At 47.8% G+C, this 57,671-nt stretch carries 50 protein-coding genes (1 of these 50 running past the window's edge); 41 read left to right on the top strand and 9 right to left on the bottom strand.

Annotation, left to right across the window (positions count from 1 at the left end):
- From QP339_RS09065 to QP339_RS09050, 4 genes are all read left to right on the top strand, one after another.
- Window positions 1–757, top strand: the 3' portion of a protein-coding gene (locus tag QP339_RS09065) for a dicarboxylate/amino acid:cation symporter (protein ID WP_284911244.1). The gene continues 449 nt to the left of window position 1, outside the view; only the last 757 of its 1,206 coding nucleotides appear in the window; its start codon lies beyond the left edge, outside the window; its stop codon occupies window positions 755–757.
- Window positions 758–895: 138 nt separating this feature from the next.
- Entirely contained in the window at window positions 896–1,990 is a 1,095-nt protein-coding gene (locus QP339_RS09060; protein WP_284911243.1) for an ABC transporter substrate-binding protein, read from the top strand.
- A 65-nt stretch (window positions 1,991–2,055) separates the two neighbouring features.
- Window positions 2,056–3,678, top strand: coding sequence for an ABC transporter permease (locus QP339_RS09055; RefSeq protein WP_284911242.1), 1,623 nt, complete (start codon window positions 2,056–2,058; stop codon window positions 3,676–3,678).
- Window positions 3,662–4,609, top strand: coding sequence for an ABC transporter ATP-binding protein (locus QP339_RS09050; RefSeq protein ID WP_284911241.1), 948 nt, complete (start codon window positions 3,662–3,664; stop codon window positions 4,607–4,609). The genes QP339_RS09055 and QP339_RS09050 overlap by 17 nt, the downstream gene beginning before the upstream one ends.
- 60 nt (window positions 4,610–4,669) lie before the next feature.
- Here the strand turns inward: QP339_RS09050 and QP339_RS09045 are convergent, their stop codons facing one another.
- Genes QP339_RS09045 through QP339_RS09035 form a run of 3 tightly spaced genes read right to left on the bottom strand, consistent with a single transcriptional unit; the run spans window position 4,670 to window position 8,648 of the window.
- Window positions 4,670–6,475, bottom strand: coding sequence for an ABC transporter ATP-binding protein (locus QP339_RS09045; RefSeq protein ID WP_284911240.1), 1,806 nt, complete (start codon window positions 6,473–6,475; stop codon window positions 4,670–4,672).
- Window positions 6,475–8,202: an ABC transporter ATP-binding protein gene (locus QP339_RS09040; RefSeq protein ID WP_284911239.1), complete on the bottom strand. Its 1,728-nt coding sequence runs from the start codon at window positions 8,200–8,202 to the stop codon at window positions 6,475–6,477. Before QP339_RS09040 ends, QP339_RS09045 begins: the two co-directional genes overlap by 1 nt.
- Window positions 8,187–8,648 carry a MarR family winged helix-turn-helix transcriptional regulator gene (locus tag QP339_RS09035; RefSeq protein ID WP_070618364.1) on the bottom strand — a complete coding sequence of 154 codons (462 nt, stop codon included), beginning with the start codon at window positions 8,646–8,648 and terminating at the stop codon, window positions 8,187–8,189. The genes QP339_RS09040 and QP339_RS09035 overlap by 16 nt, the downstream gene beginning before the upstream one ends.
- A 488-nt stretch (window positions 8,649–9,136) precedes the next feature.
- Between QP339_RS09035 and QP339_RS09030 the strand changes: the two genes are divergently transcribed.
- Entirely contained in the window at window positions 9,137–9,574 is a 438-nt protein-coding gene (locus tag QP339_RS09030) for an HIT family protein (protein ID WP_284911238.1), read from the top strand.
- 120 nt (window positions 9,575–9,694) lie between these two features.
- Here QP339_RS09030 and QP339_RS09025 read toward each other — a convergent pair whose 3' ends face one another.
- Window positions 9,695–10,978 carry an HlyC/CorC family transporter gene (locus QP339_RS09025; RefSeq protein WP_070618359.1) on the bottom strand — a complete coding sequence of 428 codons (1,284 nt, stop codon included), beginning with the start codon at window positions 10,976–10,978 and terminating at the stop codon, window positions 9,695–9,697.
- 264 nt (window positions 10,979–11,242) lie between these two features.
- Here QP339_RS09025 and QP339_RS09020 point away from each other — a divergent pair, with 264 nt between their 5' ends.
- The 8 genes from QP339_RS09020 to QP339_RS08985 all read left to right on the top strand — a co-directional run bounded on the left by QP339_RS09020 (window position 11,243) and on the right by QP339_RS08985 (window position 19,716).
- Window positions 11,243–12,007: a DeoR/GlpR family DNA-binding transcription regulator gene (locus QP339_RS09020; protein ID WP_284911237.1), complete on the top strand. Its 765-nt coding sequence runs from the start codon at window positions 11,243–11,245 to the stop codon at window positions 12,005–12,007.
- 13 nt (window positions 12,008–12,020) lie between these two features.
- Complete coding sequence (gene pdxA / locus QP339_RS09015) at window positions 12,021–13,034, top strand: 4-hydroxythreonine-4-phosphate dehydrogenase PdxA (RefSeq protein ID WP_284911236.1); 1,014 nt, start codon at window positions 12,021–12,023, stop codon at window positions 13,032–13,034.
- Between the two features lie 94 nt (window positions 13,035–13,128).
- Window positions 13,129–14,457, top strand: coding sequence for a four-carbon acid sugar kinase family protein (locus QP339_RS09010; protein ID WP_284911235.1), 1,329 nt, complete (start codon window positions 13,129–13,131; stop codon window positions 14,455–14,457).
- On the top strand, window positions 14,447–15,823 hold the full coding sequence (locus QP339_RS09005; RefSeq protein ID WP_284911234.1) for a GntP family permease: 1,377 nt from the start codon (window positions 14,447–14,449) through the stop codon (window positions 15,821–15,823). The genes QP339_RS09010 and QP339_RS09005 overlap by 11 nt, the downstream gene beginning before the upstream one ends.
- Window positions 15,824–16,048: 225 nt before the next feature.
- Window positions 16,049–16,912, top strand: coding sequence for a MetQ/NlpA family ABC transporter substrate-binding protein (locus QP339_RS09000; protein ID WP_284911233.1), 864 nt, complete (start codon window positions 16,049–16,051; stop codon window positions 16,910–16,912).
- Between the two features lie 149 nt (window positions 16,913–17,061).
- The gene (locus tag QP339_RS08995) at window positions 17,062–17,826 is read left to right on the top strand and encodes a LytTR family transcriptional regulator DNA-binding domain-containing protein (protein ID WP_284911232.1); all 765 of its coding nucleotides are present in this window, start codon (window positions 17,062–17,064) and stop codon (window positions 17,824–17,826) included.
- Window positions 17,827–18,082: 256 nt separating this feature from the next.
- Window positions 18,083–18,892, top strand: coding sequence for an ABC transporter ATP-binding protein (locus QP339_RS08990; RefSeq protein ID WP_284911231.1), 810 nt, complete (start codon window positions 18,083–18,085; stop codon window positions 18,890–18,892).
- Between the two features lie 71 nt (window positions 18,893–18,963).
- Window positions 18,964–19,716 (top strand): hypothetical protein, encoded by a 753-nt coding sequence (locus QP339_RS08985; protein ID WP_284911230.1) that lies wholly within the window; start codon window positions 18,964–18,966, stop codon window positions 19,714–19,716.
- Between the two features lie 68 nt (window positions 19,717–19,784).
- On the opposite strand, the gene QP339_RS08980 is transcribed toward QP339_RS08985, so the two are convergent.
- On the bottom strand, window positions 19,785–20,651 hold the full coding sequence (locus QP339_RS08980) for an ROK family protein (RefSeq protein ID WP_284911229.1): 867 nt from the start codon (window positions 20,649–20,651) through the stop codon (window positions 19,785–19,787).
- A gap of 118 nt (window positions 20,652–20,769) precedes the next feature.
- Window positions 20,770–22,752: a sucrose-specific PTS transporter subunit IIBC gene (locus tag QP339_RS08975; RefSeq protein ID WP_284911228.1), complete on the bottom strand. Its 1,983-nt coding sequence runs from the start codon at window positions 22,750–22,752 to the stop codon at window positions 20,770–20,772.
- A 198-nt stretch (window positions 22,753–22,950) separates the two neighbouring features.
- Here QP339_RS08975 and QP339_RS08970 point away from each other — a divergent pair, with 198 nt between their 5' ends.
- The 8 genes from QP339_RS08970 to QP339_RS08935 all read left to right on the top strand — a co-directional run bounded on the left by QP339_RS08970 (window position 22,951) and on the right by QP339_RS08935 (window position 34,089).
- On the top strand, window positions 22,951–24,450 hold the full coding sequence (locus tag QP339_RS08970; protein WP_284911227.1) for a sucrose-6-phosphate hydrolase: 1,500 nt from the start codon (window positions 22,951–22,953) through the stop codon (window positions 24,448–24,450).
- A 36-nt stretch (window positions 24,451–24,486) separates the two neighbouring features.
- Window positions 24,487–25,473 carry a LacI family DNA-binding transcriptional regulator gene (locus QP339_RS08965; protein WP_284911226.1) on the top strand — a complete coding sequence of 329 codons (987 nt, stop codon included), beginning with the start codon at window positions 24,487–24,489 and terminating at the stop codon, window positions 25,471–25,473.
- A 745-nt stretch (window positions 25,474–26,218) separates the two neighbouring features.
- Entirely contained in the window at window positions 26,219–28,126 is a 1,908-nt protein-coding gene (locus QP339_RS08960; RefSeq protein WP_284911225.1) for a purple acid phosphatase family protein, read from the top strand.
- 535 nt (window positions 28,127–28,661) lie between these two features.
- Window positions 28,662–29,918, top strand: coding sequence for an ABC transporter substrate-binding protein (locus tag QP339_RS08955; protein WP_284911224.1), 1,257 nt, complete (start codon window positions 28,662–28,664; stop codon window positions 29,916–29,918).
- Entirely contained in the window at window positions 29,918–30,784 is an 867-nt protein-coding gene (locus QP339_RS08950) for a carbohydrate ABC transporter permease (protein ID WP_284911223.1), read from the top strand. Before QP339_RS08955 ends, QP339_RS08950 begins: the two co-directional genes overlap by 1 nt.
- Window positions 30,777–31,598, top strand: coding sequence for a carbohydrate ABC transporter permease (locus QP339_RS08945; protein WP_284911222.1), 822 nt, complete (start codon window positions 30,777–30,779; stop codon window positions 31,596–31,598). The genes QP339_RS08950 and QP339_RS08945 overlap by 8 nt, the downstream gene beginning before the upstream one ends.
- Before the next feature lie 12 nt (window positions 31,599–31,610).
- A complete protein-coding gene (locus QP339_RS08940; protein WP_284911221.1) occupies window positions 31,611–32,654 on the top strand; it encodes an ABC transporter ATP-binding protein in 1,044 nt (347 codons plus the stop codon).
- A gap of 109 nt (window positions 32,655–32,763) precedes the next feature.
- Window positions 32,764–34,089, top strand: coding sequence for a M18 family aminopeptidase (locus QP339_RS08935; RefSeq protein ID WP_284911220.1), 1,326 nt, complete (start codon window positions 32,764–32,766; stop codon window positions 34,087–34,089).
- A gap of 2 nt (window positions 34,090–34,091) precedes the next feature.
- On the opposite strand, the gene QP339_RS08930 is transcribed toward QP339_RS08935, so the two are convergent.
- A complete protein-coding gene (locus tag QP339_RS08930) occupies window positions 34,092–34,955 on the bottom strand; it encodes a Cof-type HAD-IIB family hydrolase (RefSeq protein WP_284911219.1) in 864 nt (287 codons plus the stop codon).
- Window positions 34,956–35,434: 479 nt separating this feature from the next.
- Here QP339_RS08930 and QP339_RS08925 point away from each other — a divergent pair, with 479 nt between their 5' ends.
- From QP339_RS08925 to QP339_RS08900, 6 genes are all read left to right on the top strand, one after another.
- Window positions 35,435–36,124, top strand: coding sequence for a hypothetical protein (locus QP339_RS08925; RefSeq protein ID WP_284911218.1), 690 nt, complete (start codon window positions 35,435–35,437; stop codon window positions 36,122–36,124).
- Window positions 36,125–36,134: 10 nt separating this feature from the next.
- Window positions 36,135–36,356, top strand: coding sequence for a DUF2829 domain-containing protein (locus QP339_RS08920; RefSeq protein WP_284911217.1), 222 nt, complete (start codon window positions 36,135–36,137; stop codon window positions 36,354–36,356).
- 1 nt (window position 36,357) lies between these two features.
- A complete protein-coding gene (locus tag QP339_RS08915) occupies window positions 36,358–37,122 on the top strand; it encodes a 3-oxoacyl-ACP reductase (RefSeq protein WP_284911216.1) in 765 nt (254 codons plus the stop codon).
- A 111-nt stretch (window positions 37,123–37,233) separates the two neighbouring features.
- A complete protein-coding gene (locus QP339_RS08910) occupies window positions 37,234–39,702 on the top strand; it encodes a heavy metal translocating P-type ATPase (protein WP_284911215.1) in 2,469 nt (822 codons plus the stop codon).
- Window positions 39,699–39,896, top strand: coding sequence for a heavy-metal-associated domain-containing protein (locus tag QP339_RS08905; RefSeq protein WP_284911214.1), 198 nt, complete (start codon window positions 39,699–39,701; stop codon window positions 39,894–39,896). The genes QP339_RS08910 and QP339_RS08905 overlap by 4 nt, the downstream gene beginning before the upstream one ends.
- 373 nt (window positions 39,897–40,269) lie before the next feature.
- A complete protein-coding gene (locus tag QP339_RS08900) occupies window positions 40,270–41,184 on the top strand; it encodes a TDT family transporter (protein ID WP_284911213.1) in 915 nt (304 codons plus the stop codon).
- Between the two features lie 84 nt (window positions 41,185–41,268).
- On the opposite strand, the gene QP339_RS08895 is transcribed toward QP339_RS08900, so the two are convergent.
- Window positions 41,269–41,601 (bottom strand): hypothetical protein, encoded by a 333-nt coding sequence (locus QP339_RS08895; RefSeq protein ID WP_143236727.1) that lies wholly within the window; start codon window positions 41,599–41,601, stop codon window positions 41,269–41,271.
- A gap of 3 nt (window positions 41,602–41,604) precedes the next feature.
- Complete coding sequence (locus tag QP339_RS08890) at window positions 41,605–42,111, bottom strand: glycine/sarcosine/betaine reductase selenoprotein B family protein (RefSeq protein WP_284911212.1); 507 nt, start codon at window positions 42,109–42,111, stop codon at window positions 41,605–41,607.
- Between the two features lie 212 nt (window positions 42,112–42,323).
- Here QP339_RS08890 and QP339_RS08885 point away from each other — a divergent pair, with 212 nt between their 5' ends.
- The 14 genes from QP339_RS08885 to QP339_RS08820 all read left to right on the top strand — a co-directional run bounded on the left by QP339_RS08885 (window position 42,324) and on the right by QP339_RS08820 (window position 57,470).
- A complete protein-coding gene (locus tag QP339_RS08885) occupies window positions 42,324–43,373 on the top strand; it encodes a thiamine pyrophosphate-dependent enzyme (protein ID WP_284911211.1) in 1,050 nt (349 codons plus the stop codon).
- A gap of 16 nt (window positions 43,374–43,389) precedes the next feature.
- Entirely contained in the window at window positions 43,390–44,391 is a 1,002-nt protein-coding gene (locus QP339_RS08880; protein WP_070618280.1) for an alpha-ketoacid dehydrogenase subunit beta, read from the top strand.
- A 16-nt stretch (window positions 44,392–44,407) separates the two neighbouring features.
- Window positions 44,408–46,084 carry a 2-oxo acid dehydrogenase subunit E2 gene (locus QP339_RS08875; protein ID WP_284911210.1) on the top strand — a complete coding sequence of 559 codons (1,677 nt, stop codon included), beginning with the start codon at window positions 44,408–44,410 and terminating at the stop codon, window positions 46,082–46,084.
- Window positions 46,074–46,820, top strand: coding sequence for an alpha/beta hydrolase (locus tag QP339_RS08870; RefSeq protein ID WP_284911209.1), 747 nt, complete (start codon window positions 46,074–46,076; stop codon window positions 46,818–46,820). The genes QP339_RS08875 and QP339_RS08870 overlap by 11 nt, the downstream gene beginning before the upstream one ends.
- A 114-nt stretch (window positions 46,821–46,934) precedes the next feature.
- Window positions 46,935–47,702: a PepSY domain-containing protein gene (locus QP339_RS08865; protein WP_284911208.1), complete on the top strand. Its 768-nt coding sequence runs from the start codon at window positions 46,935–46,937 to the stop codon at window positions 47,700–47,702.
- Window positions 47,703–47,766: 64 nt separating this feature from the next.
- Entirely contained in the window at window positions 47,767–48,726 is a 960-nt protein-coding gene (locus tag QP339_RS08860) for a nucleoside hydrolase (RefSeq protein WP_284911207.1), read from the top strand.
- A 180-nt stretch (window positions 48,727–48,906) separates the two neighbouring features.
- Window positions 48,907–50,055, top strand: a complete 1,149-nt coding sequence (locus tag QP339_RS08855; protein ID WP_284878844.1) for an ArgE/DapE family deacylase — start codon at window positions 48,907–48,909, stop codon at window positions 50,053–50,055.
- 156 nt (window positions 50,056–50,211) lie between these two features.
- A complete protein-coding gene (locus QP339_RS08850) occupies window positions 50,212–50,937 on the top strand; it encodes a DUF5058 family protein (protein ID WP_070618264.1) in 726 nt (241 codons plus the stop codon).
- Between the two features lie 11 nt (window positions 50,938–50,948).
- Window positions 50,949–51,650: a hypothetical protein gene (locus QP339_RS08845; protein ID WP_070618261.1), complete on the top strand. Its 702-nt coding sequence runs from the start codon at window positions 50,949–50,951 to the stop codon at window positions 51,648–51,650.
- 160 nt (window positions 51,651–51,810) lie between these two features.
- Window positions 51,811–53,817 carry a transketolase gene (gene tkt, locus QP339_RS08840; RefSeq protein WP_284911206.1) on the top strand — a complete coding sequence of 669 codons (2,007 nt, stop codon included), beginning with the start codon at window positions 51,811–51,813 and terminating at the stop codon, window positions 53,815–53,817.
- 383 nt (window positions 53,818–54,200) lie between these two features.
- Window positions 54,201–55,193 carry a PTS sugar transporter subunit IIB gene (locus tag QP339_RS08835; RefSeq protein WP_284911205.1) on the top strand — a complete coding sequence of 331 codons (993 nt, stop codon included), beginning with the start codon at window positions 54,201–54,203 and terminating at the stop codon, window positions 55,191–55,193.
- A gap of 28 nt (window positions 55,194–55,221) precedes the next feature.
- Window positions 55,222–56,034 (top strand): PTS mannose/fructose/sorbose transporter subunit IIC, encoded by an 813-nt coding sequence (locus QP339_RS08830; protein ID WP_067973229.1) that lies wholly within the window; start codon window positions 55,222–55,224, stop codon window positions 56,032–56,034.
- A gap of 17 nt (window positions 56,035–56,051) precedes the next feature.
- Window positions 56,052–56,963, top strand: a complete 912-nt coding sequence (locus QP339_RS08825; RefSeq protein WP_284911204.1) for a PTS system mannose/fructose/sorbose family transporter subunit IID — start codon at window positions 56,052–56,054, stop codon at window positions 56,961–56,963.
- 138 nt (window positions 56,964–57,101) lie between these two features.
- Window positions 57,102–57,470: a DUF956 family protein gene (locus tag QP339_RS08820; RefSeq protein ID WP_284911203.1), complete on the top strand. Its 369-nt coding sequence runs from the start codon at window positions 57,102–57,104 to the stop codon at window positions 57,468–57,470.
- Window positions 57,471–57,671 lie beyond the last annotated feature (201 nt).

The raw sequence follows: 57,671 nt of genomic DNA, 5'->3' as shown, positions 1-57,671 counted from the left end.
GGGGATTTCCTGGCTGCGCGGTCATGGCCAAGGTCAGGCTCTTTATGAGATCTTTACGGATTTTGGAGATATTATTGTAAAAGTACTCAATACTATTATTATCCCGCTCTTGCCCTTCTATATCTTCGGTAATTTCGTGAACCTGAGCTACAGCGGCTCGGTCTTCTCGATCCTGAATGTCTTCTGGAAGGTCTTCCTGGTGGTGCTCGTCCTCCACTTCTTCTATGTGGGCTTGCTCTTCTTAATCGCAGGGACCTATGCCGGCAAGAGCCCGGTCATGTTAATCAAAAACCAGATTCCCGGCTATATGACCGCCCTGGGGACCCAGTCTTCGGCAGCTACTCTGCCGGTTAACTTGAAGTGTGCGGCCAATAATGGGATTTCAGAAGATATTGCCAACTTCGTGGTGCCGCTGGGGTCAACGATTCATATTGCAGGTTCAATGATTACCATTACATCTTGTGCAACCACCCTGCTGCTCATGTATGACCTGCCCCATGACTTCTCGATTATGATTGGCTTTATCATGATGCTGGGCGTGGCTATGGTTGCGGCACCGGGCGCGCCAGGGGGTGCCATTATGTCGGCCCTGCCTTTCCTACCGATGATCAATATCACTAGCGAAACCATGAACCAGTTGATGATTTCCTTGTACATCACCCAGGACAGTTTCGGGACTGCAGCTAATGTGTCTGGCGATAATGCCATCGCTGTCTTCGTGGATAAATTCTACAAGGATCGTATTAAAAATAAATAACCAAGTAGCGTCAGTCTTCAGGATTTTTGAAGAGCTGGCGCTTTTTGTTTTTATTCCTAGGTAAAAAGTTGTCTTTTTATGAATAATTTGCTATTCTTAACTTATACTTGTAACAAAATATGCATATAAGGAGGAACTATGAAAGCAAGAATTAAAAAAGTGCTATCTTTTCTAGGGCTGGTGCTTTTTACCGTATTGGTAGCAGGAGCTTGTCAGTCGACGAGTGAGAGTGACCAGTCTTTGGAAGCTGATCAGGCAAGCACTGAATCGATTAGCCAGTCGACCAATGATAGTGACCAAGTGTTACGCGTTGTAACAACTTCTGAAAGATATACGCCATTCTTTGATAAATTTACGGAGGAGACGGGCATCCCAGTGGAATTCTTATCCATGTCCAGTGGTGAGGTGCTCTCGCGGATGGAAGCTGAGCAAGGCGAACCCATGGCGGATTTGTGGTTCGGTGGTGGGTTAGACGCCTTCATCTCTGCCAAGGATAAAGGACTCTTGGAACAATACCAGAGTGAGGCTGTAGAGACTCTGCCAGAAGCCTATCGCGATCCAGACGGCTATTGGTTGTCTAAGGGCCTTACAGTGGGCGGATTATTAGTCAATGACCAAGTGCTCGAGGAACTTGGACTTGAGAAGCCAACAACTTGGGAAGACTTAACCAAGCCCGAATACAAAGATGAAATTATCATGAGTGACCCTGCGGTATCGGGAACCATGTATGCTATCGTGAAAGGTCTCCTCGATCAAAAAGGAGAGTCTGACGGGTGGGCTTACTGGCAAGCTGTGGATGCTAATATTCCTTTCTACGGTAAGCGCGGGAAAGACCCCGAAGAAAAAACGGCAGCCGGTGAATTTGCGATCGGGATTGTCCCAATTGATGCGTCAAGCTTTGAAACGGCTGAGAAGAATGGACTAAGCGCAATCTATCCAACAGACGGTATCCCTTGGGTACCAGAAGGGGTAGCCATCTTTAAGGGTGCAGCTAATGCCGATGCTGCTAAATCCTTTATTGATTTCATGCTAAAACCTGAAAATCTTTCTGAATTATCTAAATTGGATGGTAAGGATACAGCTCAAACGGTTAATCCAGACGAGGTTGAAGCTTTAGACCTAGGCTTAGAGACCAATGACCTCATTGAACAAGACCTCAGCACATTTGGTTCTGCACGTGATCAAATTCTTGAAAAATGGGCAGAAATGACCAAGGGTAAAGAGAGTAAATAGACCTTATGATTCAAAGGAGTGGGGCTTAGAACTCACTCCTTATTTTAATGGAGGTAGTTATGCTTATGGCTAAATGGACAAAAAATTTACTAGCTAGTTTACTCGCAATTAGCCTCATCATTTTTATTTTATGGCCAGTTTTAGCGGTCTTTATTTCGGCTTTTCAAGTGGGAGAAACGAGCTTCTCCTTGCAACCTTTTTGGGCTTATCTGCAGGGGCATGGGGATTTGATCAAGCAGTCGCTAGGGGTGAGTCTGACTGTGATGCTTTTAACCAGTGCCCTCGCCCTCAGTTTAGCCTTATATTATGTCGGGGCACCATTAAAAATACAAAAGCTTTTACGCTTTTTCTTGTTACTAAGCTTAATTTCTCCTCCTTTTATTTCATCACTTGCTTACATTAACCTCTTTGGTCGGAGAGGCTTGATTACCTATGATTTATTAGGCCTTCGTCTGGATCCATATGGTTTTTGGGGGATCGTGTCGATGGAGACTTTGGGTTTTATTTCCTTTTCGACATTGTTATTGATCAATGCCCTTCAAGCTTTGGACCAGGAAATGATTGAAAGTAGCCGATCTTTAGGTGCTTCTGTGACCCAGCTAATGGCGACTGTCTTACTTCCCATGATTCGCTCGAGTATCATTGTGGTGATGCTTTTAACTTTTATTCGTAGTCTGGCGGATTTCTCGACGCCGACTATTATTGGGGGGAATTATTCTGTTCTCGCGACTGAGGCCTATCTTCAGATGATTGCTTATGGAAACCCGGAGAAGGCGGCGCTGATTAATGTGATTATTATCTTACCAGCTTGCCTTGCTTTTTATTTTTACTTAAAAGAGAATAATCGTCAGTTAAGCAGTAGCAAGGTTACCAGAGAAGGACGTTTGTTTACAGCTACAAAGAGTAAAACTTATATGGGGTTAGGTTTATTAACTTGGTTAGTCTTGCTCCTCTTGTTGGCTCAATATGGTTCGATTGTCTATCTTGCTATCACAGATAAGATTAAGGGAGAAAGCTATTTTACCCTATCTGCTTTTAGAGAAGTACTGCCTTACTTAGAAGATAGTTTGCTTCGAACGCTGGTCTATGCTTTAATCTCTGCATTAGTTGCTGTTCTGCTCTCTTCGCTACTAGCTTACCTAGAGCACATACAAAATCAAAGTTATTTCAAAGCTATGGACCTTGTGTCGATGCTGCCCTATATTATTCCCGGTTCCTTCTTTGGTTTAGGTTATATTCTCGCTTTTTCGGGGAAACCTTTAGCTTTAACAGGAACGGCAGCTATTGTTGTCCTGAATATGACCTTTAAATTAATGCCCCTTAGCGCTAAGATCATGGGTACCGCTGCTGTAGGTATGGATCCTAGTATTTTTGAAGCCAGCCAGGACCTTGGGGGGCACTGGTACCAGGATTATCTAAGGCTCTTTCTGCCTTTAAGTAAGCGGGCGGGTCAGTTGGCCTTGGTGAATGGCTTTATCTCGTCGATGACCACTTTTGGCTCGATTATTTTCTTAGTCTACCCTGGGCAAAAAGTGCTGACGCTCGTTCTCTTTGATATTATTGGCTCGGGCAAATATCGACTAGCTTCTGCTCTTTCCTGTATTCTGATGGGCATTTGTATCGTTTTTGCAGGGCTTACCTTTACTTTAGGGGATCGAAAGGAGTATGGACATGCTATTAACCGTTAAGAATTTAAGTAAATCATTTGGCAAGCAGCAGGTTTTGAATGACATAAGTTTTGATTTGAAAGAAGGCAGTCTGCTAGCTGTTCTGGGCCCGAGTGGTTGTGGCAAGACGACCTTATTACGTTGCCTAGCTGGTTTTGAGCAGGTTGACCAGGGTGAAATTTCCTTAGATGGCCAGGATATGCTCAATCTGCCAGCCCAAGATCGGCCCATTAGTACGGTCTTTCAATCGTTTGGTCTTTTTCCCCATCTCAATGTAGCCGATAATATTACTTACGGCTTACGCATCGCAGGGGTTCGTAAGCCAGAACGTCAGGAGCGGGTGGCGGCGATAGCGAAGACAGTCGGATTGACTCAGTATCTTCAAGCCCGTATTCAGGACTTGAGTGGCGGCCAGCAGCAGCGGGTAGCCCTAGCGAGGAGTCTTGTGATTGCCCCACGTTTATTGCTTTTGGATGAGCCTTTTTCGAGTTTAGACCGCCGGTTGCGCTTAGCCATGCGTGAAGAAGTCAAAGATATCCAGAGACAAACAGGTGTGACCACTATTTTAGTTACCCACGACCAAGAGGAGGCCTTCGCTATGGCTGACCGGATCCTCTTATTGGACGCAGGGCGGATTCAACAGATAGGAAGGGGACCAGACTTATATGAAGAGCCTGAGAATTCATTCGTCTTGGATTTTATCGGTCAGGTCAATCATTTAAAGGATGGCAGCTATGTTAGACCTGAAGCCATTCACTTATCCGCGACAGCTCAAGCTAATTACAGGGAAGCGGAGGTGGTTGAACGCCATTACTATGGACCGGCGCGTTCTTATCTGCTTGCAGGAGAGTCTGATCGGTTATGGGTGCAAGTGCTGGCAGCCGATGATCCTGAACTCCAAGTCGGCGATAAGGTCTATTATTATATGCAGCCTCAGAGCCTAAGTCGATAGCAATATAAAAAGCCTCATGCCCACCCTTCGAACAGGGTCAGGCATGAGGCCATTTTTATATTAAGAGGCTTGGCTGAACTGGGCATTGTAGAGGGCGTAGTAGAAGCCCTGCTTGGCCATGAGTTCGTCATGGTTGCCTTTCTCAATGATGCGACCGGCGTCGAGGACGATGATTTGGTCGGCATCTTGGATGGTGGAGAGGCGGTGGGCAATGACGAAGCTGGTCCGCCCTTTGAGCAGCTTGTCAGTGGCTTGTTGGATGAGCTTTTCGGTCCGGGTGTCAATATTGGAGGTGGCTTCATCCAGGATGAGGATGTCGGGGGTTGCCACCAAGGCCCGGGCGATAGTGATCAGCTGGCGCTGGCCTTGGGAGATGTTGGAGGCATCTTCGTTGATGATGGTGTCATAGCCATCGGGGAGCTTCTTCACGAAGTCATCGACGTGAGCGGTTTTGGCTGCGGAGTAGACTTCTTCAGGCTCAGGGACCCGTCCCTGGGCTCCGTAGGCAATGTTGTCGTAGATGCTACCGCGGAAGAGCCAGGTGTCTTGGAGGACCATGCCCATCTGATGGCGGACCTCATCGCGGCTGTAGTCCCGGATGTCGACGCCATCAATGCGAATGCTCCCGTCATTTACCTCATAGAAGCGTTCCAAAAGGTTGATCAGGGTGGTCTTCCCAGCTCCAGTTGGTCCCACAATGGCAACCATCTGTCCTGGCTCTACATCGAGGCGGAAGTCTTTGAGGATCATTTGGTCAGGATCGTAGCCGAATTGAACATCTTGGAAGCTCACCTTATAGTCGCTTTCTTGGGGAGCCAGGCCTGATTCCACGATCTCCATATCGTCTAACTCTAGGAATTCAAAGATCCGTTCCGCTGAAGCCAGGGTGGATTGAATCTGGTTGACGATGGACGATAATTGAGAAACGGGTTGGAAGAGTTGGGGGTTGTACTGCATCAAGGCTTGGACATTCCCCAGGGACATATGACCGTTGACGACTGATACTCCGCCGACAAGGGCAATCAGGACATAGCCCACATTCCGGATAAAGTTAACGGAAGGGAACATAATCCCTGAGATGAATTGAGCTTTCTGTGAGGTATTGTAGTAACTTTCAGTTTCTTCTTCGAATTTTTCCAGTTTATGCTTCTGTTGGTTAAAAGCCTTGATTTCGATTTGGCCATTGTAGTCTTCTTCAATCAGACCGTTGATGGACCCTTGGAGCCGCTGTTGGTTAGCGAAGAGCCGCTGGGAGATGGGGGTGATGAAGGAGACCATCACAATAGTCAAAGCGACGGCCCCGAGCATCATCCCACCAATACGAGGGCTGATGGAGACGATCATGATAGCCACACCGATGAAGAGGGTGGTGGACATGATGGCCTGGGAGATATTTTGTTGCAGGGTGGCTGCGATATTTTCGATATCGTTGATGGCCCGGCTGAGAATCTCACCATTTGGCGTTTGGTCTAGGGTAGAGATGGGCAGGCGGTTGAGCTTGTCGCGCATGGCCTGGCGCAATTCGGAAATGGTCCCTTGAACGGCCTTACTGAGCAGGAAGTTCTGCAGGTAGCGGCCCAGCCCAGTCAGTAGGTAGAGGATGGCTACTTTGATGAGGATACTAACAATTCCCTCAAAATCAATGACATAGCGCATCTGACCGTCGACTTCTTGCAGGCCTTGGCTCACCCCGTCAGCAATCAGAGTGGTCGCTCCCCCGAGGATTTTCGGAGCGAAGATTTCCGTTACTGAGGCGAAGACGGAGAAGAAGATCACGGCAAAGAAGGTATACTTGTATCTGCCGAGAAAACGAATCAGCTTACGCAAGGCACTAAAAGTAGATCTTGGTTTCACTTCTTTACTCATTAGTCACTTACCTCCTTTAATTGGGATTGAACGATGGAACGGTAGATCGGGGTATCTTCTTGCAGGCTCTCGTGGCTGCCGGTTCCCGCGATGCTGCCGTTGTCGTTGAGGACAATAATCAAATCAGCGTCGGAAATGGTGCTGACACGTTGGGCAATAATCAAGTTGATGGTTTGGTCATCTAGGTTCTTCAAAGCTTGGCGCAGGTTAGCATCCGTCTTGGCATCTAAAGCCGAGAAAGAGTCGTCGAAGACATTGACCGGCGATTGCTTGATCAAGGCCCGGGCAATACAGAGCCGCTGTTTCTGGCCTCCTGAGAAGTTCGAACCGCCTTGTTCGACGCGCCGGTCCAGCTGGTCAGAGAAGCTGGAAACAAAGTCCGCAGCTTGGGCAATCTCAAGGGCCCGCCAGATTTCTTCATCTGTGGCATCAGATTTACCGGCTAACATATTCGAGCGGATGGTGCCCCGGAAGAGGTTGGCCTTCTGTGGCACATAGGCGATGTAGCAGCGCAGGCTGTTGAGGTTGATGTCTTCGAGCAAGTGGCCGTTAATGCGGATCTCGCCGGACGACCGGTCGTAGAAGCGCAGGAGCAAGTTGGCGATGGTCGACTTACCAGACCCTGTCCCGCCAATAATCCCCAGGGTCATACCTGGCGTCAGATGGAAGTCGATGTCGTCGAGGACATTGGATTCGGCCCCATCATAGGCGAAGTGGACATGGTTGAAGTCGATCTGTCCAGCTTCATCCAGGGAGAGGACTTGGCCACCATTCTCAGGTGAGTGGATCTTCTCAGGCGCTTCCAACACCTGGTTCACCCGTTCTGCTGAGACTTGGGCCCGGGGAATCAGGACGAACATCAAACCGATAAACATGAAGGAGACCCCCATGATCGCCGTATAAGAGATAAAGGAGAGGATCACTCCCATGTCCAAGGATTGGATGGCCGTTAAACGCCCGCCATACCAAACCAGGAAGACAGTCGTCAGGTTGAGAGTCGTCATCATGACGGGAATTAAGAAGGCCAGGCGAACTTGGGCGCCGATAGCGGTCTGCCGGTAGTCGTCGTTAGCTTCCTGGAAACGGTCGGATTCATACGCATTCTTATTGAAGGCCCGGATAACCCGAACCCCTGTCAGCCCTTCGCGGAAGATCAAGTTCATCCGGTCCACTTTCTTCTGCATGGAGCGGAAGAGGGGGGAGGCGGTGTAGATCACAATTCCGATAGCGATGGCGATGATAGGGATAGTGGCCAGGTAGGTTTGGCTCATTTGCGGACTAGCTTGGTAGGCCATGGTGATACTGGCAATCAGCATGGCGGGGGAAAGCAAGAACATCCGCAGAACCATCATGGTAGTCAATTCGATCTGTACAATGTCAGAGGATGACCGCGTGATGAGGGAGGCGTTCCCGAATTCATCGTAGGTATCCTTGGACAGGCGTTGCACCTTGGCATAGAGGGCATTGCGAAGGTCGCGTCCCAGTCCTTGTGAAGCCTTGGAAGCAAACCAGATATTGGCCAGGGCAGAACCCACAATGAGCAGGGTCATGATAAACATTTGCCCGGCAATGCCCCAGATGGCATCGAAGTTACCCTGGGCTACCCCGTCATTAATCAAGCGTGCGGTCAAGGTAGGCAGGAGTAATTCCGTTATTCCCTGCATGAAGGCAAAGAAGACGCTGAGGATAATCAGCGATTTGGGCACACGTTTTAAGAGTTTAAGCATGAATGATCACCTTTCTTTCTATTTTTTACAAATTGATCGCGTTGATCCGTTAAGACTTGCAATACTTTGGCCCGGTCCTGGCTAGATAAGTCGGAACAGAGCTCAGCTTCTAAATCTTTAAAAATCCCATTAATCTTCTCAACTTGCTCGTGGCCGCTAGCGGTCAAAAAGATTTGCTTTTGCCGGCTATTATCTGACGCGGTTTGCCGATAAAGATAGCCACGATCTTCTAAAACATTCAAAATGTTACTGATCGTGGCCTCGTGTTTGCCGAGATAGGTCGCCAGTGAACGCTGGATAGGCCCGGCCTCCCGGTAGATATAATGGAGGGTCTGGGCCTGGATCGGGTTGAGGTCAACTTCCTTTAAGCGTTCGAAGAGGTATTTCTTCTGTAGGTTTGCTAATTGAAAGATTAAATGGGAAATGGTTAAGGCATCTTTAGTCACCTGTCCATCTCCTTTTGGAATTATGTTGATATGTGCTACTTATCCATCATAACGGATTATACTTGTAAATACAAGTGATTTGATTTAAATCTTAAAATTTACACAATACTTACCGAAAACAGGCTGAAACTTTACAATCTTTGGCTATAATGAGCTAAAGGGCGGCATTCTGAAAAATCGAATGTTGCTCTTTTTTGTAAAGTTGTGCTAAGAGCATGCGTTCCGCTTTTGAATTTGGGCCTTGAATGATAAGTGGATCAACACGGCTGAAGCCGTCTTGTACTTTATCCGTAAGTCGTTAAAGCTCCAACGGCTAAAGCATAGCACTGGCTCGAGCAGCTTCATCTCTAAGTCGCTTCGCTCCTGCTCAAAATTGGCTGATAAAGGGCTATTCTTTTCTTACTCGTCATCCATCTTAAAAATAGATAATCGCTCTTTTTTGGTGAAATAATGATAAAATAGAATTAAATTAAAGGAGGATGATTCTTATGACAGAAACTGTTAAAGATTCAAATTGTGGCTACTGTGTCCAAGGCGAGCCGCTCGCTCAATTCGGCTATTTAGTAGGCGAGTTGCCCCATAGCCTGGTGATTATCTTCAAGGAGCAGTCCCATCCTGGCCGCTTGATTGTGGCTTACAAGGAACATGTCAGTGAATTGGTGGATATTTCTGATGAAGACCGTGATGCTTACTTCGCTGAGATTGCCCAAGTGGCTAAGGTCATGCACCAAGTCTACAAGCCAGACAAGATTAACTACGGCGCTTATGGGGATGGTGGGTCCCATCTCCACTTCCACCTAGTGCCTAAGTATGAAGGCGAAGTGGAATGGGGGACGCCATTTGCGATGAACTTGGACCAAAAATACTTGTCAGATGATGAGTATGAGGCGATGGCAGAAGACTTGCGCCAAGCATTGGCTTTATAAGCTGATTTAGTGCGCTAAGACCAAAAGAAGGCAGTGAATGAAGGGATAAACCTCCATTCACTGCCTTTTATTTTGTTTTTACCAGCATTTATTGTGCTTGGCTATGAAACTTATACGGGCTTAGTCTTTCTTGTCTTCTTCTGAATTTTCTTGGTGGACGGCATCGAGGATGGAGACGCGTTGGCGGTCTTCTTCGAGGACCTTGAATTGCCAGTCGCCGACGCTGAAGCGGTCGCCTTTTTCTGGGAGCTTGCCAATGTGGTGGACCACAAAGCCGTTGACAGTATGGAAGAGTTCGGGCTCTTCTAGGGGTAGGTTGAGGATTGGCATGGCCTTGTCGATGGCACAGCCCCCGCTGAATTGATAGTGTTCTTGGGGGATGAGCACGTCGATATCATTGAAGACCACGTCATCTTCGTCCCAGATCTCGCCAACCAATTCTTCTAGGACGTCTTCCATAGTGGCAATCCCCATGACGCCTCCGTGTTCGTCGCGGACAACAGCCATATGAACCTTCTGCTTCTGCATCTTGCGCAGGAGGTTGGCTAATTTGATCGAAGGGGGAATGAAGAGGACATCAGAGAGAATACTCTGGAGGACCACTTTTTGCCCACGCTCACGCTTGGCCCGCAGGTAGCGGTTGAAGTCTCGCTCGTGGAGGGCACCTAGGACATTATCGATATTCTCGTCATAAATCACCAAGCGCGAATAAGGATGTTCCATGAAGGCCTGGTCAATGCTTTCGTCGCTGTCATGGATGTCCGCAGCAACCAGGTCAATCCGAGGGGTTAGAATAGAGGAAACGGTCCGGTCGTCGAAGTTAATGGCGGCCTTGACCAAGCGCTGTTCATCGTATTCAATCGAGCCACCCACCCGGGCTTCGTCCACCAGGGAAAGCAATTCTTCCTCGCTGATTCCTTCCTGGCTTTCGATGGGGATGATACGTTGGACGAGCTTCTGCCAGAGGTTAATCAACCAAACAAGAGGTGTCATTAGCCACATGACCACCCGCAAAATAGGGGTTGAGAACTTGGCAAATTGTTCCGGCATCAATTTGGCAATTAGTTTGGGTGTGATCTCTGAGCAGAGCAAAAGGATCACCGTTGTCGCAATGGTCGAAATGCTCGCCCCATAGCGCGGGAACCAGACCAAGAGAACCACCGTTGCGATAGCAGACGCCCCGATATTCACAATGTTATTGCCAATCAAGATCGTCGATAATAAGGATTCAAAGTCTTCTTGTAAATTGAGGGTTTGTTGGGCTCGCTTATCGCCATTCTCCGCCTCATTCTGCAAGCGAATCCGATTCAAAGATGTAAAAGCTGTCTCCGAAGCAGAAAAATAAGCGGATAAAATCACACATAAGATAAATAAGGCGATCGACCCGACGTAACTCTCATCCATTCTGAAATTCCTCCTATAAATTGTAAGATAAACACTACCCGAGCCCCAGTCGAAAGGGGGGCTTGGATAGTGTTTGTTTAAGTGTATACTAGTCTAGGTTTATTGTATCATGAAATTATGGGAAAACCTATTTATGGGAAGTAAAGAAATTATAAAATAAATTCAGATGAATAAATCAGAGTTAAAAATAAATAAAAGAAAGTAAAAGAAATAACTTGAAAGCGAATGAACTTTCGTCTACAATATAAATTAGGAGGACAAGAAATGTTAGCACAGGAGCGTTTGGACCGGATAGCTGATTATCTGAAGCTTGGACAATCAGCGACCGTTAAGGAATTAGCCCAAGAGTTTGGAGTATCAGAAGTAACGATTCGAAAGGATTTAAATGAACTCGAAAGCAAAGGCTTGATTGAGAAGGTCTTCGGCGGTGCCATCTGGTTAGGGCCTGATCAGTTGATTCGTACCGAGATCAAACCGGATGTGAAGCAAGATACCCGCCAAGAAGATAAAGCCCGCTTAGTGGAAGAAGTTTTAGAAAACATTTCACTTGGCGATAGTCTCTTCTTAGATAATGGAACAACCAACCGTTTGTTAGTCGCAAAATGTCGCCAGTATTATGATGTTTTAACAATCATTACTTGTGATTTAACCATTGCCCTTGAAGCGACCCAAGCCCCTAATTATCGGGTGATTCTATTAGCGGGGGAATTATCCAACCTATCGAAAACAAGCCGCGATTTTGCTGCAGTCGATCGTTTACGTTCCTACCGTGTAGACACGGCGATTATGGGTTGCGATTCTTTCTCTAAAGAAGGGGTCTATACGACTTCAAATGAGAAGGCGGCGCTCAAGTCCTCGGCATTAGAAATCGCCAACCATCGTATCTTACTGGCAACAGGCGAAAAAAGTCGCCGGCGCAGCCTCTTGCGTTATGCGCCTATGACAGACTTCGATAAGTTGTACACCAGTCAGGATGCTGATTTGGATGGTTTGCATGATATCAGTCACTTAGAAATCAAAATTTGTTAAGGAGTGTATGATAATGACTAAAGAATACGTTGTACTAACTATGGGCGACCCAGCAGGCATTGGGCCTGAAATTGTCTGTAAGTCTTTTGCCAAAGAGGGGGTCTTCGCTGAGGCCAATGTAGCGGTGGTAGGCGATGCCGATATCCTAAAATTAGCAGATGAAATTTGCCAGACTGGCTTGACCATCCATCCGATTAATTCCTTTGAAGAAGGCAAGTATGAGCCAGGTACCCTGGATGTTTTTGATCTCGATAATGTCAATATGGATACCTTCGAGTGGGGCAAGGTATCTGCCGAATGTGGCCAGGCTTCTTACGATTACATCAAGAAAGCCTACGAATTGGCCAAAGATGGGCAGGCAGCCGCTATGGTAACGACAACGATCAACAAGGAGTCATTATCTGAAGCAGGAATTAAACAACTCGGTCACACGGATATTCTTCAGGACCTAACTGGTGTTGATGAGCCCTTGACCATGTTCGAAGTCAAAGGCCTACGCGTGACCTTCTATTCTAAGCACGTGTCTCTAAAAGAAGCCTGCGACTTAATTTCTAAGGAAGGCATCAAGCACTACACCAAACGAACCATGGACGCTCTAAAAACCTTGGGGGTTGAAGATCCGTCTGTTGCGATTGCCGGTTTAAATCCCCACTGTGGGGACGGGGGCCTCTTCGGGACGGAAGAAATTGACTCTATTATTCCTGCCGTGGAAGAAATGCAGGCTGAAGGGATCAAAGTTTACGGCCCAATCGGAGCTGATTCCGTCTTCCACCAAGCTCTAATGGGTAAGTATGATGGGGTACTTTCTCTCTACCATGACCAAGGTCATATCGCGACGAAGATGGTTGACTTTGACCGGACCATTTCCATTACCCATGGTTTGCCTTTCTTAAGAACGTCGGTGGACCACGGGACGGCCTTCGATATTGCGGGGACTGGTGTAGCTGATGAGATCAGCTTGGATGAAGCGATTCGTCTAGCCTGCCACTATTCTGGACGCTTCAAAGCTGCACATGAGCAAGTTTAAATGATTATAAAAGGATGGGCCGAGGTCTTTACCCAGGGACCATCCTTTTCTATTCTAATAAAATGTAAACGCTTTAATTATAAGGGGGATATTTATGCGTACTTTAATTATTGCGGACGATATGACGGGGGCCAATGTCTCCAATTCATCGCTCGCTAAAAACGGCTATAAAGTTGGAACAATTAATAATGCCAATTATATTGCAGACTATGAAAACTATGACGCTTTAGGAGTTCATACGGATTCACGGGGCATGGAAGCTGAAGCGGCCTACCAAGCTGTGGTGGACAAAATGAAATCTGTCCAGGGGCTCCAGGTCGACTTCTACAATAAACGGATCGATTCCACCATGCGCGGCAACTGTGGAGCTGAGCTGGATGCGATTTTAGACCAGGTCGACGAGGATACCCTGGCAATAGTCGTGGCTTCTTATCCTGATTCAGGAAAGATTGTTATCGGAAATTACATGCTGGTGGATGGGGTGCCATTAGAACTCACAGATGTGCGGAACGATCCAACAGCACCCGTTGATTCTTCCAAAATTTCAACAATCTTTAGAGAACAGACCGACCGTGAAATTGGCGTGATTACCGTTGAAACCATCATGCAGGGTCAGGAAGCCATTACAGACACCATGCTAGCCCTCAAGGACAATGGGGCAGAGATTATTGTCATCGATGCCTTTACGAATGAAGATATCGAGACCATCGCCCAAGCAACTCTGGCAATGAAGCTTCCATTTGTTGCTGTGGATCCCGGCCCCTTCACTTATTACCTAGTTAAGAATTCCGACCAAACGACAGGGATTAAGACCAAACAGAAGATGCTCTTTACCATTGGTTCGGTTTCGACCATCGCTATTGCCCAGATCGCCCGCTTCCGGGCAGAGCTAGCGCCCTATGTGGTGAAGATCCAAGCCGAGGACTTGCTCTATGACGGCCCGGACCAAGCAGAGATTGACCGGGTGAAGAATAAAGTCCTCCAACACTTAGACGATAATCAGATGTTCCTTGTCGCCACCATGATGCAGAAGGAAGACAAGCTGGACCTCAAAGCGGCAGCCCAGAAAGCTGGTCTGACTGTCCGCCAGGCTTCCGAACGTATCAGCGATAAGGTCGCAGAGATTGGCTCACAGATTGCCCTAGCCATGGGCGACCAGCTCGGGGGCGTCTATACTTCAGGCGGGGATATCACCAAGGCCTTCTTAGAGAAGACAGGAACCACCGGCATCCAAATTAAAGATGAAGTCATTCCCCTGGCGGTCTATGGGACCATTATGGGCGGCGACTTAGATCATAAGAGTATTATTACCAAGGGTGGTCTCATTGGCGACGAATACACCCTCTATGAATGTGCCGACTTCTTAGCGACCAAGATTGCCAGCAATTACTATGTAGAAGAAGGTGTTCACCATGTCAGCTAGTACACAGATTATCCTCGCCTTAATCTTTGCCATGGTCCTCTTGATCTTCATGCTCACTAAGACCAAGATCCACGTCTTTCTCGCTTTGATTATTACGAGTTTACTCACGGGTATCCTTGGTGGCATGGACCCCATTGAAACCGTCAATACGATTAAGGAAGGTTTCGGGACCACCCTAGGGAACTTAGGGATCCTCATCAGTTTCGGTGTCATGATGGGGAAATTACTAGAAAAATCGGGAGCCGCTGAGCGAATTGCCCGCAGTTTCCTCAAAGTTTTCGGTAATGGTAAGGAAGAAATGGCCGTTAATGTCACGGGTTATATCACCTCCATGTCCATCTTCTGTGTGCCCGGTTTCGTCATCCTCTTCCCTCTGCTCAAGGTGATCTCCCGTGCTAAACGTAAGTCCATTGTCTCTTTAGCCATTGCGACAGCAGGTGGCCTTGTCCTCACCCACTCTATTGTGGTTCCGGCAACGGGACCGATCGGGACAGCAGGAATCTTCGGCGCTGACCTCGCCCAGATGATGTTCTGGGGGATTGTGATTACCATTCCCATGGCGATTGCCCTTGTAATCTATGCTCGCTATATGGGCAAGCAGATCTACCGCCTGCCCGATGAAAGTGGAGAAGGCTGGCTTGAAGGTGACCAAGCCCGTGCTTTAACGGGTCAAGAAATTGCCGAAGAACAGACCGACCAGCAAGAACTGCCAGGGACTTTAGTTTCCTTTGCTCCCATTATTGTGCCCATCCTACTGATTCTGGCTGGGACTTTTGCGAGCCAGGCAGAATCAAGCTCCTTCTTCATCCAAACTGTTGCCTTCCTAGGCCAACCGGTCTGTGCCCTAGGGATCAGTTTGCTCATAGCTATTATCTTCCTCAGCCGGTCCATGACCCGGGACCAGGCCTTGGCCTTCATGGACGAAGGGATTGCAGGCGGGGCTAAGATTCTCCTGATTGTGGGAGCTGGTGGCGCTCTAGGAACGATTGTAAATGCTTCTGGCGCTGGGGATGTGATTGCCAATTATATTGCCGGCACCTCAATTCCACCAATCTTATTGCCGTTGATCATTTCGACTTTAGTACGTTTCATCCAAGGCTCAGGGAATGTGGCAGCTATGACCGCCGCTTCCATTACAGCGCCTATCATGGCGACACTGGGTGTGAGCCCTGTCTTTGCTGCCCTGGCCGCTTGTGTGGGTTCCATGTTCTTCTCCTACTTCAATGATTCTTACTTCTGGACCATTAATGAATTAATCGGTAATGAGAAGGTTAAGGACCAGATTCGCACTTGGTCTATCCCGACCACCATCTGTTGGGCGATCGGGGCCATGATGATCCTTGTCCTCAATGCTTTCTTTGGCTAAGAATGCAGAGGCTATGACAAAAGGCGTTTAGCTCTGAATCACTGGAACAAGTTAAAAAACTTCATATCTTAAGGGCTGGATCTCTTGCTCCAGCCTTTTTATGTGATTATAATTTTTTATCATCTACGCCCCTAGAAAGGAATATTTGCCCAGTTCTTTGAATCAAAGGAGTCTCCCCTACCCATCCCACCCCCAAGCCTTTATAATAGGTAGAGAGGTGATAATATGCGAAAGATACGAATGATTCTACTGGCTCTGGTCTGCGTGCTGGTCCTCGGGGGTTGTCAATCGAGGCAGAAGGACCAGGAGACTTATAAGATTGGGGTAGCGACGGACCGGGCGGCAGAGATTTTCCGTCATGTGGGCGACCGTTTGGAGAAGGAAGAGGGCATTAAGATCGAACCAGTTGTTTTCAGCGATTTTGTCCAACCCAATGTGGCCCTAGCGGAAGGGGATATTGCGGCTAATGCCTACCAATATGCTACCTTCCTGGCAGACTTTAACCAGTCCCACCAGACAGACCTCGTTCCCCTGGGCTATTTATCTGTTGAACCGATGGGGATCTGGGCCAAGTCAGGAATCGAGAGTCTGGACCAAGTGCCTGACGGGGCGCGGATTGCGGTGACCAATGATCCCATCAATACGGGAAATGCCCTCATTCAGTTAGAGAAGGCGGGGCTTTTGACCCTCAAGGATTCCGCTGGCCCTGTACCGACTAAGGAAGATATTGCCAATAATCCCAAAAAGCTAGACTTTGTCGAGATGGACGGGGGCCAGGTGCCAAGAGCTTTGGGAGACACAGAGTTGATCTTGACCGGGGTAACCATCGCCAGTGAAGCTGGCTTGGACAAGGAAGCGGCCATTTACTTCGAAGATACGACCAATACGTCCAAACTCTTCCGCTTGAACTTCGTCGTTCGCCGCGAAGACTTAGATGATCCTATCCTAAGAAAGATCCTCGACTATTACCAGACTGATGATACTGTCCGCTATGCCCAAGAGACGGGATCAGGCACCTTCTATCCTGGCTGGGGACCAGGCGAAGATGCGACCAAGGATTATGAAAATTTCGCCCAAGCAAGCTCTTAAATATAAGCCCATTAACAAGGCCTAGCCGCTCTGGCTAGGCCTTTAATATTAACTGCAAAATATTTTCATTGAGTCCTTACATAAATTTAGTTATTGTTTGAATATAGCTTAATAATATGATAAGTTTTTCTTAAAAGGAGGAAGAAGTCATGTTAAAAATTGCGGTATTTATTAAAGATCCTGTTTTCAGGGAAAAACTTGTTGAGATAATTAAAGGCTATATTATGATTAACGCTTGGGACATCGAAATTACAGTACAAGAAGATGTTATAGAAAAATTTTTAACAAACTGCTCTAAAGAAGCATTATCTTCTTCCCTTTATTTTTTTGATTTAGATGCTGTAGATACTCTATCCGAACAATTAGATTTATTAATAAAAGTTAGAAAACAGGACCCACACGGCTATATTGTCTGTATGGGGGAAGATGATAGTAATCTAGATAAGATCATTAAGCATCATATAGAACCTTTAGATTTTATTTTAAAATCAGGTTTAGAAATAGATGCGAAACAGTATTATGGATGTTTAGAGAGCTATTACTTAAGGCAATTTGATGGGGAGGATACAGAAAGAGAACCAGTTTACCTAAAAACATTAGATCAAGTCATTTTTTTACACCCCGCACAAGTCTTATTTTTTGAAACCTCAGATCGATCGCGGAAAATCAAGTGTCATTTTATTGAAAATAAAGAAGAAAAAATTATTGAATTTACAGGAAAATTGAAAGATATTGAAACATGGTCTAGACATTTTTTTCGAACGCATCGGTCTTATGTGGTTAACTTAAATTATATCCACAGTTACCAAGAAGAGAATAAGCTGATTAAGTTAGTAAATGATGTATGGATTCCTATTAGTTATAAAAATCTGGGTCATTTGAAAAATAGTTTTGACGATAGGGATATATTATAAGGAGACTAAGTAAACGATCAGTGCATGGGCAAATTTTAGTTAAAAATTTGCCCATGCACTTTTAAGTAACTAGGGTAAAGAGGCTTTTAATGAAATTAAGTGCAAGTTTTATGGCTTATGATGCAGTGGAATTCTATTCCAGCTAGTTCACTGCAAGATATAGCTGTTCACTGCATTTATAAGGATTTAATAGGGATTTATGCTAACATGAAGATAAAGAAAGCGCTTAATATATTTTGCTAAGAAAGGAGAGCTTATGGAAGTCGAAATTAAACATCTGAGTAAGCGTTACAAAGGAAATGATTTCTATTCCCTTAAAGATGTCAACTTATCGATACAGGATGGTGATATCTTAGGTCTCATTGGCAAGAATGGGTCCGGCAAGTCAACCCTCCTTAAGATTTTGGCCAAGGCACTTCGTCCGACTGAAGGCCAAGTTATATTGGATGGGGAAGATTTATTTGCTCGACATGGACGTTTAGACCGTTGTGGACTCCTGATTGAGACGGTCTTCTACCCCCAACTGACCGTTGAGGAAAATTTGAATTTCTTGATTGAACTTCACCATGATGAAGCCTATCGAAAGAATGTACGTCCTTTGTTAGAATTGGTTGATTTGTGGGAGCGCCGTGAGGACAAACCCTCGAGTTTTTCTTTTGGGATGAAACAGCGCTTAGCCTTGGTTATGGCTCTGGTGAATGAACCGGACTTTATTATTCTAGATGAACCTTTTGTGGGTTTGGATCCTTTAGGCGTTGAGAAGTTGATTGAAGTCCTGCAAAAAGCAGCGATTCAAAAAGAGACGAGTATGATCATTTCCAGCCACCAGCTCAATGAATTGAAGGCCATTTGCAATCGCTATGTCTATATCGATGAGGGGCAATTAACGCAAAGCTTTGGCCAGGAAAGTGATGGCTTGCATTTAATCTTGAGTCGAGAAATTGACTTGGAAGATTATTTAAGCCCAGAATTGCTGGCAGTAGCAGAGCTTTCGGATGACAGACGAACCCTTACCATTCAGGTCCAGGCGACTGGAGACCAACGCAATGCATTATCGCACGTTTAGCCCAAGACCAACTGATCCAGGACATGCAGCAAGGCAGCGGCTTAGATTCTTATTTTAAGGAGGGACGCTAAATGGGACACTTAATGAAAGGCCAGGCACATTTATTTGCTAAGGAGAAGGAGACCTGGTTATTTGTTGCTTTTGCAGCTTTCCCTCTGTTATTACTCATTGTCCGACTATTCAATACTAATTTTATGCAACTTTCAGCTGATCCAGGATCGATGGACTTTATGACTTTTTTTGAGGCAGTTGTCTATGTGCAGTATAATTTTGGCCTTCCTACCATCGCTTTGATTTACTTGGTAGCAGTTAATGTCGGGGATGAGATTCGAAATAAGATCCTCTACCTCTATAAGGATATTCCTAAAGGCAAGCTATTATCGGCCAAGCATCTGACTCTAGTCGGTGTCTATGGCCTTTATGTACTCCTCACTTTCCTAGCCTGTCTGATCACTTACTACACGACTTTGATTCGAGAAGACTATGCTAGCGGAGCATTTATCGGAGAAGTTTTTTGGACAGAAGATGCTTTGAATGCGGTAGGGATTTTCTTGATGAGTATTATTATCATCTATCTGGCTAGCTACCTTTCCATTCACTTCGGCAATGGTTTGACGATGACTATTGGTGTGCTTTTCTATCTATTTTCTTTAGTTGCCTCTAGTATTAATTTTACCCGATTTTTCTTTCCTACAGGCTTTGTTGCCTTCTTTGAAAAACAGAATGCAGGTTTTGTCCTCCTCTTAATGTTCCTTTGCTTCTTTATTTGGATAGCAATCCTAAGATTTTTAGCAGGAAAAGCTTACCAGAAAGCCGAATATTAGTCTTAGATAAGATAAAACAACCGCCCAACTCGGTCTTAAGCGATCGAAGTTTAGCGGTTGTTTTGCTTTTATTTGACCAGGTCCTTGGCTAGTTCAAAGCAGCCGATGGTAGCAGCGTTATCTTCAAGGCCAGGGGTTTGGATGTAAGTGTTGACGTCTGGGGTATCGATGTAGTCATTGACTAGTTCCTTGAACTGGCGGTGGATGCGGTCAAGGAGGTGGGATTGTTTCATGACGCCACCGCCCAGAATGATCTTCTCAGGCCTTAAGATTAGGCTGGTGTTGTAGGCGCACTGGGCCAGGTAGTAGGCTTCGATTTCCCAGTAGGGGTCGTTTTCAGGGATTTCAGATCCTGCCAGGCCGACCCGGTCTTCGATGGCGGGACCGGCTGCCATGCCTTCCAGGCAGTAGTGGTGGAAGGGACAGTTTCCGGCATAGGGGTCGTCAGCGTGGGACCGGACCAGCATATGGCCCATTTCGGGGTGGCTGAAGCCCTGGATGAAGTGGCCGTCCTGGATGGCGCCGCCCCCGATGCCGGTGCCGATGGTATAGTAGACCAGGCTCAGGCAGCCTTGGCCCGCGCCAGCCTTGAACTCTCCGTAGGCTGCGGCATTGACGTCCGTGGTCCAGGCGATGGGGAGGTCAAAGTCTTGCTTGACGCGACCAACGAAGTCATAGTTCTGCCAGGCTAGCTTGGGGGTAGAGGTAATGTAGCCGTAAGTGGGCGATTCGGGATGGATATCGATGGGGCCGAATGACCCGATCCCAATGGCTTGGAGGTCCTGGGCATGTTTTTGGAAGAAGTCAGAGACCTGGGCCAAGGTTTCTTCGGGTTCGGTGGTAGGGAAGCTTACCTGGTCGAGGATATTCCCCTGGTCATCGCCGACTGAGCAGACGAACTTAGTCCCGCCGGCTTCGATTGCTGCATAAGTCATGTCATCGCACCTTTCTCTTCTGGATTAACTTTATTCTAACATCTTTCAACTCAAAAGGGGCCAGCCAGGGGCCCCTGTTTATGGATTTACTATTACACGCTTTACTATAATAGACTAGCTATTCATGAATATTAAGCACTTCTTGGTCGAGGGTGATTTTGTCTTCGTTTACCACTTGGATGTCTTGGTAGTCCGCGGTATTGGTAATAATTTCCATCACGGTGGGGTCGTAGCCGGCTGCCTTGATGGCCTCGATATCGAAGTGGCCGAGTTCTTGTCCCTTGCTTACCTGGTCGCCTTGTTCGACTAGGCTTTCGAAGCCTTGGCCTTCTAGGTTGACGGTGTCGATACCGATATGGATGAGAATTTCAACGCCTTCCTGGGTCTTGATGCCGTAAGCGTGCTGGCTGTCATAGGCGACGGTAATTTCACCATCTGCGGGGGCGTAGACGGTCCCCTTATCAGCATCGATAGCCAAGCCGTCACCCATCATTTTCTGTGAGAAAACGGGGTCGTTGACATTCTCTAGGGCAATGTATTGGCCGCTAGCTGCTGGGCCGATACTGATGATAGAGGAATCCTCGTTTGAAGAGTCTTCTTCTTGGCTTTGACTCTCTGCTTCACTTGCTACAGCGGCTTCTTCTTGGGCGGATGTTGCCCCGACCGCTGCGGTTTCAGCTGCGGGTTGGGCTAGTTTTTTCCGGCCGTAGAGATAGGTGAAGGTGAAGGAGAGGACTAGGCTCAGGACCATGCCGATGAGGAAGGGACCCCAGGAGTCGGAACGGATGGAGATGAAACCGATCAAGCCGGCTGATCCCATAGCGCTCGCCAGGACATGGAAGAAGCCGATGAAGGCGCTGGCGATCCCTGAAGCGATCATGGCACAGAAGAAGGGGAAGCGGAGCTTGAGGTTGACCCCGAAGATAGCGGGTTCCGTGATGCCCAACATGGCAGAAACACTGGAAGCGGAGGCCAAGTTTTTCACCTTGTCGTCCTTGGTCATCAACATGACCGCAAAGCAGGCACCACCTTGAGCCAGGTTAGCCATACAAGCGACAGGGAAGATGAAGGATCCTCCTGTCTGGGCAATGTTGGCGATGAGGGTGGTTTCGATAGCGGGGAAGCTCTGGTGGAGTCCAGTAATGACGATTGGGGAGTAGAAGGTCCCGAAGATCCCTAAGCCGATTGCCCCTGTGGTTTGGTAGAGCCAGACTAGGCCATTGGTTAGGCCGTCCGAAACGGTCCGCATGATAGGGCCGACCAGGACGAAGGTGAGGAAGCCCGTGATGATGAGGGTCAGCATAGGGGTGAAGGTGAAATCAAAGGCCGCTGGAATCTTCTTATGGAAGAATTTTTCCAGTTGGGCGAGGATCCAGGCCACGGCTAGGACGGGAATAACGGATCCCTGGTAGCCGGCTTGGGCCACATTCAGGCCGAAGATATTCCAGAAGGGCATCTCGCCTGCTGCGGCTACATTGGCGACGTCATAGCCATTGACCAATTGGGGCATGACCATGGCCATCCCCATAGCAGCTCCCAGGTAGCCATTGCCGCCGAAACGTTTGGTGGCGGAGAAGCCGATTAGGACGGGCAGGAAGGCGAAGGGGGCAGAGGCAATGAGGTTGACCATGTCCACCAAGTCGGCCAGGGCGGGGTAAGTCTCGATAACAGACTTGGCCCCGAAGAGGCCTTCTGCCGTGAGCACATTGTTGAGAGCCATGAGCAGGGCGCCCCCAACCAGGGCAGGGAGAACTGGGACAAAGATATCCGACAGCACCTTGACGAAGTCCATCAGCGGATTAGACTTACCCTTGTCTTGGGCAACCGCCTTGAGTTCTTCGGTCGAGGTTTCCTTAGCATTGGTTAATTGGGCGAGTTCAGCGTAGACCTTGTCAACATCCCCCGCTCCGATAATAATCTGATACTGACCATTTACCGAGAAGGTTCCCTTGACTCCGGGATTATTATCCAGGGCCTCCTGGTCGATTTTATCTTCGTCTTTGAGCACCAAGCGTAGACGGGTCGCACAGTGGGCGGCGGCCTGGATATTATCCGTGCCCAGCGCTTTCACAACATCTTCAGCAACTTTTCTATGGTCCATAAGTAATCTCCTTCCTTGAAAACGTTTTACTTGCCTTATATGATACGCGGAATTCACAAAATGTCAAACGTTTATCATAAAAAAATCAAATTATTTTAAATAGGGAAAAGAACAGCTGTAAATAATCAATTAGAGCCTGTTAAACGATTGACAGGGTAAGCGATTTCAGCTATGCTTATTTAAAAAAGAAAGCGAGTGATGGGAATGGAAAGGATCAGAGAGTGGACACGGGAATTGCGCTATACCCCTTATGCGGACTGGCCTAAGGGTTACCAAGACTCCTTGCGCAAGTCCCAAGCGGTATCAGACTGGCGGGCCGCTTATCATATTCAACCAGCAGGGGGGCTTTTGAATGACCCCAACGGTTTTTCGTATTTTAATGGGCAATGGCAGCTCTTCTACCAATATTACCCATATGGACCGGTCCATGGCCTGAAGTCCTGGTACCATATGACGTCTGATAACTTGGTCGATTGGCAAGACCAGGGGCTAGCCCTCCAACCAGATACGCCATACGATTCCCACGGGGTCTACTCGGGCTCAGCCCTGCCGGTGGGTGACAAGCTTTTCTTAATGTATACCGGCAATGTTCGAAATGCTGATGGGGGCCGGGAGACCTATCAGATGGGGGCTTGGCTAGACCAAGAAAGCCAGATTGAAAAGATCGACCAGGTCTTGATCCACCAACCCCAGGGCTACACGGCTGACTTCCGCGATCCTCAAATCTTCCGCCACGACGGTCAGTACTGGATCTGCATCGGGGCTCAGACAGTCAACAAAGAAGGCCGGGTCCTCATGTACAAGAGTGATGATCTCCTCAACTGGGAGATGGCTGGGGAATTGGACCTGGGCCAAGCTGATCTGGGCTATATGGTGGAGTGCCCCAACCTAGTCTTTATCGACGACCAGCCTGTTCTTATCTTCTGCCCTCAAGGCCTGGACCAGGAAACGGAGGCTTACGCCAATATTTATCCCAATATGTATATCGTGGGGCGTGCTTTCGACTGGGAGAACTTAGCTTTTGTCGATCCGAGTCCCATGCACTTAGTTGACCAGGGCTTTGACCTCTATGCGACCCAGGCCATCCAAGCTCCAGACGGGCGTGTCCTCGCTGTGTCTTGGTTGGGCCTTCCGGATATAGCAGCAGTGACGGCCGAGGAAGGCTGGGCCCATTCCCTGAGCCTGGTGAAGGAACTGACCCTAGTGGACGGACGCCTCTACCAGCGACCTGTTGACGAGCTGCATGTCTTGCGCCAAGACTCGCGCGACTTTAGCTTGGACCTAACGGAGGCGCGCCAGTCCTTGCCGTCTCTATGCGCGGGCCAGCAAGAAATCCAAATCCACCTAGAGCCAGGCAGCCGAGGACGTTTAGAGCTCTTTGCTTCGGCTGAAGCTGAGGGAGCACTCGTTTTAGCTTTTGATTTAGAGGCTGGCCAGCTGACCCTGGAACAAACGGCAGCAGGTGTGCGGGCGCCGTCTGCTTATGGCTACCAGCGAACTCTTGACTTGCCATCTGGCCGGGCCCTGGATCTGACCCTCTACCTCGACCATTCTTTGTTGGAGATTTTTGTCAATGGCGGGGCAGAAACGCTGACAAGTCCAGTCTATCCACGGTCTAAGGAGGCAGGCCAGACCTATATCCAAGGAAGTGGCCAGGCTTCGGGTCAAGTCTGGGCCTTGCGTGCTATGAAAAGCTAGTTTTTCGATTAAATATAAATAGAAAGAAGTGACAAGATGGCGGTGAAATTAACAGACGTTGCTGAGCGGGCGGGAGTGTCTGCCACCACAGTTTCTCGGGTGATCAACAACTATGGCTATCTGAGCCAGAAGACCATCGACAAGGTCCACCAAGCCATGGCCGACTTGAACTACCAGCCCAACCAGCTGGCCCGGTCTCTCCAGGGCAAGGGGACCCATCTTATTGGGGTGATTATGCCCAGCGTGGCCCACCCCTTCTACGGCGAGCTCGTTGACCAAATTGAAAAGCTCCTGTCTGAGCGCGACTACCGGATGATTCTCTGCGACAGTGCCGACGACCCTGATAAGGAGAAGGCCTACCTGCGCATGTTGGTCGCCAATCAGGTGGATGGCATTATTGCGGGCGCCCATAACCTGGGTATTGAGGAGTACCATACCATCCAGGCGCCGGTCGTCTCCTTCGACCGTTACTTGTCTGACCGCATTCCTATTGTAGGAAGCGACAACTACCAGGGGGGCGAATTGGCAAGCCGTTTCTTAGTGGACAAGGGCTGCCAAAAGATTGCCTGCCTGACTGGGTCCCTGGCTTCGGATTCACCGACTAATGACCGGCTGGCCGCCTATGAAGCCGTGATGGCAGAAGCGGGCCTAGTCAAGCAGGTCTATTCCTTCTTGCCCAGCCAGTCGCCCCTGGTCAAGCGGTCTGAAATCAAGCGCCTGCTTCAGCAAGAGACTTGGGATGGCGTCTTTTGCACCGATGACCTGACCGCGCTTTTGGTCTACCAGGAAGCCCAAGCTCTTGGGATGCGCTTGCCTGCTGATTTGAAGCTGATCGGCTATGACGGCAGTCAATTGATGCAGGATTATTTCCCCTACCTGACCACCATCGTCCAACCCATCGCCGCCTGTGCGGAACAATTGGTTCACCTGGTCTTGGACCAGATTGACCAGGGGACAAAGATGAATGCTCCAGCCCCAAATTACAAGTATCCCGTTTCAGTTTGGACTGGGTCAACAGTCTAGCTGGCTATTAGAGATCTAAATTATAAGAAGAGAGTGTGACAAAAGTCGTTCAGGCCTGAACCACTGGAGCGAACTATGTCCAATCGTTTGCAAACGATTGGACACAGTTCGTGAAGTGGAGGTCAGGTCTGACTTTTGGAGCAGATTTTTGAAAAAAGGTTCGTTGTTTAAAAAGAGGTTGGAACTTTTGTCCCAGCCTTTTCTCTTCTTTATTGGATATCGGTCTGGTGGGGCTTTCGAATGGCGTCTCGGTTAGCAAGTAGCTAGTAGCTGTCTGTGTTCAGGATCTATGAGCGCAAATAGCTGACACGAATTTGTGTTCAGGGTCTATGAGCGCAAATAGTTAGTACCTATTTGCCTTCAGGAGCCCCGAGTGCTAGTTAGGATCAATCAGCAATTCAAAGCTCCCCACCCTCTTGCTCACACCTTGTCTAGTCAGGTTCGCAATTCCAGACTTGAAGTGACTTCACCCAAGCCTAAGCGCCAAGTCTCACACCCTGTAGTCGGGTTCGCAAGAGCAGCTTTGGAGCGCTTTCGCAAGTTGGAAAGGTGCAAGCGGGGCTTGCCCTTATTCCAACTTACTCCAAGCCTCCAAAGCTAAGCGCTCTTGCTCACGCCCTCTATACATTTACCTAATCCTTACCGAATGTTTACAGAGTATTTACATGCTTCTGTTATAGTTAGTCTTAGTTAGGCTTTTAGTAACAATAAAAGACCGATTAATTTGAAGGAGGAATCAGACCAGGTGAATTGGGATAGTAAGTTCAAGAAAGTTGGCCTCTTGCTGACGTCTGTGTTTGTGTTAGGAGCGTGTGCTGAATCTGGGAATATTGCAGAGGAAGCGCCAGCTAAGGATGCGGTTGAGGAGAGTGTGGCTTCTAGCGAGTCCGCTTCGTCAGACCAAGCTTCTGAAAGTTCTGCGGCGTCTTCAGGGTCTAAGGAAGGTGAAGAGTCCGAGGAAGTTGACCCTGTCTATGGGGAAGAGAACGGCTTGGATTTAATTGAGCTCCAGGATGAGAAGCCAGAAGTGGCCCCTGTTCCTGTCAATAATGAGCCCAACCGGATTGCAACCAACCTTTTAGAAGAAACTAATGATGCGATGGGCTTCAACTGGTATACAACAGACCAGATGCCAGATGCTAAGGTCAAGGTATCTAAGTTAGAGGATATGTCCAATCCGCTTGAATTCGCTGCAGAAGCGACTGAAGTAACTTCTGAATACGCGGAGCGCGACAAGGATGGCTACTATATCTATGCAGCAGCCACTAAGGATGAAGACGGTAATTTCATTGTCGACGAGAACGGGAAGCCAGAAGAAGTTGAAGGTTACTTCACCAACGAACAAATCACGACCGATAATACCGAATGGACTTCTGAAGGGAGCTCCTTAGGTTACTTGGAACTCCAAGATGTGACCGAATACTCCTACAAGGCTGAAGCGGATGACCTTGAGCCAGATACCCAATATTACTACCAAGTGGGTTCTGACGAGGGCGGCTATTCTAAGGTTGGTTCCTTTAGAACTTCTGGTGAGAAGGGTGAACCTTTCCAATTTATCCACTATACGGATACCCAGAATGCTTACTGGAATGCCAATGTCAATAATGAGGCGGCTTACGGGGCAGACACCCTTGCCCATGCCCTAGAAGTCGCACCTGACGCTGACTTTGCCCTCCACACTGGGGACTTCGTTGAAGTGGCAGAAGTTGAAGACGAATGGGTAGATAACTTGGATATGTCCCAAGACCAAAACCTTCACTTACCCCATGCCTACACCCCAGGTAACCACGATGAATACACCGTTCTAGGGGACGAAAAGGACTTAACCGCCTTCAATGAGCATACCAATGTGCCGATTACCAATGATGCCATGACCGGGGGCTCCTACTATTCCTACGACTACAATGGTGCTCACTTTGTGGTCTTAAATACCAACGACAATAAGGAATCGGAAGATAATCCCGAACAAGGCGCCATCGGTAAGGAACAGATGGAATGGGCCAAGCAAGATATTCAAGAAGCTCGTGATAATGGGGCTAACTGGATCGTCTTGGCCTACCATAAACCCATCTACTCAGCTTCCTACCACGCCCTCCAAGATGAGGACGTTCAAGTGACCCGGGAAGAATTCGCTAAATTAGCGGATGAGCTCGATGTGGATGTGGTTCTCCAAGGTCACGACCACAACTTAACCCGGACCAAGTCTCTGGTTTACACCTCTGATAACTTCTCTTACGGTGAGGTCGAAGACACCGAAAAGACAGAAAAAGACGGCGTGGAATACCATGTGAATCCTGAAGGGGTCACCTACATCATCCCGAACACTTCTGGGACTAAGGCCTATGATGCCATCTATATGAAGGGAGCTGACCATGTCCATAAGGTCCGTCCTAAGTTAGACTGGATGACCGAAGAAGATGTTGAGCTCTGGAACGGCCTCTTCGATGTGGCGAAACAACCGGATGAGTCCCCTAAATTTGACCACAAACACGAAAACTACCGTCAATCCCAAAACCAAAACTTCGCGGTTTACACCGTCACCGAAGATGAATTCTTGATCGAATTCTACCAAATGGACGGTAACCTCCACGAAGGGGAAGAACGTACGGTTGAACTGGTTGATTCTTACGGGATTAAGAAAGACCAAAAATAAAATGAGTCTTTAAGTCGGAAGCTGCGGATGAGCTGTCAAGTAGCGAAGCAATAAAATAAAGGGAATTGGGCTTTTGTCTCAGTTTCCTTTTTTTATCTTGTGAAATTCTATAGCCGCAAAACTTTGGCCTACCAGGCAATACTTGTGATAAACTCAACTTACTTTAAAGCATATTTTTCATGTGCTTTTTTATTTTTAAAAAAATTCCTTTCAATTGTTTTAAGCGCTGTCTTTTGCTATGATAAGGGTGCGAAATGGGGATGAAAAGGAGGAGGCAGAAGTTTCGTAGTGCATTCCTGAACAAGGAGGCTTTGTGCCCTAGTTTGCTGAGACTTAGAAAGTAAAACCTGATCAAAATGGTTTTTACCAGATGAGTGTAAGGGCTGTCCAGGTTTTTGCTCTAATAATCAGTTAACTAGAAGGGGAATGCTAGGAGTGTCATGTCGCTTAGTTAAACTATGAACCAAGCAGGGACACTAGACATGTTGGCCCTTTTTGCATCGTTATGGAAGCGTTAGAGAAATGGAGGAAAATAATGAAGAAATTAGTGAAATGGCTAGTGAGCTTGGCTGCTTTGCTTCTTGTACTGACAGGCTGCGGCAACCAAGAGTCTAGTCAAGGAGAGGCAGATAATACCAGCAGCGAGGCTGAGACGAGCCAGGCTGCAGATGGACAGACCACTCTGAAGATGCTCGTTCCAGGTTATGATTCTGGCTATCTTAAGGATGAGTTGGATTCAGCCATTGCTAAGTATGAAGAACAAAATCCTGAGATTAAGATTCAAGTGGTACCAGCTGGCTGGGATGAATTGAACTCAAAAATTGTTCAACTTTACCAAGCTGGAGATTCGCCTGATATCTTAATGATGGGTTCACGTTCTATTCGTCAATTCGTGGAAGAAGGCGTCTTAGAAGACCTGACCCCTTATATGACTGACGAATTCAAAGAAACGCGGATTGAGAATGTGATGGACACTGCCAAAGTAGATGGTAAACAATACGGGATTCCACTGGCTTTGAGTTCGCGTGCCCTCTTTTATCGCTCAGATCTGATCGACAAGGCCCCTGAAAACTGGGATGAACTCTTGGCAACAGCTAAACAAGTTCACGATGAGCATGACATGTATGGCTTTGCGATTCCAACAGATGTTACCCACGGGACCGATGAAATCCTAAACTTCATCTACCAAGGTGGCGGTCGGATTATTGACGATAAAGGCCAATTCGTAATTAACAGCGAAGAAAACGTTAAAACTGGTGACTACCTCAAACAATTCGCAGATGTGATTCCTGATGCTGTAAGTACAGGTCGGAATGACCAAGTTGAAATGTTCAAGAACGGTGACCTGGCTATGTTTATCTCTGGTGGCTGGGAGAAAGAAGAAATGGATAAGGGACAAGACAAGACCCCTTATGCGGTTGCTGAAATTCCAGAAGGACCAGAACGGGCTGTAACCTTGGTAACCGACTCTTATGCCATGTCTTCAATTTCTGAACATAAAGATGAAGCTTATAAGTTTATTGAATTCTTAGGTCATGAAGACCAACAACGTCCTATCAGTGAAGCTTACAACTGGTTGCCTGTGCTTAAGCAAGAATTGGGTGATGAGCGCTTCAAGACCGACTTCATGCAACCCTTCCTTAGCATCTTAGATGCGGGTATTCCTGAACCTCAAGTTTCTAACTGGGATACCTTCAATAAGGCCTTCACCATTGCCTTCCAAGAAATTTTAACCGGTCAAAAGACCCCTCAAGAAGCTTTAGACCAGGCACAAGAGGAGGCTAGCAAGTAATGAAACAAGCGCGGATGACGCCTTACTTGCTGATTCTGCCTTGTGCTTTACTTTTAGTATTGCTATACGGTTATCCGATTGCCTTAACCGTATGGCAATCTTTTAATGAGGTTAATGTTTTCACTAATGTATCGGAATTTGTCGGTCTCGGGAACTTTAAGGAAGTCATGACGGACTCCAATTTTAGCGATACAATGGCGATAACGTTTAAGTACACGGTAGTGACGGTCTTGTTGAAGATGGTCTTTGGCTTTGGCGTCGGTTATCTCCTGCATTCAGAGATTTATTTCAAGAAAATATTTACCTTCTTAGTATTGATTCCTTGGGCTATCCCCCAAGTCGCTGCTGGGACCATCTGGCAGTGGTTATTGGATAACCAATACGGCTATATTAACTATTATCTGATGGAATGGAATATTCTATCCGAGCCGATTCCGTTTTTGTCCCGTCCAACGACAGCTTTTTATAGTGCTAGTATTGTCGATACTTGGATGGGGATTCCCATGTTAGCCATGATCTTTTTAGCCGCTCTTGAGGCAGTGCCGAAGAACCTCTACGAAGCGGCGGCTATGGACGGTGCAGGGAAGGTTCGTCAGTTCTTTGATGTGACCCTACCAGGCATTCGAGGCGTTCTCTTGACGACCCTGGTTTTAGTGACGATTTGGACCTTCAACTCCTTCAATGTCATTTATGTGCTGACCCAGGGTGGCCCGATGCGGTCAACAGAGACCTTAATCATTCGGATCTACCAAGAGGCCTTTAGTCGTTTTGACTTGGGAGCTAGCTCAGCCTTAACTGTGATTGCAGTGATTATTTTAACGATTCTAACCGCACTGTATGTGATGGGAGGGCGATCACGTGACTAAAGAAAAGCTTTTTCGGACGCTTTTAATTTTATTCTTTGTCTGCCTGTCACTTTTCCCTGTATTGGTTTTACTTAACACCTCTTTACAGACTTATGAGCAAATTATTGCCTGGCCACCTTCTTGGTTTGAAAACTTGCAATTTGGCAATTATGCCCAGGTCCTTGGTGGCGAGAAGTCGATCATACCGGCCTTTATCAATAGTTTGATTGTGGCTTCCTGCACCATGGTCGTGTGTTTACTGGTGGGGATTTTAGCAGCCTATGCCCTGACCCGCTACCGTTTCGTGGGGAAGACAGGTTTTCTTTTAATGGTGGTTGCAACGCAGATGTTTTCTTCCGTTATCTTGGTCAATGCCATGTATGTGATTTTCAGGCGCTTGGGGCTTTTGGATAGTCTCTTTGCCTTGGTGGTGGCCAATACGGCGACGGCTCTACCACTCACTGTTTTCCTTTTGTATTCATATTTTTCTCAGGTAGCGATTACCTATGAAGAAGCGGCTTGGATGGACGGCAGTAGTCGTTGGCAGGCGATTTGGAATATTCTCTTGCCCATGTGCTTGCCGGGAATTGTGACAGCAGCTCTCTTTGCCTTTATCACCGCCTGGGGAGACCTGGTCTATGCTAAGACAATGGTCATTGCCCCTGAATTGCGGACCCTGCCCCTGGCTTTGACTGACTTCCGTGATCTTTACAAGACAACCTGGGAGACTCAGATGGCGGCCTCTGTCGTCACGACCCTACCACCATTCTTGATCTTCCTAGTGATCCAGAAACACTTGGTGCGGGGGATGAGTCAACAGGGATTGAAGAGTTAAAGGAGACCAAAGATGAGTGAAATTGAATTAAGAAATATCAGTAAATCCTACGATGGGAAGACCTATTCCGTTAAAAATTTAAAGCTCAAGATTGAAGAAGGGGAGTTCATTGTCCTGGTGGGGCCTTCCGGTTGCGGGAAGTCGACCACCCTGCGGATGATTGCGGGGCTCGAAGCCATTACTTCAGGAGAGCTCCTGATCGCCGGCGAAAAGGTCAACGATAAGGCGCCTAAGGATCGGAACTTGGCCATGGTTTTCCAGGATTATGCCCTCTACCCCCACATGACGGTCTATAAGAATATGGCCTATCCCCTTAAGATGGAGAAGCTGCCTAAAGATGAGATTGACCAAAAGATCCAAGAGGCCGCCCGCTTACTGGGGATTGAAGCCTATCTTGACCGCCGCCCTAAGGAATTGTCCGGGGGTCAAAAGCAACGTGTCGCTTTAGGACGAGCCATTGTGAGACAGCCCCAAGCCTTCTTGATGGATGAGCCCTTGTCCAACTTGGATGCTAAGTTAAGGTCCCAGATGCGCTATGAGATCTCCAAGCTCCACCGTCGTCTACAAACTACCATGATCTATGTGACCCACGACCAGACGGAGGCGATGACCATGGGGGACCGGATTGTGGTCATGGACCAAGGTGAAGTCCAACAGATCGCTTCACCGACAGAAATTTATGAAGACCCAGCTAACCGCTTTGTGGCAGAATTCTTGGGAACCCCAAAGATGAACTTTATCCCGGCCCGGGAATTAGCCCAGAGCTTGGTCGATATTCCTGCGCCTTTAGTTAACCAGACAGGTATTGATTTTGGTATTCGACCTGAAAACCTGAGTTTAAAAGATGGCAGTCGTTACCGGGTGTCTCTGATTGAAAACCTCGGTGGTAGCCTCTATGTCTACCTGGATCATCAGCAATTCCCCGACCAGCATTTAATTATTGAAATTCCAGCTAAGGAAGCTGTGGAAGAGGGGAAAACTTATGACCTTGCTGTTGATGATTGGCAGAAGGTGAGGGCCTTTAGCCAGGAGACGGCTTTGGCTGTTGAAATCTAAAAATGAAAAAGGACGCTCCAGCTTATTGGTCGTCCTTTTTCATTGTTTTTGCTGACTCGGATAGGGTATGCTAGTAATAATCAAGTTTTGAAATGAAGGAGAGATGGTTATGTCCCTAGATCTGACGGAAAAGTTGATTGATTTTATTGAGAAGTCTCCGACGGCTTTTCATGCGGTGGCGGAGATCCGGCGCCGGCTTTTGGACCAAGGTTTTCAGGAGCTGACGGAGGCAGAAGATTGTCACTTGGCACCTGGTCAGACTTACTTTACGACCCGCAACCAGTCTAGTCTGATTGCCTTTAAAGTGGCTGAAGATACCCAGAACTATGCCTTTAACCTGGTGGCTTCGCACTCGGATTCGCCCCACTACCGCTTGAAGGAGCGGGCAGAGTTGAAGGATGATAAGTATTTGCGCTTAAATACGGAGCCTTATGGAGGGATGATCGCCCAGTCCTGGCTTGACCGTCCCCTGTCTTTGGCGGGCCGTGTCTTGGTCGAGGAAGAGGGAGGGATCAGCAGCCGGCTCTTGGCCTTTGACCGCGACCTAGTCCTTATTCCGAACTTGGCTATCCACATGAATCGGAAGATGAACCAGGGGGTGGCCTTGAATCCGCAAGTGGATATGATCCCCCTCCTGGCTGGTAAGAAGGCACAAAAGGGGGACCTCAAAGCTCTGGTGGCTGAGGAATTGGACCTGCCAGCTGACGCCATCCTGGATATGGAGCTGAGTCTCTACCACCGGATGCCTGGGCGGATTTGGGGTGCCCACAAGGAATTCTTCTCGGCTCCCCAATTGGATAACTTGGCTTCTGCCTTTACCACATTGGCTGGTTTTCTCGAGGCGAAAGCTCACCATCCCCAAACAACCAGTGTCTACGCCTGCTTTGATAATGAAGAGGTGGGGAGCGGGACCAAGCAAGGGGCCTTGTCGACCTTCCTTAAAGATATCCTGCGCCGGATCCACTTTAGTCTAGGAGGCGATGAGGCTTCTTACTACCAACGCTTGGCTTCGAGCTTCCTCATCAGCGCGGACAATGCTCATGCCATCCACCCTAACCACCCTGAAGTGATGGATGAAAGCAATTATCCGGAGTTGAATGCTGGAGTAGTGGTGAAGACCCATGCCGGTCAGAAATATACCTCGGATGGGGTCAGCCGGGCCCTTATCAAAGTCATTGCTAAAGAGGCCGGGGTCCCCCTTCAATTCTTTGCTAACCGTTCGGACCAGGCTGGCGGATCTACTTTAGGTAACCTGGCCATGCAGCAGGTTTCGGTGAATGCGGTGGATATTGGCCTGGCCCAGCTTGCCATGCATTCGAGCTATGAAAGCGCGGGGGTCGATGATCCAGCTTACATGCGGGATCTCATCGCTGCTTTCTACCACTACCGCCTCCGTCAAGATGGTCAATCTGGCTTTAAACTTGACCGCAAGTAGACTTAACCAATCCGACCAGCTAAGACTTCTTTGATCATCCAAGCCACGCCGTCCTCTTGGTTGCTAGGGGCTAGGGCACTGGCCTGGGCTTGGACAGCGGGCTCAGCATTGCCCATGGCATAGCTATGTCCCGTGACGGCGAACATAGACAAGTCATTGTAGGAGTCACCGATGCTCAGGACCTCATCTTTTTGGTAACCGGCTTCCTCTAGGTACTTGGTCAAAGCCTGGCCCTTGCTTGCCTTAGCCTGGGTGATTTCGACATTGTGGCGGCCTGAAGATGACAGGGTGAGGAGCTTGTCCCCAGCAAAATGCTCGCGGAAGCTTTGGCGGAGGTCTTCCTGGTCTGTGAAGAAGATTAGCTTGAGGAAGTCCTGCTGGGGCAGATCCTTAAGTCTGCCTATGTCTTGGATGAAGGCCCTGGCTTGGTCAAGTTCAATAGAAGGTGTTGGGATACCTGCTTGTTGGTGGCTGGCGGTTTGATCTTTGAGAAAGCGGATGATGCCTGCTTGATAGCGGTCGGGATCGGTGGTGTAATAGCAATCCTGGCTGACCAGGGAATAGCGAACGTCTGCCTGGTTGAGGAACTCGCACATAGCGACAACCTGGTCCTGGGGCAGGGGCAATTGGCTTAAGGCTTGGCCTTGGGCGGAGGAGACCAGGGCCCCGTTGAGGTTAATCATAGGGACCTGGAGCCCCTGCATGCCGATAATATTCTGGGCCGCCGCATAGCCTCGCCCTGTCACCGGCAAGAATTCGATCCCCTCTGCGATGGCTTGGTGGATGGCCCGGTGGGTTTGGGGGCTCATAATGCCTTGGTCTGTGAGCAGGGTGCCGTCAATATCAGAAGCAATCAGTTTTATCATCGAATCCTATCCTTTCTGAAGAGAGTGTGATAAAGGGATATTTTTATTAAGTATCTAGTCTTCTTTTCCAGTTCTATCTTAAGATAAACTGTCTAACTTGTCAGCAAAAACTACTGGAGCCGAGAAAGTTTTGAACTTTCTTTCTCAGAACTTTAGGCCTAAACTAGGGGAGACTTGAACGAGGTCTAGGGGGCAAGTGCATACAAGGATAATGCTAGATTTTCTCAGTACAAACGATATTCATCAGCTTCCTTAGCCCCTCTTAGATTTTCTTTTAAAGTTAAGCGTCAGTCTAATGGAGGACTGGCAGCTAGTAAGGAAGGCTATGTTCTGACTTATGCGAAAAAGTCGAGCGCCTAGTCGACTTTTTTTGTTGTTTGATGGGAGATAAGGGCCTTTATTTTAACTTTTGTCGGGGGCTTGCTATAATGAAGGTATAAGTAAGCGCTATAGTATTTGTTAGAATAGGAGAGATCATGATGAAAATGACAAAGTTTGCTAGCAAGTTACTCTTGGCTTCCAGTGTGTTCCTCTTGGCCGCTTGTAGCCAGGACAGTGCACAGAATAATGAAGCGGGAAGCATTAGCCAGGCCGATACGACTAGTCAAGCAGGGGAGACAGCAGCCGATAGCCAAGCCGATGCAGCCAAAAGCCAAGACGGCAAAGATGATGCTTCATCAGCGAGCTCCAAAGATGCTGAGGATGGGTCGAGCGACCAGTCCAGCGAGTCTTCTGACCAAGAATCTGCAGACGGCACAGATGTAACTGTCCAAGGCTCTGCCCAGGGGGATGATTATCCTTATGGCGTCTCTGCTGAAAATGTCGGCGCTATAAGTTTTGTGATTCCCCATACCGTAGCCAATGCGCCACAGAATATTAACTTGGATAACAATGAAGGCTATGTGAATATTCCAGGCCAAGGAAATTTTGCCATGCAGATCAAGCAGGTTCCAACCAAGACCATCCAAGTCTTCTCTGCCCAATTGCCTGGTCAAATCCGCGACATCAAGGTAAATACGGTTGTTGAAGTGGATAATGACCAAGCGGACTTCCCTAAAGAATGGTATCTCTATTATAATGAACAAGGTGGTATTTCCTTAGCAGCCCCTAACTTTGCTGGGAACACGACTGCTGACCAAGCCGATACCATGCAAGAATATTTGAATTAGGAGATGTTGAATGACTTTTGAAGCAATTTTACCCCAATTAAAAGACGGCGCCCGCATTATCCGTGAGGGCTGGTCGGGGGCCGAAGAGTATGTGTGTTATGTTGCCGGTCAGGAATATGAGGGCCGTCCAGTGACCCCTTATTTCTTGATTGCGGTGGCGGGAGAAGGTTTTAGTGTCTTTCAACCGACTGTTTGCGATCTTTTAGCTGAAGACTGGCGTTTGGTTGACTAAGATGAAATCTTTTCAAGCCTTTAGCCAAAGAAAGTCACTCAGACAGCCGCTTAAGGTTCTGGTAACGGGGGCTGCTTCTGGAATTGGCCAGGCCCAAGCCCAGGCCTTTCTTGAATCTGGCCACCAGGTCCTAGCTGTCGACCGAGCACCGATGGATTGGGCAGAAGGGCAAGACCAAGTGAGAACCTGCCAGCTGGACTTAAGCCAGGCTACGGCCCAGACAGTTATCGCTGAACTTTTGGCGGACTGGGGGGCTCTGGATGTCCTCTGCAATACGGCGGGTATCTTAGACGACTACCTGCCCCTAGCTGAAAGCAGTCATGAGCTCTGGCAGGAAGTCTTTCGGACCAATGTGGACAGCCTCTTCTATGTGACCCAAGCAGCCCTACCTTACCTGTTAACGGCACCCAGTTCACGGGTGATTAACATGGCTTCTATTGCAGGCCTGACTGCGGGAGGTGGAGGGATTGCTTATACGGCAGCCAAACACGCTATTGTTGGTTTTACCAAGCAACTTGCCTATGATTACGGGGCTGGTGGTCTTCGCGCTAATGCTATTGCACCAGGTGCGGTGGCCACACCAATGAATGCCAAGGATTTTCAAGAAGGCGCTGAGCTGGCCCAGTGGGTAGCAGACCAAACGCCCGTCAAGCGTTGGGCCGATCCAGAAGAAATTGCCTCCTTGACCCTGTTCTTAGCCAGTGATGGGGCCGACTATATCCAAGGCGCCGTGATCCCCGTTGACGGGGGCTGGCTCATCCGCTAAGCTAAATCATAAGAAATCGAGCGTAAAGGGTTGACAAGTGTAGACCAACCCTTTACACTTTAGTTGTAAAGTTTACAAATGTAGACGATAAAAAGAAAGGAGCAGGATTAGATGACAAAAGCAAGCTATCCCATTATTGGCATGTCCTGCGCTTCCTGTGCCCAAACGATTGAACGCGCGGTCAGCGGGATGGATGCCGTTGATGAAGCTAATGTCAACCTAGCAACAGAAAAATTAACCGTAAGTTATGATGATAAACGCTTAAGTCCCAAAGATATTGCAGCGGAGGTTGCCGATGCTGGTTATCAATTAGAATTGGCAGAAGAGAAGGAGACTTTTGCTATTACGGGCATGTCTTGTGCTTCTTGTGCCCAAACAATTGAAAAAGCTGTATCTGATTTGGACGGCGTAGAAACAGCAAATGTTAATTTAGCAACAGAAGAGATGCAGGTAGCTTATGATAGTGATCATCTGACCTCCCATGACATTGTTCAAGCCGTCGAAGCTGCGGGCTACCAGGCTCAGACCAAGTCAACGGTTAAGCGAGAAGATAAGCAAGAACGTAAAGATGCACAGATTAAGCATCTGTGGCGCCGTTTTGTTGGGTCAGCCATCTTTGCGGTCCCTCTACTTTACTTAGCGATGGGGGACATGGTTGGATTACCAGTACCTAGTGCCCTTGATCCCATGGCCCATCCTTTAGCCTTTGCCTTGACACAGTTAGTCTTGGTTCTTCCAGTAATTGTCTTAAATCATGAATTCTTTACGACAGGTTTTAAGGCACTCTTTAAAGGCCATCCTAATATGGACTCCTTGGTTGCCTTAGGGACAAGTGCAGCAGTCCTTTATAGCTTGTTCTCGACGTGGAAGATTAGCCAAGGCGATGCTTCTTACGCTATGCGTCTCTACTATGAATCAGCAGGGGTTATCCTTACTTTAATCACCCTTGGTCGTTATTTCGAGAATGTGTCTAAAGGAAAAACTTCTGAAGCTATCCAGAAATTAATGGACCTAGCACCAGATATGGCCCGTCTGGTTCGTGAGGATGGTCAAGTCGTTGAAGTAGGCGTAGATGAATTACAACCAGGTGATATTTTACAAGTACGTCCTGGTGAAAAAATTCCAGTCGATGGTGAAATCATTAAAGGGCAATCAGCCGTTGATGAATCGATGATTACAGGGGAAAGTATGCCTGTAGATAAAAAAGTTGGCGACTCAGTCGTTGGAGCCTCTATTAATAGTAATGGGAGCTTCCAAATGAAAGCTAGCAAGGTCGGCGAAGACACCAGTCTAGCGCAAATTGTTCGCTTAGTGGAAGAAGCCCAAGGTTCTAAAGCACCAATCGCACGTATGGCAGATAAGGTATCGGGTGTTTTTGTACCAATCGTTATTGTCTTAGCCATCCTCTCTGCTCTGGCTTGGTGGTTAATTGGTGGCGAATCTTGGAACTTCGCGATTACTATTCTTGTTTCCGTACTGATTATTGCTTGTCCTTGTGCCCTCGGCTTAGCGACTCCAACTGCTATTATGGTGGGTACTGGTAAGGGAGCGGAGAATGGTGTTCTCTTTAAGAGTGGGGATGCCCTCGAAACCGCTCAAGAAGTCACAACTATTGTCTTTGATAAGACAGGGACAATCACAGAAGGTAAGCCGGTTTTAACCGACTTAGAAACATATAGCGATTTGAGCCAAGAGGAAGTTCTCAGATTAAGTGCGTCTGCTGAGCAAGGGTCAGAACACCCACTCGCTCAAGCGATTATTGAAGGCGCCCAAGAGGCTAATCTTGTTTTAGAAGATACCGAAAACTTTGAAGCCCTAAGTGGACGTGGTATCCACGTTCGTTTGGCTGAGCATGATATTTTCCTTGGTAATGCTAAATTAATGGCAGATCAAGGCATTGCTATTGGCGAAGCCCAAGCACAAATGGACCGTTTAGCAGCCGAAGGGAAAACACCGATGCTACTAGGTCGTGACCAAGAATTATTAGGCTTAGTTGCAGTGGCAGATACTGTGAAGTCAGATAGTCAAGCAGCTATCGATGCTCTTCATGAGATGGGGTTGAAGGTAGTCATGCTGACCGGAGACAACCGTCGAACCGCAGAGGCGATTGGCCGTCAGGTCGGTATCGACCAAGTCATTTCTGAGGTCTTACCGGAAGATAAGACACGTGAAGTAGCTAAGCTACAAGGCCAGGACCATAAAGTTGCCATGGTCGGGGATGGTATTAACGATGCCCCCGCTCTAGCGCAAGCTGATGTTGGTATCGCCATTGGTTCTGGTACAGATGTTGCTATTGAATCAGCGGATATTGTGCTGATGCGTTCTAGCTTGCTAGATGTTCCGACAAGTATCGAACTCAGCCGGGCTACCATTAAGAATATCAAGGAAAATCTTTTCTGGGCCTTTGCTTATAATGTGCTGGGGATTCCAGTTGCTATGGGCCTCCTCCACATCTTCGGGGGACCACTCCTCAATCCAATGATTGCAGGGGCAGCAATGAGTTTCAGTTCCATCTCTGTTCTACTGAATGCCCTTCGTTTGAAAAGATTTAAACCATCGAATCAGGAGGTGAAAGCATGATTCAGACTTATCAAGTATCCGGCCTCAAGTGCCAGGGATGTAAAGAAAATGTTGAAGAAGCTTTAAGTCAAGTCTTCGGCGTAGAAAGTGCCGAAGTCGACCTCAACCAAAAACAAGTCACAGTAAGTGGTGACTACGAAGTCGAAGACTTAAAACAAGCTCTAGCTGGGACTAATTACCAGTTGGAAGACTAGTGCTATTAAAAGAATAAGCGCCAGACACTATTGTAGCTCCCAAAGCTTGGATCCTTCAGCTAAGCTTTTAGGAGTAAGGCAGTCGTGTTGGCGCTTTTTTATTTGACTTGCTTGGGTGTCTTGGTCCAATCATCCAAGCCTCACACCTTGATAGTTGGGTTTGGTCGCGCGGAAGTGGCTCCTCTTCACAAAGCACTGTCGAAGACTTTTAGTCTTCTCGGTTGCTTTTCTCCAGAGATCCACTCCTACCCGCGCGCCCTCACACCCTGATTCAATATTCCCATATGTTTTGAACGGAAAGTCTGATTTGTGATTGGCTTCATTTATTGCTATAATTCGAGTGATTAGTATATCTTTTTTAGGAGGAAATCTTATGAATTATTTGAAGAGACAGCCTTTCGCTATGTCTGGCTTAATTTTGGCGCTAGCGACTTTGGGTAACTTACTTCAGTCTTACGGGGCGGGGATTCGCCTGGTTTTGGGTGGCCTTGCTTTGCTTCTTTTTATGGCTTATACCTTGAATTTATTTGTGAATTATTCAGCCTTTAAAGAAGAGATGAGTGCCCCCCTACCAGCTTCTGTCTTTCCGACTTATCCCATGTCGATCATGTTATTATCAACTTATTTAACGCCTTTATTGAAGCTACCAATCACGTTAGCTGAAGTGATTTGGTATGTAGGTTTAATCTTTAATTTAGTTTTAGTGATTCGTTATCTCGCACGCTATCTTCCCCAACGCAAAATGAATGTCGTCTTTCCTTCTTGGGGGGTTGTTTTTGTTGGTTTTGTGGTGGCTAGTGTGACGGCCCCTGTTTACGATAACTTTTTCTTGGGACAGATTTTGTTCTGGTTTGGTTTAATTGGAGGGATTGCCGTGATGCCTTTTATGCTCTACCGGGTTTATGGCTTACGCGACTTGCCTCAACCTGCCCAGCTCACAACGGCGATCTTATGTGCGCCTTTCTCCCTCTTAGTAGCTGGTTATGTGAATAGTTTCCAAGAACCTTCTCACTTGCTCTTGGCTATTCTCCTAGTCTTCTCTCAGCTGCTTTACTTCAGCATCTTGGTCCAACTTCCTCGATTGATTCGTCTAGGTTTCTTTCCTACCTCAGCAGCTTTAACCTTCCCCCTCGTCATTTCGGCTCTCTCTTTGAAATTAGCCCTGCCTGTTTTGGGATGGAATAATGCGCTGACGAGTCTGCTTGTATTGCTGGAGACCGTAGTCGCTATAGCTATTGTTGCCTATGTTCTCTATGGCTATATGCGCTTGATCTTTAAGTCAGAATAGGCGACCGCTGAATGACTAACAAAAAAGGCTTTGGCCCCTTCTAACTAAGAAAGAAGGGATTCCAAAGCCTTTTTAGTATTTAATTTATAGTGCTCTAGGGTTCTTGATAATAATCGGTTGTGGATCTTCAACACCTTCAGGAAGAACCAGACCGGTATAATCTTTCCAGACATAAGGTGGGTAGTAAATTAATTCACTCCCACCAGTGCGAGCAAATTCGAGAGCTTCGTGAACAATCACTTCATGCATGTGGTAGTCATAGGCACTTGAGAAAGTTTCTCCAAGTGGGGCATCGACAATATACATGCGCGGTGGACGGATCCTTTCAGCAATATGAGGGAAATGTCCGACAAGAACGGTTCTTATCCCACGGCTTTCGATTTCTCGAGCGACCAATCCCACGGACTGGTGACACATAAATCAGCCAGGCGAGAGGAGCACCAAGTCCACTTGGTTTTCTTCTAAAGTTTCAGCAATTTGTTTAGCTGTTACTTCAATCAGCACATCAACGCGTGGGACGTGTCCCATCCAGGAAATATTGACTGGTGAAATTTCGCCGATGATATTTTTTTCAGCCATATAGCGAAGAGTTTTCAAAGGATAGACAACATCAAGATCGCGGTGGGCAGCCTGATTCGGATAACGGACGTGACTGATGGTCAGATCTCGGTAATCAGCGTCTCCTGGGATAATACGGTAAGAGGCATCTCCTGTAAGAATAAAAGGTTTATCCGTTCTAAGGTGGACACCGGTAGAAGCGGCAATGGCGACACGGAGATCGGATAAGGGTTTATCAATCACCGGTGCGATTTGTGGTGCTTGTCTCCAAGTGAGGGTCATTGCCTCCAGATTATGAGACTTTGCGGTTTGCGCTTCAATCGTTTGACGATCATGATTGGTGGGCATCGTTGAATCAACATGTTTCATGCGATCACCTCCTTAATAATAAGCCATGCTTTCACAACTAGTGCTAGTATAGTCGAATGCTTGGTCAGAGTCAATTAAAGCTTGGGACTGAATTAGGCAAAGAAATGAATATTTGCTATAATTGTGAATGAATGACACAAGTCTTATTTCAATAGAAAAGGGTGGCATTAATATGAGTCAAGGCGACGTAGAAAAAAAATACGATTTTAAATTTGGAACAGTCACAGGTTATTGCTGAACAATTCCCGTTATTACAGGCAATTGATAAGAATGGCGAAGTCGTCAATGCAGACTTGCTAACGGATTTAACAGATAATGAACTGGTTGAATTAATGCGACGTATGGTCTTTGCACGAGCTTTTGATGAACAAACCAATTCCTATTCCCAGCAAGGGCGGATGGGCTTCTATGCGCCTTCTAAAGGACAGGAAGCGGCGATGATCGCCAGCCATTACGCCTTTGAAAAGGAGGATTTTCTCTTTGGTTCCTACCGCGACATCCCCCAATTGCTAATGCATGGGGCTTCAGTTGCTGATGTTTACAATTGGTCTAAGGGGCATGTGAAGGGGTCGAGCTTTATTTATGAGAAGGGTATCCATGCAGCCCTACCACAAATCATTATTGGGGCCCAGTTAGTCCAGGCCCAGGGCAATGCCTTAGGACAAAAGCTCAAAGGGTCTCCGCAAGTGACTTTCACCTATATTGGGGATGGGGGCACCTCACAAGGGGATACTTATGAAGCGATGAACTTCGCTGGGGTTTATCAGAGCCCACTAGTTATTTTTATTCAAAACAATGGCTATGCGATTTCGACTCCGCTCAGCCAACAGAGCCAGGCGCAGACCCTGGCTCAAAAAGCAGTAGCTGCAGGAATTCCAGGTGTCCGTGTTGATGGCAATGACCCGCTCGCAAGCTACTGTGTGGCTAAAGAAGCTAGGACGCATGCTGCTTCGGGCAAGGGGCCGGTAGTGGTTGAATTAGTCACCAACCGCATGGAGCCACATTCGACTATGGGCGATGACCCCATGCGCTATCGTGACCAAGCCTCACTCGATTATTGGGAGGCCAGAGACCCGCTCTTGCGTTATGGCAAGTATTTAACGGCCAAGGGCTTGTATTCAGAAGAAACAGAAGTCAGTTTCTATGAAGAAGCGGTCGAAAGCATCAAACAAGGCATGGCTGAAAGCGAAGGCGAAGTCCCAATGACCTTGGAGGAGACCTTGGCATGGCAGTATCCTGATTCAGTCAGCGATTCAGAGTAAGGGAGAGGAGCGACTTATGTATAATCGAAAAAATCCTGAAGCAGGCAATAATTTAACCATGGTGAGAGCTATCAATCAAGCCTTGGAGCTTGAAATGGCCCAGGATGACCGAGTGGTTCTCTTTGGACAAGATATTGGAAAGAATGGGGGCGTCTTCCGCGCGACAGAAGGCCTCCAAGAAAAATTTGGCAAGCAGCGCGTCCTCGATACGCCCTTAGCTGAGTCCGGTATATCGGGGATGGCAATTGGTCTAGCCTACCAAGGCTTCCGTCCCGTGATCGAAATCCAATTCTTAGGCTTTATCTTTGAGACTATGGATAGTATCAACCAAATGGCCCGGGCCTCTTATCGGACCGGTGGCCACCTAGCCATGTCCGTTGTGGTGAGAGCGCCCTTTGGTGGGGGCGTTGGTACCCCAGAATTTCACCCAGATAACTTTGAAGGCTTGCTGGCCCAGTTTCCAGGTCTGAAAGTCGTCGTGCCGTCTTCAGCAATCGATGCTAAGGGCTTGCTCACGGCTGCTATTCGGGATGATGGGCCTGTGATCTTCTTGGAGCATATGCTCTTGTACCGGTCATTCCGTGAGAAGGTGCCTGAAGAAAGCTATAGCATTGATCTCGACCGAGCTAAAGTTCTTAGCGAAGGGGAAGATTTGACCCTGGTGACTTATGGTGCGATGGTGCGCTATGCTAAAGAAGCTGCGGCGCGCGCTGCTGAGGAAGGCATCCAGGTGGAAGTGATTGATTTAAGAATTGTCCACCCGATAGATTATGAGACCATCCTGCGTTCGGTACAAAAGACCCAGCACCTGCTAGTGGTTCAAGAGGCCCAGGGGATTGCTGGACTTGGTAACCGGATTGTATCAGAGATGGCTCGTCGGGCATTTTATGACTTATTAAGACCGATTGGCTTTTTATCAGCTCCAAATACTTCTTTCCCCTTCAAACAGGTCGAAGATGATTGGCTGCCAGGTGCAGAGGATATCTTGCAAGCTATCAGGGAAACAGTTAATGGATAAATGAAAGGAATAATCTATGGCATTTTTAGTAAAACTACCTCCTCTTGGTGAGGGGATCTTCGAGGCTCAGATGGTAGCCGTTCATAAACAAGTGGGCGATCGCGTTAAGGAAGGTGACGTGATTGCTGAAATGGAAACGGACAAAGCAACAGGAGCGCTAGCTTCTCCAGTGGATGGTGTCATCGAAAAATTCTATATTGAATTAGGCGATTATATCTTCCGCAATGAAAAGGTGCTTTTGATCGACGACGGCAAGTCTGACTTGAGAACAGGAGCCGGTGGTGATGCGGGTCGAGTGGCAGAAGACGGACAGATTGTTCAAGCTTCAGCAGATGAAAAACTCGCTCCCGCCCCAGAAAACGACCAGGCAAAATTGGCGTCAAATGAAGCAGTGACTGAAGAGACAAGCGGTATACCTTCAGATCAAGCGGAAAAAGAAGACCAAGAAGAAGTGAGCCCAGCAGAAGCAGCTGATGATGGCGATTATTTGATCGTTGAAGAAACCGGATCAGCTGCTGAAATCTTCCAGCGCGTCCATGGACAGCAGCCTAAAGAAAAAGTTCAAGCACCCCAGGTTGATAAAACCTTCATGGCTGAACAAGGCCAGGCCCAACAAGGGGAACCAAAAGCAGCTAGCCAGCGTAAGCAGCGCTATTTAGAGCCCTTGCAGACTAACTTTATGCATTCAGAAGATGGCAGCCAACCCATTCCTGTCCATGTGGCTAATGAACTGCCTAAGGAAGAATTAGAGAAACGCGCCGAAACCGTTAAAGCTGCGCCGGCTGTTCGCCAATATGCAGTGGCTAATCATTTAGACCTGTCGCGTTTGCCGGTTAATGAGGACGGGATTGTGACCAAGGAAATGGTGGATATGGCCCTTGACCATGCGGTGGGCGAACGGGAATGGAACTATCGTTGGATTAATGAACTAGACCCAGGCTATTGGACTCATCGGCCTGACGAAGAGCAGGGGCGTGAAGAAACTTATATTCGTAAATATAATGCCTCTCGCTTCGAAATGACCCATCACAAAGTTCCTCCTTTCTCTGTTCAAGTTAAAGTCGATATGACTGAACTGAGAACCTATCTAAAAATCCAAAAGGGTGACCGTCTAGGTAAGCAAGACTACCTCCCTTATTTCATTAAAGCGCTATGTATTGCGGCTCATCGTTATCCCGAACTGAACGCCAGCATTGATGATGTGGTCTCTGTCTTCCGTTTTAAATCTTATGTCAATGTCGGGATTGAAATGAATACCGTTCAAGGCTTATTTACCCCGGTAGTCAAGGATGCCCAAGACATGTCGCTAGCTCAGATTGAAAAACGTTTGGCTGAGCTAGAATATGAAGTCAAAAAAGAACGTATTTTTAACTATGAAACTAATTCAGAATCAACCATTACACTGACCGATCTGTCGGAGTATGGCCCTGTAGATGGTTTTGTTCCGATCATTCACTACCCTGATGCTGCTATTTTAGGCTTGGCGGCTAGTCAAGATGAAGTGGTCGTTCGAGAAGGCGAGATGGTGGTTCGTCCTTTGAAAGCGATGACCCTAGTTGTGGATGCGCGGATTGTTACCCGGGATAAGATCGTTCGTATTATTAACTTTATTAAAGATATGATTGAGAAACCTAGCCTCCTCTTTCAGATGGAAGCCGAATTATTAGAAGGGGACCATGCAAATGACGCGTAAAAGGACGTCTTATTGGCCAGGCCAGGCTGATAAACCGGCTATTTTACTGATGCATTCTTTAGGGGATAGTCCCAATCAAGTAGAGTCGCTCGCTGAAAGCTTGCAACAGGAGGGGTATGCCCTATACCTTCCTTACTATCGCAGCCACCAAGAAGGCGATTTAAAAATGGTTTTAACAGCTCCATTGTCTACTTATTTAGAGGATGCCCGCTCGGCTCTGAGCTTTTTAAAGAAAGAAGGTCACCAGAATGTGGTCGCTGCAGGCTTATCCCTAGGTGCCTTCCTGGCCCTCGCTCTGGCTTGTGAAACAGACCGAGTGCAGGCTGTCATTAGTTTATCGTGTCCGATACTGACGGATTTGAGACAGACTCGGATTCCTTATTTTATGCGCCAAAAATACTATCGGTCTTTGGAAGGTGTGCCGACCGTAGCTGACCGTGACCAGGCTCAGGAGCTCTTTGAAGAATTTGACCAGGTTTTGAGTGGGATGAACCAATGGATGGATGAAAATTTTGAGCGCTTGGCTTCGCTTGACCAGCCTGTCTTTATAGGGCACGGTCAAGCGGATGAAGTGGTGTCTGTCCAAGTCGCCGAGCGTTTGTGCCGGCTCTTGTCGACTAAAGGAAAGCCTAGCCTCCATATTTATCCTCAAGCTAACCATTACTTAGAGGGGGATTCCGTCAAGAACTGTCTAGTTCAAGATATCTGTCATTTCCTGGCCTCCTTGTCCATTTGATCGTCATAAATTTCCTTATTTAGCTTGTCCTGAAGGGCTTTTGGGTGCTTCTTAGAGGCAGATGTGCTAAGCTAAATTTATGACATGTGATATGCTTTTAAGGAGGAATATCGAATGAAAAAATGGATTAAACGGACTTCAACTATTTTGCTAGCTTCTACTTTCTTGGTGGCCTGCCAAGCTCAACCGAGCGAGGAAGCACAACGGGTGGATCCCTTAACACAAGAAGAATCGAGCCAGGATAGCCAGGACCAAGCTCAAGAGAACCAGTCTTCCAGCGCATCCAAGGAAAGTAAGAAGTCTAGCCGCAGTGAAGCAAGTCAAAATAGTCAAGATGACCGAGATGACCAAGAGGATAAAGGCGACCGAGATGATCGGGAAGAAAGCTCTCGTCGGACTTCGTCAGAGTCCAGCCGGTCCCACTCTGACCGCCGCGGGGCTGAGACAGATGTCGCAGCTATTACTAAGGATTTAGAAGAAGCTGTTGCTAGCTTCAAAGATCAATTCCCAAGTGCTGAATTGACCAGCATTGAGGTGGAAGCGGAAGGCGATTCCCGCTTTGAAATCGAAGGGGAAGATGACGACAAGGATTACAGTCTGACCTTGGCGGATGACTTGGCCATTGTTGAGAAGAAGGAAGAAGTGGGCAGTGCCAATGACCCTAAAGACCGCTTCCAATTAGACCAAGTGATTAGCTTAGAAGAGGCTACTGAAATTGCCCTTAAGGAAGCGCGTGCTGACCAAGCAACGCAATGGGAGCTTGAACGCGACAGCGATGGCAAGTTCTACTGGAAGGTGGACCTCCGCGATGGTCGCCAAAGCAAGGGTGAAGTGAAGATTGATGCCGAATCCGGAGAAGTTGTTGCCTACGACCAAGATTAGTTTAGAAATTTGACCGTCCAGTAAGGCCCTCGTGCCGGAACCATGTGAACAAGGAGTAAGAACCATGACGAAAAAAATTATTCTCGATTTGGATACAGGGATCGATGATGCCCTGGCCATTGCCTACGCTGTTGCCTCAAAGGAAGTTGAATTGATCGGCATTACAGGAACTTATGGGAATGTCTTGATGGCGGATGGCCTTCGCAATGCCTTGAAGCTCTTGGATCTTTTTGGCCAGGACCAGGTGCCTGTTTTTCCTGGCCTAGCCCATGCTAGCGACAAGTCTGACTTTGAAGTCTTAGAGGTTTCAGCTCTCATCCATGGTGAGGATGGGATTGGCAATGTCGACTTGGCAGATTCTGCCCGCCAGCCTAGCCAAGAATCCGCCGTTGACTTTATCCTGTCGGCTTGCGACCTCTATGGCGAGGACTTAATCATTGTGGCTACGGGTCCCATGACTAACCTCGATGCGGCCTTGGCCCAAGATGAAGCGACCCTCAAGAAGGCCGGTAAGATTGTCATCATGGGTGGGGCCTTAACGGTCTGCGGCAATGTGACCCCTTATACGGAAGCTAACATCAACCAAGATCCAGCGGCAGCTGACCGCTTGTTCAGAAGTGATGTCCATGTGACCATGGTTGGCCTGGATGTGACTCTCCGCACCCTTCTGACCTATGAGGACACCGCGAAGTGGCGGGCCCTGGGGACGGAGGCCGGCCGGGTTTTGGCTGATATTGTTGACTACTATATCAAAGCTTATGAAATCACCTCACCCCATCTGAAGGGCTGTGCCCTCCACGATCCCCTGGCCGTTGCAGTAGCCGTCCAAGAAGATCTGGTGGACTACCTGCCCCTCAATATGAAGGTGGAAACAGAAGGTGCCAGCCGGGGCCGGACTATTGGCGATAACGAGCGCTTGAATGATCCAGACCCTAGCATGTCAGTTGCTATTCAGGTGGATACGGACCGCTTCCTCGAAGAATTCATGACCCGGATTAGCGCCATGCTAGCCCAAAATGCTTAAGATATAAGTGACTAAGATCCAGCTTTGTCTGGATCTTTTTTTCTTACACCATATGTTACATTAAATAACGCAAAAAGAACTAATAATTGCAAAAAGGCCTAAAATCAGATAAAATATAAGTAGCTTTTAATCTTTTTTGACATAATATATGACATTTACTGAGAAGAAAGGTAGATTAGGATGAATAAAGAAGAACGTATCAAAGTCTTACAGGACATTATTCAGATTCCAAGTGAAAATGACCATGAAGAAGAAGTGGCTAAGTATATTGCTGATCTTTTGCAAGAACATGGGATTGACAGTCAATTGGTAGAGTATGCCCCAGGACGGAGCAGCTTAGTGGCTGAAATCAAGGGCCAAGAAGAAGGTAAGGTCTTGGTTTATAGTGGCCACTTGGATGTGGTTGCAGCTGGCGATCATGAGGAATGGAGCCACGATCCTTTTGGGGCTGAAATTGTGGACGGTAAGATGTACGGTCGCGGCACGACAGATATGAAGTCTGGCCTAGCTGCTATCGTGATTGCTCTCATTGAATTGAAAGAAGCTAATGCGGACCTCAAGGGGACCCTGCGCCTAGCCTTAACGGTTGGGGAAGAAATCGGTATGTTAGGTTCGGAACAATTGGTTGATGAAGGTTACCTCGATGATGCCGACGCCTTCTTGATCGCTGAACCAAGCGGAAATGAAGCTATTATCAATGCCCACAAAGGCTCTATCCAGTATGAAGTGATTGCCCATGGGGAGAGTGCCCACAGCTCCATGCCGGAAGAAGGGATCGACGCCATCCAACTCTTGGTGGACTATATTAATATCATGAATGACAAATTCGACCAAGCCTTTAATACGGATGAAGCCTATAATGACCAACTGGGCCGTTCGCTCAATGTGAACACCGTGATTGAAGCAGGGACTCAGATCAATAGTGTCGCCAGCAAGGCAGTCATGAAGGCTAATACTCGGGTGGTGCCAGAAGCTGGCAATGACTTAGTGGTTAAGATGATGCAAGACACTATGGACGAACTCAACGAGCAGAATGACGGTCGTCTGGAATTGAATCTCTTACAAAACAATCCCGCCGCTGAATCTAGCCCAGACAATGCCCTAGTTAAGGCTATCCAAGCTTCAGCTGACTGGGAAGTGGGGACGCAAACTCTAGCCGGCGCAACCGACGCTTCCAACTTCGGTCGGATCAGTGATGACTATGACTTGGCAGTCTTTGGCCCAGGGGAAACCTCCCGTGCCCACAAGCTCGATGAGTATGTGGAAGTAGCAGATTACCTGAAATTTATTGACCTCTATATCGAAACAGCCAAAACTTACTTAGCCTAAAAATGACGGGCCTCTATCGAATGGTAGATGGCGATCTGTTGTGCTCTTGCTTAAGCGATGTCTTAATCATTAGCTAGCAAGACAAAAAATTTAAATAACGAAGAGGGGACTGGGATGAGCTCCTAGCCTCCTTTTTTATCAAAGGAGATGAAAATAATGAGTGACTATTTAAAAGTAGCCAATAGTCCAGTGGTCTTTGCCCTCTGTGCCTTGGTTATTGCAATTGTTGTCATCCAATCCCTGCTCTTTATTCGTAAAGCTTGGAAGCGAGGCTTGGAACTTGACATGGAAAAAGAGGTACTGAAACGGGCTATGACCAATAGTGCGCTTCTATCCATTGTGCCTTCTCTTCCCATTATTGTTATGATGCTCGCCCTGTCGGTACCCCTAGGTAAATATTTCCCTTGGTTGCGCTTGTCCATTGTCGGCTCTGCTGTCTACGAGGGGTCAGCGGCTAATATTGCAGCCCAAAGTCAGGGGCTAACGGATATTTCCGACCCGGGCCTAACGCCAAAGATCTATGTGATTATTATGTTTGTGATGACGATTGGAATTATCTGGGGGATTCTTTTTAACATCCTCTTCATGGGGCAGCTGGATAAGATGTCTCAGAAGATGCGGGAAAATCCTAAGAGTAAGGCCTTTGTAGGAATCTTCTCTGCAGCCCTTTTTACAGCTATGCTGATTACTCTATCCACGCCTTATGTGGCTAATGTAGCCAATATTTCGTCGATCATAGCTTTTGTGGCGGCGGGCTTGTGTACCCTGGCTCTCAATGCCTTATCCAAACGTTACGACCAGCGACTCTTGAGTGACTTCTCGATGCCCATTTCCATGATTGTGGGCATGCTGGCCGTCATTATCTACGCTAATGTCTTTTAGGAGGTGCTTGTATGGCAGAGAATAAGAGAAAAATTGAATCCGATGCCCAATATAGCCGGGAGATTAACCGCTTGGGTCGGATCACAAGTGTTATTGCCTTAATGGGGATGTTCATGGTCCCTCTAGGAACGGCTTACTGGTTAGGTGTAGGCCTCGATTTTGGCAAGGCCCTGGTCGCTGCTTCAGGACTGATCGCGATCTTCCTTCCCACAGCGGTAGTTGAGAATGTTTCCTTCTATCCCATCCTCGGAGCAGGCGCTATGTATCTCAGTTCGATTACCGGGAATATCACGAACTTGAAGATTCCGGTAACTGTTGCCGGTCAAAAGATTGCTGGTGTCGAACCAGGTACGGATAAGGGGAATGTGATCGCCATTATCTGTGTAGGGATTTCTTCCATTGTGACTATAATTATTTTGATTCTAGGGGCCTTCTTGATCGGTTCCTGGTTGGTTCCTATCCTGAACCACCCCTTCCTGAAGCCAGGTTTTGACCAAATCATTCCGGCTCTCTACGGTGCCATTACGGTCCCTCAGATCCTCAACCATAAGAAGCTATCCGTAGCTCCTATCTTATTTGCGGTCGGGATCTTCTTAATCCTAGGACCCCAGGGATTCGCCCAATACCAGTCCTATATCCTGATTTCTTGCATGATCATTTCGGTAGCTACCGCTTACTTCATGTACAAGAAGGGGCACTTGAGTGAATATTAAACAATTGGCTGGAAAAATCTTCCAGCCTTTTTCCACTTACCGGAAATCGGATGAAAATTTAATTTAAACATTGCATATCCTGGGCGCTTCTAGGATAATAGAAGTGATAGACTGTAACCGGGTCCAAGGACCTAGAAATAATAATTTAGAGGTGAAGTAATTGTTCGATAAAGTTGATGAGCTCGGCGTAAACACGATTCGTACCCTCAGCATGGACATGATTGAGAAGGCTAACTCTGGCCACCCCGGCTTGCCCATGGGTGCAGCTCCAATGGCTTACGTGCTCTGGACCAAACACTTAAAAGTGAACCCTAAAACGTCAACAAACTGGGTTGACCGTGATCGTTTCATTCTTTCTGCTGGTCATGGGTCAGCGATGCTTTATTCGCTCTTGCACTTGGCAGGTTATGACGTGACGATTGATGATCTCAAGGCGTTCCGCCAATGGGAAAGTCGGACACCAGGCCATCCCGAAGTGAACCATACAGACGGGGTTGAAGCGACCACTGGACCACTCGGCCAAGGGATTGCGATGGCTGTTGGGATGGCCATGGCTGAAGCCCACTTAGCAGCCCGTTATAACCAAGCCGACCACAAGATTGTGGACCACTATACCTATGCCCTTTGCGGGGATGGGGACCTGATGGAAGGGATCTCCCAAGAAGCTGCTTCCTTAGCTGGTCATCTGGGTCTCGGCAAGTTAGTGGTGCTCTACGATTCGAACGATATTTCCCTAGATGGTCCGACCTCTAAGGCCTTCACAGAAAATGTCCAACAACGCTTTGAAGCGAATAATTGGCACTATCTCCGGGTAGAAGATGGGAATGACCTGGAAGCCATTGACCAAGCCATTAAAGAAGCCAAGACCCACACGGACCAACCGACTCTGATCGAAGTGAAGACAGTGATTGGTTATGGGGCACCTAATGCCGGCAGTTCAGCCGTCCATGGAGCACCTTTAGGTAAGGAAGGAATCCTTGCAGCTAAGGCCATTTACCAATGGGAGAATGATGATTTCTTCGTTCCCGAAGAAGTTAAGGCGCGCTTCCAGGAAGAAATGGTAGAAACTGGCTCCCAGGCTGAAGCAGATTGGGAAGCAAGCTTTGAGGCTTACCGCCAAGCTTATCCAAACTTAGCCAGCGACTTTGAATTGGGCTTCAGCCAAGAATTACCTAGCGACTGGGCAGAAAACCTGCCAGTTTATGGTACAGATTCCAAGTTGGCTTCACGCCAATCTAGCCATGAAGTCCTCCAAGTCCTCTCAGAAAAATTACCTTATCTCTGGGGTGGGGCAGCTGACCTGGCGTCTTCTAATAAGACTATGGTCAGTGCCGAAGAAGACTTCACAGCTGATAACTATGCTGGACGCAATGTCTGGTTCGGTGTGCGTGAGTTCGCTATGGCAGCGGCGATGAATGGGATCCAGCTCCATGGCGGCAGCAAGGTCTACGGGGGGACCTTCTTCTCCTTTGTTGACTATCTCCGCCCAGCCCTCCGCTTGGCTGCTATTCAAGGAACGGCGCCAGTCTTCGTGATGACCCACGACTCCGTAGCGGTTGGGGAAGATGGTCCAACCCACGAGCCAATCGAACAATTAGCCAGCATCCGCTGCATTCCTAATGTGCAAGTAATTCGTCCAGCTGATGCCAACGAAACCGTTGCGGCTTGGAAACAAGCGATTGAAACCCAAGATCAACCAACTGTTCTCGTTCTCAGCCGTCAAGGACTTCCAAGTCTAGAAGCGACTGTTCATGCACCAATTGATAAGGGAGCCTATGTGGTGTCACCTGCTCAAGGAGCCCACGACCAAGCAGCCGGCCTCCTCTTAGCAACTGGCTCAGAAGTTGCCCTGGCTATCCAAGCTCAAGCTAAATTAGCTGAAGATGGGGTGGATGTAGCGGTTGTCTCCATGCCAAGCTGGGACCGTTTTGAAGCCCAAGATGAGGCTTACAAGGAAAGTGTTCTCCCAAATCAAGTCACCGCTCGACTCGCTGTTGAAATGAGCGCTTCCTTCGGTTGGGAACGTTATACTGGCAGTCAAGGCACTAGCTTGACCATCGACCAGTTCGGCTTCTCTGCTCCAGGCGACTTGATCCAAGAAAAACTTGGTTTCACTGCTGACAATGTAGCAGATAAGATGCGCCAAGTGATCGACAAGCAAAAATAAATCCATTAAAAGATGTGGCTGTGCCAATTAGAGGCACAGCCTTTTTTGTCATTGGATTAGGATTTTTCACCTTACCCGACTGAAGTGAATTACAGCTAGTAGGCTAAAATCTTAGCCCTACTAGCCCTTTGCGTTTTGCTGGGCGAGAGAGCTGGGCTCAAGCTGCTAGCATGGCTTTTTAAGGACCAAATTTTATAGCGAAGGAGCTGTTCAATTGCAGTGTTGATCAAGGCTTGTTTCTTTAGAAAGACAATAGACTTACGAAATCGTGGTAAACGAAAGGGATTTGGCCTTGAAAGGAAAGTTTAAAAAAGGTATAATAGATCAGTAATCGTTTTCATTGACTTATTATATTTATATTAATTGACCAAGGAGGTATTGAGATGGTTGGAATTATCCTCGCCAGTCACGGTGAGTTTGCGAATGGTATTTTGCAATCGGGCGCCATGATCTTTGGCGACCAAGAAGATGTAGCGGCAGTGACCCTGCTTCCTTCTGAAGGCCCCGAGGATGTGCGGGCCAAAATGGAAGAAGCTATCGCATCGTTTTCTGATCCTGACCAGGTATTGTTTTTAGTTGATTTGTGGGGAGGGACGCCCTTCAACCAGGCCAGCAATCTCTTTGAAGGCCACGAAGACAGCTGGGCCATTGTGTCCGGGATGAACCTGCCTATGGTGATCGAGGCTTACGCTTCACGCTTTTCCATGGAGACGGCCCAGGAGATTGCCGGGCATATCCTAGCAACGGCTAAAGAAGGGGTCAAACCCCTACCGGAAGGCTTGGCGAAAGATGAAGAAGAGACAGAGCAAGTCCAGGCTGAAGAGACTCCTGCCAGCAGTGGTCAGGTGGGGAGCCCTGGGCAGATGGATTTTGTCCTGGCTCGGATCGATTCCCGGCTCTTGCACGGTCAGGTCGCGACAGGTTGGACCCGGGCTACTCATCCCACGCGGATTATTGTGGTATCGGATGCGGTAGCTAAGGATGAGCTGCGAACCCAACTGATCAAGCAGGCGGCCCCATCTGGAATTAAGGCTCACGTGATTCCGATTGACCAGATGATTAAGATCGGTAAAGACCAAGAACACTTCGGTAAGGAACGGGCGCTCTTGCTTTTTGAAAATCCCCAAGATGTCTTGCGGGTAGTTGAAGGCGGCGTCCCACTGGAAGAAATTAATGTGGGTTCTATGGCTCACAGCAAGGGGAAGGTCCAACCCAATAAAGTCTTGGCCTTCAGTCAAGACGATATTGACACCTTCCAAGCTTTGAAAGATCAAGGCCTGCGCTTTGATGTGCGTAAGGTGCCTGCAGATCAAGGCGACAACATAGACAGTATCTTACAGCAAGCTCAGAAAGAAATTGACAAGCAGAATGCATAAAATAAATGCTTAAGGAGGGAACATTCTCATGGATTTAAATATTATCCAAATTATTTTAATTATCTTTATTGCCTTCTTAGCTGGTACCGAGGGGATCTTGGATGCCTGGCATTTTCACCAACCTGTGATTGCCTGCACTTTGATTGGTCTCGTAAGTGGCCAGCTAGGGCCCTGTCTGATGCTAGGTGGTTCCTTACAGATGATCGCCTTGGGTTGGGCTAATATTGGGGCAGCGGTTGCTCCGGATGCGGCCCTAGCCGCTGTGGCATCAGCTATTATCTTGGTCCTAGGGGGGCAGGGTCAAGCTGGAATTGGTTCAGCCATTGCCTTAGCCGTCCCTCTAGCTGTGGCGGGTCTACTTTTGACCATTATCTGCCGGACCCTAGCAACTGGGATTGTCCATATTATGGACGGGGCTGCTGCTGAAGGGAACGTTCGTAAAGTAGAGATCTGGCATATGATCGCGATTGTCATGCAAGGGGTGCGGATCGCCATCCCTGCTGCTCTGATCCTAGCTATCGGGGCAGGTCCTGTGCGTGAGCTTCTCTTGGCTATGCCCGACTGGTTGACAGATGGTCTGTCCATTGGCGGGGGCATGGTGGTTGCTGTAGGTTATGCTATGGTGATCAATATGATGGCTACCCGGGAAGTTTGGCCTTTCTTTGCTATCGGTTTCGTTCTCGCTACGATCCAGGAGCTGACCTTGATTGGGCTTGGGGCGATTGGTATCGCGCTCGCTTTACTTTACCTCCAACTCTCTAAAATGGGCGGGTCGTCGAACGGCCAATCCGGACCTAAACATACCGGGGACCCTGTCGGCGACTTGATTGATGACTATTAAAGAAAGGAGAATTCGTAATGGCAGAAGGCGTTAAACTATCGAAACGTGACCGGATTTCCATCTGGCTACGTTCCACCTATCTCCAAGGTTCTTGGAACTATGAACGGATGCAGAATGGTGGCTGGGTCTTCTCAATGATCCCAGCTATCCGTAAACTCTATAAGACGAAAGACGAACAAGCAAAAGCCTTACAGCGGCACTTGGAATTCTTTAATACCCACCCTTATGTGGCTTCACCGATCCTTGGGGTAACTCTGGCCTTAGAAGAAGAACGGGCTAATGGGGCACCTGTCGATGATGTCGCTATCCAAGGGGTTAAAGTAGGGATGATGGGTCCTTTAGCAGGGATCGGAGACCCGGTCTTTTGGTTCACTGTGAAGCCAATTATTGGGGCCCTAGCTGCATCACTGGCCATGGGGGGCAATATCCTCGGCCCAATCATTTATTTCGTGGCTTGGAATGCTATTCGTTTGGGCTTCATGTGGTATACCCAGGAATTCGGCTATAAGGCAGGATCTAAGATTACTGAAGACTTGTCAGGCGGTTTACTTCAAGACATTACCAAGGGGGCTTCGATTCTGGGGATGTTCATCCTCGGCTCTTTGGTTAACCGTTGGGTAGCGATCTCCTTTACCCCAGTTGTATCAGAGGTTCCTCTCGACCAAGGGGCATATATTGAATGGGATAAACTCCCTGCCGGTGCAGAAGGCATTAAGGTCGCTTTAGAACAACAGGCTCAAGGCCTATCGCTCGATCCGACTAAGGTAACCACCCTCCAAGATAACTTGGATAGCTTGATTCCTGGTTTGGCGGGGCTCTTACTGACCCTCTTCTGTATGTGGTTATTGAATAAGAAGGTCTCACCAATCGTGATTATTCTGGGTCTTTTCGCAGCGGGGGTTATCCTCCATGTCATTGGGCTCATGTAATTAAAAATTTTCAACAGTTAGTCCTGGCCTCCACGCTACAAACTGAGGGCACGCCTTTGCCTGGCTCCTCCTTTGTTTCGGTGATCCAGGGCTTTCTTAATTTTTGCCCCTGCTGTTGAGTATCTGAAAGGAGTTTCTATGGTACAGTCTTTGAACCAAGAGGTCGTCTATGTGACCAAGGCAACATCGTTTTTAGGGATGACAGATTATGGTAAGATTCTCTTAGGTAATGCAGCTTTTGAATTCTATGACGACCGCAATCCTGCCAACTTTATTCAAATTCCCTGGGAGGAGATTGATTATGTGGTGGTTTCCATCCTTTTCTCTGGCCGTTGGATTCCCCGCTTTGCCATCCAAACAAAAAAAGCCGGCAGCTTCAGCTTTGCGGCTAAAGATGCCAAGGCTTTGTTGCGCCAAGTGCGCGAGTATGTACCAGCCGATCGGATTGTCCGCTCACTCTCTTTCTTTGAAGTGGTTAAGCAGGCTTTGGGCTGGGGGAAGAAATGAGAGTGTAACAAAAAGTCGCTTAGGCCTGAATCAGATCAAGCATACGATATCTGTAACTAGCTGACCTTCGAATAGTTATAGTTTGTAGTTGGGTTCAAAATTGCAGAAATAACTTCTCCTCACCCCCTGTTCTAGTCGGGTTCGGCTTGGCAGACTCGGAGTGATTTCACAAGTCAGAAACGAGCGCATGCTTCGCTCTTA

Origin of the sequence: Aerococcus sp. UMB7834, assembly GCF_030215145.1 — a bacterium.
Taxonomy (GTDB): domain Bacteria; phylum Bacillota; class Bacilli; order Lactobacillales; family Aerococcaceae; genus Aerococcus.
Note: the sequence above shows the minus strand (reverse complement) of the source record. Positions and strands in the feature narration are given on the sequence as shown.

Coding starts and splice junctions, on each gene's coding strand:
- QP339_RS08975 (WP_284911228.1), bottom strand. CDS start 22,752: ATGGACCATAGAAAAGTTGCTGAAGATGTTGTGAAAGCGCTGGGCACG.
- QP339_RS08970 (WP_284911227.1), top strand. CDS start 22,951: ATGGGAATGGAAAGGATCAGAGAGTGGACACGGGAATTGCGCTATACC.
- QP339_RS09030 (WP_284911238.1), top strand. CDS start 9,137: ATGACAGAAACTGTTAAAGATTCAAATTGTGGCTACTGTGTCCAAGGC.
- QP339_RS08955 (WP_284911224.1), top strand. CDS start 28,662: ATGAAGAAATTAGTGAAATGGCTAGTGAGCTTGGCTGCTTTGCTTCTT.
- QP339_RS08990 (WP_284911231.1), top strand. CDS start 18,083: ATGGAAGTCGAAATTAAACATCTGAGTAAGCGTTACAAAGGAAATGAT.
- QP339_RS08875 (WP_284911210.1), top strand. CDS start 44,408: ATGGCATTTTTAGTAAAACTACCTCCTCTTGGTGAGGGGATCTTCGAG.
- QP339_RS08895 (WP_143236727.1), bottom strand. CDS start 41,601: ATGTGTCACCAGTCCGTGGGATTGGTCGCTCGAGAAATCGAAAGCCGT.
- QP339_RS08900 (WP_284911213.1), top strand. CDS start 40,270: ATGAATTATTTGAAGAGACAGCCTTTCGCTATGTCTGGCTTAATTTTG.
- QP339_RS08965 (WP_284911226.1), top strand. CDS start 24,487: ATGGCGGTGAAATTAACAGACGTTGCTGAGCGGGCGGGAGTGTCTGCC.
- QP339_RS09055 (WP_284911242.1), top strand. CDS start 2,056: ATGGCTAAATGGACAAAAAATTTACTAGCTAGTTTACTCGCAATTAGC.
- QP339_RS08925 (WP_284911218.1), top strand. CDS start 35,435: ATGAAAATGACAAAGTTTGCTAGCAAGTTACTCTTGGCTTCCAGTGTG.
- QP339_RS08860 (WP_284911207.1), top strand. CDS start 47,767: ATGACGAAAAAAATTATTCTCGATTTGGATACAGGGATCGATGATGCC.
- QP339_RS08940 (WP_284911221.1), top strand. CDS start 31,611: ATGAGTGAAATTGAATTAAGAAATATCAGTAAATCCTACGATGGGAAG.
- QP339_RS08850 (WP_070618264.1), top strand. CDS start 50,212: ATGAGTGACTATTTAAAAGTAGCCAATAGTCCAGTGGTCTTTGCCCTC.
- QP339_RS08985 (WP_284911230.1), top strand. CDS start 18,964: ATGGGACACTTAATGAAAGGCCAGGCACATTTATTTGCTAAGGAGAAG.
- QP339_RS08930 (WP_284911219.1), bottom strand. CDS start 34,955: ATGATAAAACTGATTGCTTCTGATATTGACGGCACCCTGCTCACAGAC.
- QP339_RS08855 (WP_284878844.1), top strand. CDS start 48,907: ATGAATAAAGAAGAACGTATCAAAGTCTTACAGGACATTATTCAGATT.
- QP339_RS09010 (WP_284911235.1), top strand. CDS start 13,129: ATGCGTACTTTAATTATTGCGGACGATATGACGGGGGCCAATGTCTCC.
- QP339_RS08980 (WP_284911229.1), bottom strand. CDS start 20,651: ATGACTTATGCAGCAATCGAAGCCGGCGGGACTAAGTTCGTCTGCTCA.
- QP339_RS09050 (WP_284911241.1), top strand. CDS start 3,662: ATGCTATTAACCGTTAAGAATTTAAGTAAATCATTTGGCAAGCAGCAG.
- QP339_RS08920 (WP_284911217.1), top strand. CDS start 36,135: ATGACTTTTGAAGCAATTTTACCCCAATTAAAAGACGGCGCCCGCATT.
- QP339_RS08910 (WP_284911215.1), top strand. CDS start 37,234: ATGACAAAAGCAAGCTATCCCATTATTGGCATGTCCTGCGCTTCCTGT.
- pdxA (WP_284911236.1), top strand. CDS start 12,021: ATGACTAAAGAATACGTTGTACTAACTATGGGCGACCCAGCAGGCATT.
- QP339_RS08935 (WP_284911220.1), top strand. CDS start 32,764: ATGTCCCTAGATCTGACGGAAAAGTTGATTGATTTTATTGAGAAGTCT.
- QP339_RS08905 (WP_284911214.1), top strand. CDS start 39,699: ATGATTCAGACTTATCAAGTATCCGGCCTCAAGTGCCAGGGATGTAAA.
- QP339_RS08870 (WP_284911209.1), top strand. CDS start 46,074: ATGACGCGTAAAAGGACGTCTTATTGGCCAGGCCAGGCTGATAAACCG.
- QP339_RS08880 (WP_070618280.1), top strand. CDS start 43,390: ATGTATAATCGAAAAAATCCTGAAGCAGGCAATAATTTAACCATGGTG.
- QP339_RS09005 (WP_284911234.1), top strand. CDS start 14,447: ATGTCAGCTAGTACACAGATTATCCTCGCCTTAATCTTTGCCATGGTC.
- QP339_RS08845 (WP_070618261.1), top strand. CDS start 50,949: ATGGCAGAGAATAAGAGAAAAATTGAATCCGATGCCCAATATAGCCGG.
- QP339_RS08950 (WP_284911223.1), top strand. CDS start 29,918: ATGAAACAAGCGCGGATGACGCCTTACTTGCTGATTCTGCCTTGTGCT.
- QP339_RS09025 (WP_070618359.1), bottom strand. CDS start 10,978: ATGGATGAGAGTTACGTCGGGTCGATCGCCTTATTTATCTTATGTGTG.
- QP339_RS08820 (WP_284911203.1), top strand. CDS start 57,102: ATGGTACAGTCTTTGAACCAAGAGGTCGTCTATGTGACCAAGGCAACA.
- QP339_RS08890 (WP_284911212.1), bottom strand. CDS start 42,111: ATGAAACATGTTGATTCAACGATGCCCACCAATCATGATCGTCAAACG.
- QP339_RS09045 (WP_284911240.1), bottom strand. CDS start 6,475: ATGAGTAAAGAAGTGAAACCAAGATCTACTTTTAGTGCCTTGCGTAAG.
- QP339_RS09020 (WP_284911237.1), top strand. CDS start 11,243: ATGTTAGCACAGGAGCGTTTGGACCGGATAGCTGATTATCTGAAGCTT.
- QP339_RS09000 (WP_284911233.1), top strand. CDS start 16,049: ATGCGAAAGATACGAATGATTCTACTGGCTCTGGTCTGCGTGCTGGTC.
- QP339_RS08825 (WP_284911204.1), top strand. CDS start 56,052: ATGGCAGAAGGCGTTAAACTATCGAAACGTGACCGGATTTCCATCTGG.
- QP339_RS08995 (WP_284911232.1), top strand. CDS start 17,062: ATGTTAAAAATTGCGGTATTTATTAAAGATCCTGTTTTCAGGGAAAAA.
- QP339_RS08830 (WP_067973229.1), top strand. CDS start 55,222: ATGGATTTAAATATTATCCAAATTATTTTAATTATCTTTATTGCCTTC.
- QP339_RS09040 (WP_284911239.1), bottom strand. CDS start 8,202: ATGCTTAAACTCTTAAAACGTGTGCCCAAATCGCTGATTATCCTCAGC.
- QP339_RS09060 (WP_284911243.1), top strand. CDS start 896: ATGAAAGCAAGAATTAAAAAAGTGCTATCTTTTCTAGGGCTGGTGCTT.
- QP339_RS08835 (WP_284911205.1), top strand. CDS start 54,201: ATGGTTGGAATTATCCTCGCCAGTCACGGTGAGTTTGCGAATGGTATT.
- QP339_RS08865 (WP_284911208.1), top strand. CDS start 46,935: ATGAAAAAATGGATTAAACGGACTTCAACTATTTTGCTAGCTTCTACT.
- QP339_RS08915 (WP_284911216.1), top strand. CDS start 36,358: ATGAAATCTTTTCAAGCCTTTAGCCAAAGAAAGTCACTCAGACAGCCG.